The sequence below is a fragment of the Noviluteimonas lactosilytica genome (genome assembly GCF_020866925.1).
GTDB lineage: Bacteria > Pseudomonadota > Gammaproteobacteria > Xanthomonadales > Xanthomonadaceae > Noviluteimonas > Noviluteimonas lactosilytica.
On sequence record NZ_JAJGAK010000001.1, the window covers coordinates 1,876,707 to 1,922,247 of the forward strand.

At 67.4% G+C, this 45,541-nt stretch carries 43 protein-coding genes, 1 pseudogene and 1 riboswitch (1 of these 45 running past the window's edge); of the genes and pseudogenes, 22 read left to right on the forward strand and 22 right to left on the reverse strand.

The window, feature by feature from the left end:
* Positions 1-768, reverse strand: the 5' portion of a protein-coding gene (locus tag LK996_RS08970; protein ID WP_230526754.1) for a LysR family transcriptional regulator. 201 nt of this gene lie to the left of the window's left edge; only the first 768 of its 969 coding nucleotides appear in the window; the start codon lies at positions 766-768; its stop codon lies beyond the left edge, outside the window.
* Positions 769-878: 110 nt separating this feature from the next.
* On the opposite strand from LK996_RS08970, the gene aceB reads away from it, so the two are divergent.
* The 4 genes from aceB to LK996_RS08990 all read left to right on the forward strand — a co-directional run bounded on the left by aceB (position 879) and on the right by LK996_RS08990 (position 7,694).
* Positions 879-2,513, forward strand: coding sequence for a malate synthase A (gene aceB / locus LK996_RS08975; RefSeq protein ID WP_230526755.1), 1,635 nt, complete (start codon positions 879-881; stop codon positions 2,511-2,513).
* Positions 2,514-2,550: 37 nt separating this feature from the next.
* Entirely contained in the window at positions 2,551-3,855 is a 1,305-nt protein-coding gene (gene aceA, locus LK996_RS08980; RefSeq protein ID WP_230526756.1) for an isocitrate lyase, read from the forward strand.
* 214 nt (positions 3,856-4,069) lie between these two features.
* Positions 4,070-5,029, forward strand: coding sequence for a GGDEF domain-containing protein (locus LK996_RS08985; RefSeq protein ID WP_230526757.1), 960 nt, complete (start codon positions 4,070-4,072; stop codon positions 5,027-5,029).
* A 31-nt stretch (positions 5,030-5,060) separates the two neighbouring features.
* On the forward strand, positions 5,061-7,694 hold the full coding sequence (locus LK996_RS08990; RefSeq protein WP_230526758.1) for a putative peptide modification system cyclase: 2,634 nt from the start codon (positions 5,061-5,063) through the stop codon (positions 7,692-7,694).
* 3 nt (positions 7,695-7,697) lie between these two features.
* On the opposite strand, the gene LK996_RS08995 is transcribed toward LK996_RS08990, so the two are convergent.
* A complete protein-coding gene (locus LK996_RS08995) occupies positions 7,698-7,997 on the reverse strand; it encodes an NHLP-related RiPP peptide (protein WP_230526759.1) in 300 nt (99 codons plus the stop codon).
* A gap of 95 nt (positions 7,998-8,092) precedes the next feature.
* On the opposite strand from LK996_RS08995, the gene LK996_RS09000 reads away from it, so the two are divergent.
* Positions 8,093-9,253: a putative peptide maturation dehydrogenase gene (locus LK996_RS09000; protein ID WP_230526760.1), complete on the forward strand. Its 1,161-nt coding sequence runs from the start codon at positions 8,093-8,095 to the stop codon at positions 9,251-9,253.
* On the opposite strand, the gene LK996_RS09005 is transcribed toward LK996_RS09000, so the two are convergent.
* Positions 9,254-10,993 (reverse strand): potassium/proton antiporter, encoded by a 1,740-nt coding sequence (locus tag LK996_RS09005; RefSeq protein WP_230526761.1) that lies wholly within the window; start codon positions 10,991-10,993, stop codon positions 9,254-9,256. It lies immediately after the preceding gene.
* 103 nt (positions 10,994-11,096) lie between these two features.
* Positions 11,097-11,308: riboswitch (cobalamin riboswitch) on the forward strand.
* Between the two features lie 185 nt (positions 11,309-11,493).
* On the opposite strand from LK996_RS09005, the gene LK996_RS09010 reads away from it, so the two are divergent.
* Together LK996_RS09010 and LK996_RS09015 are read left to right on the forward strand one after the other, a co-directional pair.
* Complete coding sequence (locus LK996_RS09010; RefSeq protein ID WP_230526762.1) at positions 11,494-13,908, forward strand: ribonucleoside-diphosphate reductase subunit alpha; 2,415 nt, start codon at positions 11,494-11,496, stop codon at positions 13,906-13,908.
* Positions 13,905-14,921 (forward strand): ribonucleotide-diphosphate reductase subunit beta, encoded by a 1,017-nt coding sequence (locus LK996_RS09015; RefSeq protein ID WP_230526763.1) that lies wholly within the window; start codon positions 13,905-13,907, stop codon positions 14,919-14,921. The genes LK996_RS09010 and LK996_RS09015 overlap by 4 nt, the downstream gene beginning before the upstream one ends.
* Positions 14,922-14,945: 24 nt before the next feature.
* Here LK996_RS09015 and LK996_RS09020 read toward each other — a convergent pair whose 3' ends face one another.
* From LK996_RS09020 to LK996_RS09035, 4 genes are read right to left on the reverse strand one after another with little or no spacing between them, the layout of a single operon-like run.
* Entirely contained in the window at positions 14,946-15,251 is a 306-nt protein-coding gene (locus LK996_RS09020) for a hypothetical protein (RefSeq protein WP_230526764.1), read from the reverse strand.
* The gene (locus LK996_RS09025; protein ID WP_230526765.1) at positions 15,244-15,750 is read right to left on the reverse strand and encodes an RNA polymerase sigma factor; all 507 of its coding nucleotides are present in this window, start codon (positions 15,748-15,750) and stop codon (positions 15,244-15,246) included. Before LK996_RS09025 ends, LK996_RS09020 begins: the two co-directional genes overlap by 8 nt.
* 3 nt (positions 15,751-15,753) lie before the next feature.
* On the reverse strand, positions 15,754-16,212 hold the full coding sequence (locus LK996_RS09030) for a hypothetical protein (protein WP_230526766.1): 459 nt from the start codon (positions 16,210-16,212) through the stop codon (positions 15,754-15,756).
* Positions 16,199-17,194, reverse strand: a complete 996-nt coding sequence (locus LK996_RS09035) for a hypothetical protein (RefSeq protein WP_230526767.1) — start codon at positions 17,192-17,194, stop codon at positions 16,199-16,201. The genes LK996_RS09030 and LK996_RS09035 overlap by 14 nt, the downstream gene beginning before the upstream one ends.
* A gap of 126 nt (positions 17,195-17,320) precedes the next feature.
* Between LK996_RS09035 and LK996_RS09040 the strand changes: the two genes are divergently transcribed.
* On the forward strand, positions 17,321-18,181 hold the full coding sequence (locus LK996_RS09040) for a DUF5694 domain-containing protein (RefSeq protein WP_230526768.1): 861 nt from the start codon (positions 17,321-17,323) through the stop codon (positions 18,179-18,181).
* A 166-nt stretch (positions 18,182-18,347) separates the two neighbouring features.
* The gene (locus LK996_RS09045) at positions 18,348-19,028 is read left to right on the forward strand and encodes a DUF8164 family protein (RefSeq protein ID WP_230526769.1); all 681 of its coding nucleotides are present in this window, start codon (positions 18,348-18,350) and stop codon (positions 19,026-19,028) included.
* A gap of 36 nt (positions 19,029-19,064) precedes the next feature.
* On the opposite strand, the gene LK996_RS09050 is transcribed toward LK996_RS09045, so the two are convergent.
* From LK996_RS09050 to ubiK, 3 genes are all read right to left on the reverse strand, one after another.
* The gene (locus tag LK996_RS09050) at positions 19,065-19,442 is read right to left on the reverse strand and encodes a nuclear transport factor 2 family protein (protein ID WP_230526770.1); all 378 of its coding nucleotides are present in this window, start codon (positions 19,440-19,442) and stop codon (positions 19,065-19,067) included.
* Between the two features lie 156 nt (positions 19,443-19,598).
* Entirely contained in the window at positions 19,599-21,104 is a 1,506-nt protein-coding gene (locus tag LK996_RS09055) for a YifB family Mg chelatase-like AAA ATPase (protein WP_230526771.1), read from the reverse strand.
* Between the two features lie 10 nt (positions 21,105-21,114).
* Entirely contained in the window at positions 21,115-21,381 is a 267-nt protein-coding gene (gene ubiK, locus LK996_RS09060; protein ID WP_230526890.1) for a ubiquinone biosynthesis accessory factor UbiK, read from the reverse strand.
* A 166-nt stretch (positions 21,382-21,547) separates the two neighbouring features.
* Between ubiK and LK996_RS09065 the strand changes: the two genes are divergently transcribed.
* A complete protein-coding gene (locus tag LK996_RS09065) occupies positions 21,548-21,886 on the forward strand; it encodes a P-II family nitrogen regulator (protein WP_230526772.1) in 339 nt (112 codons plus the stop codon).
* Positions 21,887-21,963: 77 nt separating this feature from the next.
* Here the strand turns inward: LK996_RS09065 and LK996_RS09070 are convergent, their stop codons facing one another.
* Positions 21,964-22,812 (reverse strand): DUF3667 domain-containing protein, encoded by an 849-nt coding sequence (locus LK996_RS09070; RefSeq protein WP_230526773.1) that lies wholly within the window; start codon positions 22,810-22,812, stop codon positions 21,964-21,966.
* A 52-nt stretch (positions 22,813-22,864) separates the two neighbouring features.
* The gene (speE, locus tag LK996_RS09075) at positions 22,865-23,713 is read right to left on the reverse strand and encodes a polyamine aminopropyltransferase (RefSeq protein ID WP_230526774.1); all 849 of its coding nucleotides are present in this window, start codon (positions 23,711-23,713) and stop codon (positions 22,865-22,867) included.
* A gap of 190 nt (positions 23,714-23,903) precedes the next feature.
* Between speE and speA the strand changes: the two genes are divergently transcribed.
* From speA to LK996_RS09095, 4 genes are all read left to right on the forward strand, one after another.
* Positions 23,904-25,790, forward strand: a complete 1,887-nt coding sequence (gene speA, locus LK996_RS09080; RefSeq protein ID WP_230526775.1) for an arginine decarboxylase — start codon at positions 23,904-23,906, stop codon at positions 25,788-25,790.
* Positions 25,791-25,848: 58 nt separating this feature from the next.
* The gene (locus tag LK996_RS09085) at positions 25,849-26,271 is read left to right on the forward strand and encodes a hypothetical protein (protein ID WP_230526776.1); all 423 of its coding nucleotides are present in this window, start codon (positions 25,849-25,851) and stop codon (positions 26,269-26,271) included.
* Between the two features lie 193 nt (positions 26,272-26,464).
* Complete coding sequence (locus LK996_RS09090) at positions 26,465-27,103, forward strand: DUF2306 domain-containing protein (protein ID WP_230526777.1); 639 nt, start codon at positions 26,465-26,467, stop codon at positions 27,101-27,103.
* Positions 27,104-27,135: 32 nt separating this feature from the next.
* Positions 27,136-27,627 (forward strand): DUF4262 domain-containing protein, encoded by a 492-nt coding sequence (locus LK996_RS09095; protein WP_230526778.1) that lies wholly within the window; start codon positions 27,136-27,138, stop codon positions 27,625-27,627.
* A 28-nt stretch (positions 27,628-27,655) separates the two neighbouring features.
* Here LK996_RS09095 and LK996_RS09100 read toward each other — a convergent pair whose 3' ends face one another.
* From LK996_RS09100 to radC, 6 genes are all read right to left on the reverse strand, one after another.
* Entirely contained in the window at positions 27,656-27,991 is a 336-nt protein-coding gene (locus LK996_RS09100; protein WP_230526779.1) for a high-potential iron-sulfur protein, read from the reverse strand.
* Positions 27,992-28,064: 73 nt separating this feature from the next.
* Positions 28,065-28,823: an SDR family NAD(P)-dependent oxidoreductase gene (locus tag LK996_RS09105; RefSeq protein ID WP_230526780.1), complete on the reverse strand. Its 759-nt coding sequence runs from the start codon at positions 28,821-28,823 to the stop codon at positions 28,065-28,067.
* 4 nt (positions 28,824-28,827) lie between these two features.
* On the reverse strand, positions 28,828-29,391 hold the full coding sequence (locus tag LK996_RS09110; RefSeq protein ID WP_230526781.1) for a methyltransferase family protein: 564 nt from the start codon (positions 29,389-29,391) through the stop codon (positions 28,828-28,830).
* A gap of 15 nt (positions 29,392-29,406) precedes the next feature.
* Positions 29,407-30,171: an SPOR domain-containing protein gene (locus LK996_RS09115; protein WP_230526782.1), complete on the reverse strand. Its 765-nt coding sequence runs from the start codon at positions 30,169-30,171 to the stop codon at positions 29,407-29,409.
* Positions 30,171-31,892: an arginine--tRNA ligase gene (gene argS / locus LK996_RS09120; protein WP_425493725.1), complete on the reverse strand. Its 1,722-nt coding sequence runs from the start codon at positions 31,890-31,892 to the stop codon at positions 30,171-30,173. The genes LK996_RS09115 and argS overlap by 1 nt, the downstream gene beginning before the upstream one ends.
* A gap of 15 nt (positions 31,893-31,907) precedes the next feature.
* Positions 31,908-32,582 carry a RadC family protein gene (gene radC / locus LK996_RS09125; RefSeq protein WP_230526784.1) on the reverse strand — a complete coding sequence of 225 codons (675 nt, stop codon included), beginning with the start codon at positions 32,580-32,582 and terminating at the stop codon, positions 31,908-31,910.
* A 101-nt stretch (positions 32,583-32,683) separates the two neighbouring features.
* Between radC and coaBC the strand changes: the two are divergent.
* The 3 genes and pseudogenes from coaBC to LK996_RS09140 all read left to right on the forward strand — a co-directional run bounded on the left by coaBC (position 32,684) and on the right by LK996_RS09140 (position 36,722).
* Positions 32,684-33,912: pseudogene (gene coaBC / locus LK996_RS09130) on the forward strand (bifunctional phosphopantothenoylcysteine decarboxylase/phosphopantothenate--cysteine ligase CoaBC).
* The gene (dut, locus tag LK996_RS09135) at positions 33,909-34,370 is read left to right on the forward strand and encodes a dUTP diphosphatase (protein WP_230526785.1); all 462 of its coding nucleotides are present in this window, start codon (positions 33,909-33,911) and stop codon (positions 34,368-34,370) included. Before coaBC ends, dut begins: the two are co-directional and overlap by 4 nt.
* A gap of 15 nt (positions 34,371-34,385) precedes the next feature.
* Positions 34,386-36,722: a phosphomannomutase/phosphoglucomutase gene (locus tag LK996_RS09140; RefSeq protein WP_230526786.1), complete on the forward strand. Its 2,337-nt coding sequence runs from the start codon at positions 34,386-34,388 to the stop codon at positions 36,720-36,722.
* Between the two features lie 36 nt (positions 36,723-36,758).
* On the opposite strand, the gene LK996_RS09145 is transcribed toward LK996_RS09140, so the two are convergent.
* Complete coding sequence (locus tag LK996_RS09145; protein WP_230526787.1) at positions 36,759-37,502, reverse strand: hypothetical protein; 744 nt, start codon at positions 37,500-37,502, stop codon at positions 36,759-36,761.
* A gap of 45 nt (positions 37,503-37,547) precedes the next feature.
* Positions 37,548-38,207, reverse strand: coding sequence for an orotate phosphoribosyltransferase (pyrE, locus tag LK996_RS09150; RefSeq protein WP_230526788.1), 660 nt, complete (start codon positions 38,205-38,207; stop codon positions 37,548-37,550).
* A 115-nt stretch (positions 38,208-38,322) separates the two neighbouring features.
* Here pyrE and LK996_RS09155 point away from each other — a divergent pair, with 115 nt between their 5' ends.
* From LK996_RS09155 to LK996_RS09165, 3 genes are read left to right on the forward strand one after another with little or no spacing between them, the layout of a single operon-like run.
* Positions 38,323-39,096, forward strand: a complete 774-nt coding sequence (locus LK996_RS09155) for an exodeoxyribonuclease III (RefSeq protein WP_230526789.1) — start codon at positions 38,323-38,325, stop codon at positions 39,094-39,096.
* The gene (locus tag LK996_RS09160) at positions 39,093-40,463 is read left to right on the forward strand and encodes an AmpG family muropeptide MFS transporter (protein WP_230526790.1); all 1,371 of its coding nucleotides are present in this window, start codon (positions 39,093-39,095) and stop codon (positions 40,461-40,463) included. Before LK996_RS09155 ends, LK996_RS09160 begins: the two co-directional genes overlap by 4 nt.
* A 40-nt stretch (positions 40,464-40,503) precedes the next feature.
* Positions 40,504-40,809, forward strand: coding sequence for a hypothetical protein (locus LK996_RS09165; RefSeq protein WP_230526791.1), 306 nt, complete (start codon positions 40,504-40,506; stop codon positions 40,807-40,809).
* Between the two features lie 39 nt (positions 40,810-40,848).
* Here LK996_RS09165 and LK996_RS09170 read toward each other — a convergent pair whose 3' ends face one another.
* Together LK996_RS09170 and LK996_RS09175 are read right to left on the reverse strand one after the other, a co-directional pair.
* Positions 40,849-41,964 carry an anhydro-N-acetylmuramic acid kinase gene (locus tag LK996_RS09170; RefSeq protein ID WP_230526891.1) on the reverse strand — a complete coding sequence of 372 codons (1,116 nt, stop codon included), beginning with the start codon at positions 41,962-41,964 and terminating at the stop codon, positions 40,849-40,851.
* Between the two features lie 26 nt (positions 41,965-41,990).
* Positions 41,991-43,403 carry a peptidoglycan DD-metalloendopeptidase family protein gene (locus tag LK996_RS09175; protein WP_230526792.1) on the reverse strand — a complete coding sequence of 471 codons (1,413 nt, stop codon included), beginning with the start codon at positions 43,401-43,403 and terminating at the stop codon, positions 41,991-41,993.
* 184 nt (positions 43,404-43,587) lie between these two features.
* Here LK996_RS09175 and tyrS point away from each other — a divergent pair, with 184 nt between their 5' ends.
* Both tyrS and LK996_RS09185 read left to right on the forward strand, forming a co-directional pair.
* The gene (gene tyrS, locus LK996_RS09180) at positions 43,588-44,799 is read left to right on the forward strand and encodes a tyrosine--tRNA ligase (protein WP_230526793.1); all 1,212 of its coding nucleotides are present in this window, start codon (positions 43,588-43,590) and stop codon (positions 44,797-44,799) included.
* A gap of 25 nt (positions 44,800-44,824) precedes the next feature.
* Positions 44,825-45,292, forward strand: coding sequence for an MgtC/SapB family protein (locus tag LK996_RS09185; RefSeq protein WP_230526794.1), 468 nt, complete (start codon positions 44,825-44,827; stop codon positions 45,290-45,292).
* Positions 45,293-45,541: the final 249 nt, after the last annotated feature.

Sequence of the window (45,541 nt, forward strand, 5' to 3'; positions counted from 1 at the left end):
CATCGCGACGTATTGCTTGATCACTTCCCACCCGCCGACTTCGAGCGCGACGGTGTAGGGCACGCGGTTCTGCTGGAAGACGAGGTCGACGAGGCGGTACGTCGTCAGGCGTTTCGGCGGCAGGATCAGGCCGTAAGGCGAGAGATCCTCGAGCTTGAGGTTGGCCTTGTGCGCGAGCGGATGGTCGGGCGGCGTGATCAGCATCGGCTCGAAGCGATACACCGGCATGTAGCGCAGGTCGGCGGGCACATCGAGCATGGAACCGACCGCGAGGTCGACCGAATCGGTGCGCAACAGGTCCAGGCCGCTCGCGCCCGTGACGTTGTGCAGCGTCAGTCGCACGTCGGGCCGACGCACGCGGAAGGCTTCGACGATGCCGGGCAGCAGGTAGAGGATCGTCGAACTGCCCGCGGCGACGTTGAGCTCGCCGGCATCCAGCCCCTGCACCTTGTCGTGGAAGGCGGCATCGAGCCCGTCGAGGCCTTCGACCAGCGGCTTGGCCAGTTCGTAGAGCACCTGGCCTTCGCGGCTCGGGGTCAGGCGGCGGCCCACGCGATCGAACAGCTTGACACCCAACTCGCGCTCGAGGGCCTGCAACTGGAGGGTAATGGCCGGTTGCGAGACGTAGAGGGCCTCGGCCGCGCGTGAGACCGACCCCAGTCGTGCGGTCTGACAGAAGGCGCGCAGGGGCTTGAGCCGGTCCGCCTTGTAGGCGAAACGCGGCGCGTTGACCCGGTCGTTCGGCAATTCAGGCTTCGATTTCGCCATGACGCCGCCTTCATATAAGCAGAACTAATCAATAACATTGCGAAAACTGTTTGGTCAAATACAGTACTCGCTCGTACGGTCGGTCCCAGCGCACTCGCAAGGACTCGACCATGTCGGCAGTACTGCAGGACCCGCAGCCCAAGACCCCGGCGGGGGTCGTCGTCACTCGAACGCTCGCCGGACAGGAGCAGCTGCTCAGCCCCGCGGCCCTCGCGTTCCTCGCCGACCTCCACCGCCGCTTCGATCCGATCCGCCAGCAGCGCCTCCAGGCGCGCATCGAGCGCCAGGCCGACTTCGACGCCGGCGCGCTCCCCGGCTTCCGCGCCGACACCGCCGACCTGCGCAACCAGCAATGGCGCGTCGCCGAACTCCCCACCGCGCTGCTCGATCGCCGCGTCGAGATCACCGGCCCGACCGATCCGAAGATGGTCATCAACGCGCTGAACTCCGGCGCGAGTTGCTACATGGCCGACTTCGAGGATTCGACCGCGCCGACCTGGGACAACCTGCTCACCGGCCAGCGCGCGCTGGGCAAGGCGGTCGCCGGCACGCTCGACTGGATGGCGCCCGACGGCAGCAAGCACTACGTGCTCAAGCCGTTCGAACAACAAGCGGTGCTGATCGTGCGTCCGCGCGGCTGGCATCTCGACGAGAAGCACGTGCTCGTCGACGGCGCGCCGATGTCGGCCTCGCTGTTCGACCTCGGCCTCTTCGCCTTCCACAACGCGCGCGCGCTCGCGGCGAAGGACCGCGGCCCGTACTTCTACCTGCCCAAGATGCAGGCGATGGAAGAGGCGGCGCTGTGGGAAGCCGTGCTCACGCACATCGAAGCGACGCTCGGCATCACCGACGGCCAGATGAAAGTCACCGTCCTCATCGAAACGCTCCCCGCCGTGTTCGAGATGGATGAGATCCTGCACGCGCTGCGCAAGCGCATCGCCGGCCTCAACTGCGGGCGCTGGGATTACATCTTTTCGTACCTCAAGACCTTCCGCCGCCATCGCGACCGCGTGCTGCCCGAACGCGCGCAGGTCACGATGACGCAGCCGTTCCTCAAGACGTACTCGGAGCTGTTGATCCACACGTGCCACCGCCGCGGCGCACACGCGATGGGCGGCATGGCCGCGCAGATCCCGATCTCCGGCGACGAAGCCGCCAACGCGAAAGCGATGGAGCGCGTGCGCGCCGACAAACTCCGCGAAGTCCGCGCCGGCCACGACGGCACCTGGGTCGCGCATCCGGCGCTGATCCCGATGGCGCGCGAGATCTTCGACACCTGGATGCTCGGCGCGCACCAGCAATCGGTGCTGCGCAACGACGTGCACGCGAAGACCGATGCCGAACTCACCGAAGCGCTGCTCAAACCCTCGCTCGGCACCATCACGCGCGCCGGCTTCGAAAACAACGTCGAAGTCTGCGTCCGCTATCTCGCCGCGTGGCTCGACGGCAACGGGTGCGTGCCCATCCACTGGCTGATGGAAGACGCGGCCACCGCGGAGATCTCACGCACGCAGCTGTGGCAATGGCTGCACGCCGAACCCCCGCTGCACCTCGATGACGGCACCCCCGTCGATGGCGTCCTGATGGAGCGGGCTCTTATCGGCCTGCCCGGCAAGTTCGCCGACCGCATGCAACTCCCCGGCGCCGCGCGCATTCCCGAAGCGATCGAAATGCTCGTGGCACTGACCGAGAAAGACACGCTCGAAGACTTCCTCACCCTCCCGGCCTACGCACGGATCGATTGACCCGTCGCGTCAAACGAAACGCAGGAGCAACGCGAACATGAAGACCACCCTTCCGACCGCCGAACAACTCCGCCTCGACTGGACCAACAACCCGCGCTGGACCGGCGTCGAACGCCCCTACAGCGCCGACGACGTCGTGCGCCTGCGCGGCACCGTGCCGATCGAACATTCGATCGCGAAGCTCGGCGCCGAAAAGCTCTGGCGCTCCCTGCAGACCGAAGATTTCGTCAACGCGCTCGGCGCGCTCACCGGCAACCAGGCGATGCAGCAGGTCAAGGCCGGCCTGAAGGCGATCTACCTCTCCGGTTGGCAGGTGGCCGCCGATGCGAACGTCGCCGGCGAGATGTATCCCGACCAGTCGCTGTACCCGGTCAACTCCGTGCCGCAGGTCGTCAAGCGCATCAACAACACGCTGCTGCGCGCCGACCAGTTGCACCATGCCGAAGGCGACGACGCGATCGACTTCCTGCAACCGATCGTGGCCGACGCAGAGGCGGGCTTCGGCGGCGTGCTCAACGCCTTCGAGTTGATGAAGGCGATGATCGAAGCCGGCGCTGCCGGCGTGCACTTCGAAGACCAGCTCGCCTCGGTAAAGAAGTGCGGCCACATGGGCGGCAAGGTGCTCGTGCCCACGCGCGAAGCGGTCGAGAAGCTCGTCGCCGCGCGCCTGGCGAGCGACGTGATGGGCGTGCCGACGCTGATCGTCGCGCGCACCGACGCCGAGGCCGCGGACCTCGTCACCAGCGACGTCGACGACAACGACAAGCCGTACATCACCGGCGAGCGCACCGTCGAAGGCTTCTTCAAGACGCGCAAGGGCCTGGACCAGGCGGTCTCGCGCGGCCTGGCCTACGCGCCGTACGCGGACCTGGTGTGGTGCGAAACCGGCAAGCCCGACCTCAAGTTCGCCAGGGATTTCGCGGAAGCGATCCACGCGAGGTTCCCCGGCAAGATGCTCGCCTACAACTGCTCGCCCTCGTTCAACTGGAAGCAGAATCTCGACGACGCGACCATCGCGAAATTCCAGAAGGAACTCGCCAGCTACGGCTACAAGTTCCAGTTCATCACCCTCGCGGGTTTCCACGCACTCAACTATTCGATGTTCAACCTCGCGCACGGTTACGCGCGTCGCCAGATGAGCGCCTTCGTCGAGCTGCAGCAGGCCGAATTCGCCGCTGCCGACAAAGGCTTCACGGCGGTCAAACATCAACGTGAGGTCGGCACGGGTTACTTCGACGCGGTGACGCAGACGATCCAGGGCGCGCAGAGCTCGACGGTCGCGCTGAAGGGTTCGACGGAAGAAGAGCAGTTCCACCCGGTGAACCCTGCCGCGGCAGCGTGACGCGCCACACGAAACTCACTTTCGACACCCGACTTGGCGGGGTGAACCACGGTGGCGGCGGCCGGATCGGTCGCCGCAATCCGTAGCCCCAAGAATGAGCCAATTCCGATGGTATCCTCGGCCGCCGGTCACGTCGGGGGATCGAAAAGTGAATCGCGACCGCGCGCCTGATCGGCGCCGAGCCGACATTGATGTTCTCGAACCCGCCGCGTCGTTGACCGCGGAGGAGTACGCGCTGTTCGAACAAATCGGACAGCCGCGTCGCGTCGAGCCCGGGGAAAAGCTGTTCCGCCGCGGCGACCTCGGCACGACGATGTACGTGATCGCGCAGGGTTCGGTCGACCTCGACTTCGGTGACGACCTCGTCGCCAAGCGTCTCGGTCCGCGCGAGTTCTTCGGCGAGCTCGGCCTGCTGATCGGCGACCATGCGCGCAGCGCCGACGCCACCGTCTCCAGCCCCGGCCTGCTGGTCGAACTGCGCCAGCAGGAATTCGAAACCCTGGTCGAACGCGACCCGCGCCTGCTCGCCCACTTCCTGCGCCGCGCGATCATGCGCGTGGTGCTGAACGAACAGAGCCTCATCGGCCGCCTGCGCCGCCGCAACCTCGACCTGCAGACCGCACTCGACACGTTGCGCGCGACCACGCACCGCCTGACCCAGACCGAAGAGCTCACCCGCACCGACGAACTCACGGGCCTGGCCAACCGTCGCGGCTTCCACCTGCACCTGCAGCAACGCCGGCGCACCGATGCGATGCCCGGCCGCGGCCTGTTGCTGATCGACTGCGACCGCTTCAAGAACATCAACGACGACCACGGCCACCTCGTCGGCGATCGCGTGCTGCAGGGCGTCGCCAACATCCTGCGCAGCGCCGCCGGCCCCGAGGACATCGCCTGCCGCCTCGGCGGCGACGAGTTCTGCCTGATGATCAAGGCCGAATCGCGCGAGGACGTCATGCGCGTGGCCGAGTTCATCACCCACACCGCGCACGCGCTGCATGACCTGCAGTCGTCGCCGCCGCAGATCGCCACGCTCAGCGTCGGCGCCTGCCTTGTTTCCCCCGAGAGCGAATGGGACGACTGGTACGCGCTTGCCGACGCCGCGCTCTATCGCGCGAAACGACTGGGCGGCAACCGCGTCGAATGGCAGGATGACGCCCTCGCACCCGCCTGATGGGCGCGCGGGTGATGCAAGGGATCGCTGAATGAATGACTTCGCGCAAGCCGGGTTCGATCCGGCCGCCAGCCCGCAGGTGCGCACGCTCCTGCTCACCGACTTGTGCGACTCGACGTTGCTGGTGGAGCGCCTCGGCGACGGGCCGGCGGCGGAGTTGTTCCGCGCGCACGATCGCCTCGTGCTCGAATTGCAGCAACGCTGGCGCGGTCGATTGATCGATCGCAGCGACGGCCTGCTGCTCCTGTTCGAACGCCCCATCGACGGTCTCGGCTTCGCGCTCGACTACTCGCGCGGCCTGCGCGAACTCGCCGACCGCCCCGAAGTGCGCGACCGCAAACTCGCGTTGCTCGCACGCGCGGGCCTGCACGTCGGCGAAGTGCTGACGTGGCAGAACAGCGAAGCCGCGGTCCAGGCCGGCGCGAAGCCGCTCGAAGTCGAGGGCCTCGCCAAACCGCTCGCGGGCCGCCTGATGACGCTCGCGCGCCCCGGCCAGATCCTGTTGTCGGCCACCGCTGAACCGCTCGCCCGCCGCGCCTCGCGCGAACTCGGCGACCGCGCGCAGAACCTGATCTGGAAATCGCACGGGCGCTGGCGTTTCAAGGGCGTGCCCGACGGGCAGGAAATCTTCGAAGTCGGCGAACCCGGTTTCGCCCCGCTGCGCGCACCGCGCGGCAACGGCGGCAAGGCGTGGCGCGACATCCCGGTGTGGCGCCGCCCGACCGCGCTCGCCGCCGAACTCTTCCTCGTCGCCGGCCTCGCCACCGGCGCATGGTTCCTCACGCGCCCGACGCCCGCGATCGCGTTCAACGAACGCGACTGGGTCGTCGTCGGCGACCTGCGCAACCTCACCGGCGACGCGGTGCTCGACGAATCGCTGGAGCAGGCGTTCCGCATCAGCCTGGAGCAGTCGCGTTACGTCAACGTGCTGAGCGATCTGAAGGTGCGCAATACGCTGGAGTTGATGAAGCGGAAGCCGAACACGACGCTCGATCGCACGACGGCAAGCGAGATCGCGATCCGCGACGGCGCTCGCGCGGTGATCCTGCCGACGGTGGCGGAAGTCGGCGGTCGCGTGCGCGTGAGCGCGGAGGTGATCGATCCGCACACGCAGACCACGGTGTACGCGGAAAGCGCGGACGGTGTCGGTGCGGAATCGACGCTCGTCTCCATCGATGAAGTGACGGGCGAGTTGCGCGAGAAACTCGGCGAAGCCATCGCCAGCATCGAACGCGATTCGACGCCCTTGCCCCAGGTCAGTACGGACAATCTCGATGCGTTGCGCGCCTACGCGCTCGGCGAGAAGAAGCGCTACGAAGGCGACATGCAGTCGGCTGTCGGCTACTACAAGCAAGCCTTCGAGCTCGACCCGAACTTCGCACTCGCACAGGCGGCGATCGGCCGGATCTATATCGGCCAGCGCAAGATGAGCGAAGGCAAGGCTGCCATGCAGCGCGCCCTGGCGATGCGCGAACACCTGACGCCGCGCGAAACATTGACCCTCGAAGCAAGCCTCGCGCGCTTCGGTCCGGTCACGCCGCTGCTCAACCAGTGGCAGCGCCTGATCGAGATGTACCCGGACCAGCTTGCCGCGCGCTTCGGCTACGCGCAGGACACGTGGATGATGACGAACCGCTACGGCGACGTCGTCTCGCACGCACAGGCCTCGGCCGTGCCGCAGAGCCCTTACTTCGCGATGGGCAACTACCTCGAAGGGATCCTCGAGCTCGGCGACGAAGACTACGAGCGCGCGATCGCCGCGTTCAAGATGGCGCGTCGCAAGGGCTATCTGGGCGCGGGCGGGAGCTATGCCTACGTGTTCGAAGCGCAGCGCCAGTACGACCAGGCCGACAAGACGTACGCCGCGCACGGCGGCAGCAATCTCGCCGAAGCCCTGGAGGACATCATCTTCGCCTTCACGATGGCGGTCGACCGCGGCGAGTTCACGCGCGCGCGCGCGCTTTACGAAAAGGGCCTCCCGCTGGCGTCGAAGGAAGATCCCCTGGTCGTTGCCGCGCCGTGGCGCTTCTACGGCCTGGGCCTGGACCTGGTGCAGGGCACGCTGACCGACGAAGCGCTCCAGCGCGAATTCGACTGGGTCGATGCGCATGCGAAGGAGCTCGACGCGCTCTATCGCGGCAGCGCGGATTTCCGCACGGCACTGGGTTACCTCGCCGCGCGCGCGAACAAGCCCGCGCTGCTGCAGAAGGCCATCGACGGCATTGGCGATCCGGCGCAGTTCAAGGAGGATCCGCTGCGGGTGCAGGCATACGAAGTGCTGCTCGCCGAACGCGACCGCCTCGCGGGTCGCGAAGTCGCTGCCATCGATCGCCTCGCACCGATCGCACGCAAGCCCGAGGCGCTCGCGATGGTGCATTCGGCTTACGCGCGCGCACTCGCCGATGCGGGTCGCTACCAGGCGGCGCGCGACCATGCGCGGTGGCTGGCCACCCACCGTGGCCGCGTGTTCGTCGAGCGTGGCGTGAGCAGCCTGCTCGACCCCGTCAACATCGCCGACACGACGTTCGCCGAACTCGACACGGCGGAGTGGTCCGCGAAGATCGACGACGACAAGGCCGCGAAGGCGGCAGCCGATCGTTTCAGGAAAGCGTGGCAGGCCAAGGACCTGCCACGCGCAACGCGCGTGCGAATCGACGCGCTGTAAGGCTTACCGCGTCGCCTTGAGCGCGGCGGGGCAATCGAAGTGGAACACCGCCACGAGCGACGACTCGAGCTTGGCGCGGTCGGCTTCGATGCTCTCGGCGGTGGCCAGGCTTTCGCCGGACTGGAGTTGCAGGCACTGGCCCGCCAGCGCTTCGCCTTCGACCGGCGTGTAGCCGATGGATTCCAGCGCACCCGCGGCGTCGCTTTCGAACTTCGCGCGGAATGCATCGTCCTTGGTCAGCCCGTCGAGCAGACGCTTGACCGTCTTCTGGTCCATCTTCGGACCCTTCTTCCCGTTTGCCATTTGCTTCCCCTAGGTTGTGATGTATTGCCCAAACCCCCGGCGGGCGACGCTAACCTGTGTCGCGACGGGGCACAAGTTGGACAAACGGGGAAACCATGAAAATCCGGCGATGCGCGGTGCTTTGGCTCGAGCCCAGGGAGGTCGCGCACTTCGAACTCGATGCGTTGCTCGCGGGCGGAACCGGTGTCGTGAGCGCGATCCAGTGGTTTGCGCACGCGCCGCAGCTGGCCGCGCCGCTGGAGATCGAAGCGCCGATCGCGGAAGCATTGGGAACGCTGGGACCCAGCGAATGGGTCGAAGCCGCGTCGTGGCGCGTCGACGGCGATGCGTTCGCCGAACTGTTGGCGCACGGGATCGTTGTCTCCGACGACGCGGGGCATTCGGACCAGCGCGAGGTCGACGATCGATACCGCGAGCAACGCTGGCACGGGCTCGCATCGGTGTGGCACGCCGCATCGCGGTGGTCGGGGCTCGACGCAGCCGGCGAAGTGGCAGAGGCCGGCGTGAACACATCGGCGGGCCTGCGGGACGCGCACGGTGTTCCGCCTCCGGCCCTGCACGAACGCGGCGATGCCACGCAACGCATCGCGCTCGCGCGCGTGTCGCGCACGCCGCTCGACGACCTCTTCGATGCACGCACGACTTGCCGGAACTTCGACACGGGCAGCCTGGTGCCGCAAGCGCAGTTCGCGCAGCTGCTCGAACGCGTCTTCGGTGCACGCGGCGGCGTGGAGGCGGCCGACGACTTCGAGGTGTTGAAGAAAACGAGCCCGTCCGGCGGCGCGCTGCATCCGACCGAGGCGTACCTGATTGTGCAGCGCGTAGAAGGGATCGCACCGGGGCTCTATCACTACCGCGCCGGCGACCACGCGTTGCAACCGCTCGCGCCGGTGGACGACCTCGCGCGCTTCGCGTGGGTCGCCGTCGCGGGCCAGCGCTGGTTCGCCGATGCGCACGTGCTCGTGGTGCTTGCGCCGCGCTTCCATCGCAACTTCTGGAAGTACCGCAATCACGCGAAGGCGTATCGCGTGACCATCCTCGATGTCGGGCACCTGTCGCAGACGCTCCTCCTCAGCGCGACGGAACTGGGCCTCGGCGCATTCGTCACGGCGGCGATCAACGAAGCAGACATCGAGGAAGCATTCGGCCTGACGAGTTTCGTCGACGGGCCGCTCGCGGTGTGCGGCTTCGGCATTCGTGCCGACACGATGGTTACGTCGGAGTTCGATCCGAACGGCAACGTCTGGCCGCGCTGATCACCGCCCGCCGATCAACCGCTCACCCACACCGGTGAACTTCAACCCGACCTGCGCCACGCGATCGTCCTTCAACGACCGCACGACCATCACCGCCTTCCCCAGCGCAAGCCGATCGCCGATCTGCGGTTGTTCGTCGAAGCGTTCGTCGAACAACTGCGCCGCGGTCGCGTGCGCGAATCGATCCGGGATCTGCAGCCCGTAGAACGACGCGAGCTCGCCCAGCGGCACATCGCCGGGCAACGTGAAGCTGCCGAACAGATCCTGCTCGGCGAGGCGAGCGTCGGTGCCTTCGGCGAATAACCAGTCCAGGCGCGGCGCCTGGCCCGTCGGTGCGAGCACGTACGCGTAATCGTTCGCCTGCAATGCGCCCGCGTCGTCGGGCAGCAGCACGCGGCCTTCGCGCACGACCATCGCCAGGCGCACGCGGCCGGGCAGGGCGTCGCCGCGCAATGCCGCGCTGCCGGGTGCGATGCGGTAACCGACCATGTCGTATTCGAGCTGGCCGGGGAGGTCGAGCTGGATGCGGCGCGTGTTCGGATCCGCACGCGGCACCGCGACTTCGAACCAGTACGCCGCGCGCCGCAGCGACCACCCCTGCACGACGAGCGAGGCGAACACCACGACGAAGGCGACGTTGAAGTAGAGCGTCGCGTTCGGCAGCCCCGCGAGCAACGGGATCGACGCGAGGAAGATGCCGACCGCGCCGCGCAACCCCGTCCACGCGATGAAGGCGACTTCTTCGCGCCGATAGCCGAACGGCGACAGGCACGCGAACACCGCCGCGGGCCGCGCGACGAACATCAGGAACGCGGCGACGCCGAGCGACGGCCACAACACGTCGAGCAGTTTCTCCGGCGCAGCGAGCAGGCCGAGCAGCAGGAACATCACCAGCTGCGCGAACCACGTCGCCGCATCCTGCACCGCGAGCACTTCGTTGCGCGCGCGCATGGGCCGGTTCGCGACGACGATGCCCGCGAGATACACCGCGAGGTAACCGCTGCCGAGCACGAGATTGGTGATCGCGAACAACGCGACCGCACCCGCGAGCGCGAGCCACGGATGCAGACCCGGCGGCAGGTCGAACGTGTTGAGCGTCCACACCATCAGGCGCCCGCCGAGATAGCCGGCGATGAGGCCCGCGCCCACGGCCCACGCGAGTTGCAACGCAAGCAGCCACGGCTCCGTCGTCTCCGATCCCGCGATCCACGCGGTGAGCGCGAGCGTGAGGAAGATCGCCATCGGATCGTTGCTGCCCGATTCGATTTCGAGCGTCGCGTTGGTGCGGCGTTCGAGATGCAGGCCGCCCGCGCGCAACAGGAAGAACACCGCGGCCGCATCGGTCGACGACACGACGACGCCGAGCAGCGTCGCTTCGAGCCACGGCAGGTTGAGCAGGTGCACCGCGGCGGTGGCGGTAAGCCCGGCGGTGATCACCACGCCGATGCTCGCGAGCACGATCGACGGCACGACGCTGCCGCGCACCTGCTGCTGCCGCGTGCGCAAACCACCGTCGAACAGGATCACCGCGAGCGCGAGCGAGCCGACGAGATACGTGAAGCGCAGGTCGCCCGATTCCATGAAGCCCAGGCCATCGCGACCGAGCACGAGGCCGAGCAACAGGAACACGAGCAGCAACGGGGCGCCGAAGCGACGCGCGAGCAGGGACGAGGCGATGCCCGCCAGGATCAGGAGCGCGCCGAAGAGCAGGCGCAGGTCGATGGCGTGCAGGTGCTCCAAGCGGACTCCGTGTCGGCTTCGCACCCGAGTGTAACGGGCGCCCGTGCGTCGATGCACGGATCGGCGTGAGCCCAATATCGTCGATTGACTTGTCGGCCAACCGCGATATCTTGTGGTCGTCGGTTCCGCGGTCCCAAGGCCTCGGATGAAAAGGGAAGCCGGTCTGATGCCGGCGCTGCCCCGCAGCGGTAGGTGGAAACGAAGTCGCGATGCGCACTGGGGCGGTGATCCCGGGAAGCGGCGACGAGTAGGTGGCGAAGCGCGAGCCTCGCCGTGTCCACGAGCCCGAAGACCTGCCGACAACCGCGCGCATGCACGCCGCGCGGTGCCGGCCGCGGAGTCTCCGAGGGGGAGATGGCTGGTGACGCATCGTTCGACGCCCGCCTTCGCGTGGGTGCGTCGCGAACGATGCGACGCCGCCTCTGATCATTCGGGATTCCGAGCCACCGTCGTTCGCCGAGGGAGCGAACGACCACGGTGCGCCATTGCAGGGAGCCACCATGAATATCGATCCGCCCGATGCCGCTGTCGCGGAGGCTGTCGCGTCGCCGACGCCCGCGTTCGACCTCACGCCGCCGCCCACCGCGACCACCATGCGCGTGACCAAGCGCAACGGCCGCAGCGAAGCGGTCGACCTCAACAAGATCGTGCGGGCGGTGACGCGCGCGGCCGAAGGGCTGCATGCGGTCGAGCCGATGCGGGTCGCCACGCGCACGATCAGTGGGCTTTACGACGGGGCGACGACGCGCGAGCTCGACGAGTTGTCGATTCGCACCGCGGCGTTGCTCACGGGTGAAGAGCCCGAGTACGGGCGGGTGGCGGCGCGACTGCTCGCTTCCGTGATCGCGAAGGAAGTCGCGGGGCAGGAGATCCACGCGTTCTCGCAGTCGATCGCGCGCGGACACGAGGTCGGCCTGATCAACGACCGCCTGCTCGGCTTCGTGCAGGCCAACGCGCGAAAGCTCAACGACGCGATCGATCCGTCACTCGACCTCGGCTTCGACTACTTCGGCCTGCGCACGCTGTACGACCGTTACCTGCTGCGGCATCCGCGCACGCGCCTGGCGCTCGAAACGCCGCAACAGTTCTTCCTGCGCATCGCCTGCGCGCTCGGCGAAGACGTGCCCGGCGCGCTCGCGCTGTATCGCACGATGGCGAACCTCGATTACCTGCCATCGTCGCCGACGCTGTTCAACAGCGGCACCAACCATGAGCAGCTGTCCTCGTGCTTCCTGCTCGACTCGCCGCAGGACACGCTCGAATCGATCTACGCGCGCTACGGCGACATCGCGCAGTTGTCGAAATTCAGCGGCGGCATCGGCGTGAGCTACACGCGCGTGCGTTCGCGCGGGTCGCTGATCAAGTCGACGAACGGGCACTCGAACGGCATCGTGCCGTGGCTGAAGACGCTGGATGCGTCGGTCGCGGCGGTGAATCAGGGCGGCAAGCGCAAGGGTGCTGCGTGCGTGTACCTGGAGCCGTGGCACGCGGACGTCGAGGAATTCCTCGAGCTGCGCGACAACACCGGCGACGAAGCGCGTCGCACGCACAACCTCAATCTGGCGAACTGGGTGCCGGATCTGTTCATGCGCCGAGTGGAAGCGGACGCGGCGTGGTCGCTGTTCGATCCGCGCGTGGTGCCGGAGTTCGTCGATCTGTTCGGCGAGGCGTTCGATCGCGCGTACGAGCAGGCCGAGGCGCAGGGCAAGGCGTCGCGCACCGTGCGCGCGCGCGAGTTGTACGCGCGGATGATGCGTACGCTCGCGCAGACCGGCAACGGGTGGATGACGTTCAAGGACAAGTGCAATCGCGCGAGTAACCAGACGCTGCGCGCGCAGAACGTCATCCATCTGTCGAATCTGTGCACGGAGATTCTGGAGGTCACGTCGTCCGACGAGACGGCGGTGTGCAATCTCGGGTCGATCAATCTTGCGCGGCACGTCGATGTTGATGGGTTCTTCGACTTCGACAAGCTCGCGGAGACCGTGCGGCTTGCGGTGCGCCAGCTGGATCGCGTCATCGACCTCAACTTCTATCCGATCGAGACGGCGCGGCGCGGCAACTTGCGCTGGCGTCCGGTGGGGCTGGGTTGCATGGGGTTGCAGGACGTCTTCTTCCGCCTGCGCTTGCCGTTCGATAGCGAGGCGGCGCGCGCGCTGTCGACGCAGATCGCGGAGACGATTTACTTCCATGCGCTGTCGGAGTCGTGCGAACTGGCGATGGAGCGCGGCGCACATCCGTCGTTCCCTGATACGCGCGCGTCGACGGGCGAGTTGCAGTTCGACGCATGGGGCGTCGTGCCGAGCGACGCGAACAAGTGGGACGCGCTGCGCGAACGCATCCGCGAACACGGTCTGCGCAACTCGCTGCTGATCGCAATCGCACCGACGGCGACCATCGCCTCGATCGCGGGCTGCTACGAATGCGTCGAGCCCCAGGTCAGCAACCTGTTCAAGCGCGAAACGTTGTCGGGCGACTTCCTGCAGGTGAACCGCTACCTCGTCGAAGAGTTGAAGTCGCTCGGCCTGTGGACCGCGGAGATGCGCGACACCATCAAACTCGCCGAGGGTTCGATCCAGGGCGTACCCGCGATCCCCGAAGCCCTTCGCACGATCTACCGCACCGCGTGGGAACTGCCGATGCGCGCGCTGATCGACATGGCCGCCGCGCGCGGCGCGTACATCGATCAGTCGGCGTCCCTGAATCTCTTCATGGAGAGCCCGAACATCGGCGCGCTGTCGTCCATGTACATGTACGCGTGGAAGCAGGGCATCAAGACGACGTACTACCTGCGCTCGCGACCGGCGACGAAGATCGCGAAGACGACGGTGGCCGCGCCGGTCGAGGCCATCGCGCCCATCGACGCCATCGCGTGCTCCCTCGAAAACCCCGAAGCCTGCGAGGCCTGCCAATGAGCGCCGCCACTCAACTGCTGCTCGATCCCGGCTTCGAGCTGACGCTGCGCCCGATGCGCTACCCGAAGTTCTACGAGATGTACCGCAACGCGGTGCGCAACACGTGGACGGTGGAGGAGGTCGACTTCGCGCTCGACGTGAACGACCTCAAGCACAAGTTCGGGCCGGCGGAGCGGCACCTGATCGAGCGGCTCGTGGCGTTCTTCGCCACCGGCGATTCGATCGTGTCGAACAACCTCGTGCTCAACCTCTACCAGCACGTCAACGCGCCGGAAGCGCGCATGTTCCTCTCGCGCCAGTTGTACGAGGAAGCGCTGCACGTGCAGTTCTACCTCACGCTGCTCGATACGTACCTGCCGGATCCGGCGGAGCGTGCGCGTGCGTTCGCTGCGGTCGACAACATTCCGTCGATCCAGCGCAAGGCGGCGTTCTGCTTCAAGTGGATGGACGGGATCCGCGACCTGCAGAAGCTGGAGACGCGCGCGCAGCGACGGCAGTTCCTGCTCAACCTCGTGTGCTTCGCCGCGTGCATCGAGGGGTTGTTCTTCTTCGGCGCGTTCGCCTACGTGTACTACCTGCGCTCACGCGGGTTGCTGCATGGCCTGGCGAGCGGCACCAACTGGGTGTTCCGCGACGAGAGCGGACACATGGCGTTCGCGTTCGAGGTGTTCCGCACCGCGCGCGAGGAGGAACCGGGCCTGATCGACGACGACTTCCGCGCGCAGGTCGTGGAGATGATGGAAGAGGCCGTGGAGTGCGAAGTCGCGTTCGCCGAAGACACGCTGTCCGGCGGCGTCGCGGGGCTGTCGATCCGCGACATGCGCCAGTACCTGCAGTACTGCGCGGACCAGCGGATGGCGCAGCTCGGGTTCGCGACGCACTTCGGTGCGCGCAACCCGTTCCCCTTCATGGACCTGCAGGACGTGCAGGAACTGACGAACTTCTTCGAACGCCGCGTGTCGGCGTACCAGGTCGGCGTGCAAGGCGAAGTCGCGTTCGACCATTCCTTCTAGCAAAAAGGGGGTCAGAGCACCATTTCAAGAAATTGTGCTCTGACCCCTGTTTGTGGGCGCGCCGGGTTCGTCGCGCCAGCACGCGAGCGCGCCGAGCAGCAACGGCAACACGAGCCCGGGCAACACGCGCGGATCGTGCAGCACCAACGGAATGGCGCCCACGACGACCACCAGCGCCGCGATGCGCCAAACCCAGCGCATGCGGCTCGCCATGCGCCGCGCGGCATTCGCGCGCGCCGCTTGCACGATGCGCCACGCTGGCGGAGGCGTCGGTGCGTTCGCGCGCAACCGCTGCGCGTCGGCTTCGAACAATGCTTGCAAGTCATCCATCGATCCGTTCCTCCTGCAAGGCCTGGAACCGTGCGCGTGCGCGCGACAACAACACGCGTATCGAATCCGCGCCGAGCCCCGTGATGCCCGCGATCTCTTCGTGGCTGAAGCCTTCCGCGTAGGCGAGCCACAGCAACTGTCGCTGGCGTAACGTCAGCTGCGACCAGATGCGATGCGGGATGACGCCGATCCTTTCCGCTTCCGGCGCAGCGACCTCGGTCACCGCGTCCCACGCCACTTCGCGCTTGCTCCGCCGCACGTGATCGATGAACAAGTGCAGCGCGACCTTGTAGAGATACGCACGCGCGTTGTCCTGCACCTTCGTCTCGTCGCGCTCCAACCAGCGCACGAACGTATCCTGTGCGAGATCGGACGCCACCGCCGGCGACGCGCCCAGGCGTGCGAGATACGCCCAGATCGCTGCATGGTGCGCGGCGTAGAACGCGGCGAAATCCGCCTCGTCCCGCATCGCCTCGCCCTGCATGGCATCGATCCGCATCGATCATTCGCCCAGCACACGCCACCGACGCGCGACCCACGCGCTCACCGCACCGGCGATCAACAGCCCGACGCCCAGCGCGATCGTGAGCGAACCCCACTGGCGCGCCTCCTCGGCTTCGCGCACGAAGTTGATGTCGGTGCCCGGCGGCGGCGCGACGCCATTGATGAGGAAGGCCACGCCGATCGCGCAGGCGACGATCCCGAACTGCACCAGGCCCAGCAGGCGATGCGCCATCGCGGCGGGCGAGTACTCGTTCTCCAGCAACGCGCGCCCATCGGGCGATTGCGCGAACGCCACGAACGCATCGCCATCGCCGAAACGCTGTGCCAGTCGCCCGACCATTGCATCGCGTGCGATGCGGCGCTGCGCCTGCAAACGTCGCCGCAGCATGTGCACGATCGCGACCACGACGATGCCCACGATCAGCACCGCGACCATCAAGAGGTCATCGCTGGCCATGTTGGCCTCCGTTGTTCGATCCAGTGGAAACAGTCGCGGTGGGACCTTGTTCGCTCAGCCACCGCAGCACGTTGCGCGCAAACACGACGTTGTCGCAACCGGGCAGTTGCATCCCGAACGGCTCGCGATCGGCAACCTGCGCCGTCAGCATTGCCGCTTCACCCAGCACCACCACGCGCCCCTTGCCGTAAACGAATGCCAGGCCCTGCGCAGGACCGGCCGCCGTTTCGCGGAACGTCCCGTGATCGTCGATCGTCTCCACCGTGCCGCGCGGCAAGCGCAACAGGATCGCGGCATCCCGCGGCCCGTCGAGCGATTGGCCCGTGAACGTCTGCACGCATTGCACGCCGGAGAGAATCGGATGCGCGACATCCAGCCGCCCGTTCGCGCGCGTGAAGCGCAGCGGATCCGACACCTCGCCCGGCACCTCCGAAAAGCCGGCATGCATGCGCACGCCGAAGGCCGCCGCGAGCGCCGCATTCGCCGCACCAAACGGCGCGTGGTCGGCGATCAACAGCAGGCGCCCTCCGTTCGCCACCCACGTGCGAATCGCGTCGATCTCGCTCGCGTCGAATGCCGGCGCGCTGCGGTCGAGCCCACCGCCCCAGGGCAGGTTGATGCCGAGGAACTGCGGCTTCGCGCCTCCCGATGCGTTGGCGATCACGAGCACCTGCGTGTCGGCCAGCGCCGCCGCCGTTAACGACGCGGTGTTGTAGCGAACGCGATAGCCGTCGGCGCGCAGCAATTCGCCGAACGGCCAGAAGCGCCCCCACCAGTTCGCCGTCGAGGCGTTGTGGTGCGCGTGGTCGATCGCGACCGTCGGCCCCGTGCCGTGCACGAAGGCGGGGCGCTCGATGTCGGGCCGCCAACCGTAGTCCGCGCGCTGCGACTCCCACGCGGCCACCGCAAATGCTCCGGCGAGGAGCAGCGGCGGCACCGCCAGCAGGCCCAGGACCCACCGCCATCGCACTTGCCTTCGCATCGTCGTGTCCTCGCTGGGTTTGTCTCCATGACGGGCGAGGGGGCGAGTTGGTTAACAGGCGCTTCAACCCTCGCGTCGGCCGCCGCATCCGACTGAGTCCGGCCCCCAATGAACGGAGAGAGCAGCATGCGCAACAGGCATGGTCGAGTCGCAACGGCGCTGGCCGTCGCGGCCTTCATGGCGTCCTTCACGAGCCTCGCCGCACCGCCGACCGACCCGCAACCCGACGCAGACTTCCTCCTCGTCGGCAGCTTCCACATGAACAACCCCGGCCACGACGTGCACAACACGAAGGTGGACGACGTGCTCGCCGAGAAGCGCCAGCGCGAAATCGCGGAGGTCGCGGGCCTGATCGCGCGCTTCAAGCCGACGAAGATCATGGTCGAAGCCGACACAACGTCGCAGGCGAAACTCGACGCCGACTTCACCGCCTCGTGCCACGGCAAGCGCGCGATGACGCGCAACGAAGTCGAACAACTCGGCTTCCGCATCGCCTGCGAGCAGAAGTTGCCGGGCGTCGTCGCCGTCGACTGGAACGAACTCGGGCCGATCAAGAGCGAAGACAGCGTCGACTACATCGCGGCGATCGAGCGCCATGGCCAGCAGGCGCAGCGCGAGGAACACCTGCGCATCGGCAAGGCGCTCAACGACGAGGATCAGCGCACGCTGGCGCAGGGCACCATCGGCGACGCGCTGCTGCGCCTCAACTCACCGGAATGGCTGCGCGCGAACGCGCGTGCGTACTTCCGCATCGGCCTGTACGGCACCGCACAGGATCCCATCGGCGCGAACTGGGACATGCTGTGGTACGGGCGCAATCTCGCGATCTTCAACAACATCGTGCGCGCGACAAAGCCGGGCGATCGCGTGCTGGTGATCTACGGCGCGGGACACGGTAACTGGTTGCGCCAGTTGGCGAGCGATTCGGGCAAGTATCGCGTGCAGGACACGACGCGTTGGTTGCAGGCAGGCACGCCCGCGGAGTGACCTGCGCCTGGGCTGCTTCGAGCCCCTCGGGCTTTCTTGGCGCAATGCTCGCGAGTACCTGTACGGCGGTCACGGCGTGACCGCCGAGCGGTTGCGCAAAGATCCCTGGTCGGAAGGGATCGCAGGGACGACCGCGATACTCTCTCAGCGATAGGGGAGGAGGTTTATGGAACAGATTGAATCTGCTGGGGCCTTGTCCACCGAACTCATCAGACGGTTGGCGAAGGCACCACGGTCGGGAAAGCACGCCGAAAAGCCCGGAAGCTACCAACTGGTTCCTCGGCTCCTGGCGCGTCACGTGGATCCAGGGGACTACCTATGCGTGGATTTCTTCATGGCTGGCTACGGGGAAATCGGACCCGCGAAGATTGGTGTCTGGCCAACGACCAACCTGTTTGATGGCAACTTGAGTCGGTGGCGTAGCGGAATGGTCCAAAAGACCAAGGATGAGCTCCACTTCTCTTTTGCGTCGGAAGAGCACTCTGGGAGCGTTGATGGCATCACGGTGTTCCTATACGGGCTGCACATCAATGATTGGGAGTCGGCGACGATGTTTCTGGACCTCTCGGAATCGGATCCGCCGAAAGTTGCGACCGAGGCTGATCTAGAGGGATCGCCGTTCGCGACTCGGCTAAAGTTAAGGACAGACGCGAAAGCAGGGCATTACTCGTTACCCGTGGCTTTCACCTACTTCAATGGGGAACGTTGGTCATCGTCCACAGTCATGATCGATTTCGTGATCACCAGTTGGGTGCAGCGTCACGAACTAAAGCTGCAGATCGCGGGTGCGATTGCCGCGATCACGGCAGTCGCATCGACCTTGGTTGCTGCGATTTCGGCACTTTGAAGGTTTGGCAGAGAGCCTCCGCCGGGCGCGTTGCATTTACTGCATCGGCGTCTCGGTGTGGATCGCGCACAACCACTTGCCGTCGCGACGCACCCACGTCGAGCTGTCGCACATGCGCGCGGACTCGTCGTGGTCCTTCATCTTCGTGGTCTGCACGACCTGATAGGAGAGGATCGCGACGTCGTCCGACGGGCGCAGCACGTTGAAGTCGGACAGCTCGTACGACAACAGTTTGTAATCTTCGTTCTCGGCCATCTTGCGATAGCCGGCGTGGTCGAACTGCATGGCGCCGTGGCTGGAGACCATGCCCGCGGGTTCGGCGAGCATGTCCAGCGCGACGTCCGTTTCGCCGTCGACCATCGTTCGCCAGAAGCGCTGCTCGAGCGCGATCAGTTCCTTGTCGGTGCCTTGCATGGGGGCGTGCTCGGTGGGGGCCGGTGCGCGCATGGATACCAAGCGGGGGCGTAAATCCGGGTGAGCGAAAGGAGAAGGTTGGTCGACAACGCGTGAAATGCAGTAGGAAAAAGGTTCAAGCGACATCAGAGAGGGCGAGGGGGCCGGCCGAGCGCGCTATCGCGTCGCACCCGATCCGCGGTCGAGCGTGCGATAGCCGATCGCTTCGGTCACGTGCCGTGTCGCGATGTCGTCGCTCGCGTCGAGGTCGGCGATCGTGCGCGCCACGCGCAGGATGCGGTGCAGCGAGCGCGCCGACAGATCCAGGGCCGTGATCGCGCGTTCGAGCAACGTGCGATCGTGCGGGGCAAGACGACAGGTCGCGTCGGTCGCGGATGGATCGAGCAGCGCATTCGGCACGCCTGCGCGCGCGATCTGGCGTTCGCGTGCGGCGACGACGCGCGCCCGGACCTCGCCGCTGGATTCGCCGCGCGGCGCGTCTTCGCGCAAAGCCTCCGGCGGCAAGCGCGGCACCTCGACGTGCAGGTCGATGCGATCGAGCAACGGCCCCGAGATGCGCGCGCGATAGCGGTTGATCGTTTCGGAATTGCAGCGGCAACGCCCGCCCATATCGCCGGCCCAGCCGCAAGGGCAGGGATTCATGGCGGCGACGAGCTGGAAGCGCGCCGGGTATTCGGACTGGCGTGCCGCACGCGAGACGATGACGTGCCCGGTTTCCAGCGGTTCGCGCAGCATCTGCAGCGCATGCCGTCCCCATTCGGGGAGCTCGTCGAGGAACAGCACGCCGTTGTGTGCAAGCGAGACTTCGCCGGGCCGCCCGTCCGTGCCGATCAGCGCGATGGCCGTCGTGGAATGGTGCGGCGCGCGATACGGTCGCAATCGCCAGCTCGCCGCATCCACGCCACGTCCGCTGATCGACGCGACCGCCGCCGACTCCAGCGCTTCCGCTTCGCTCGCTTCCGGTAACAACCCGGGCAAGCGGGAAGCCAGCAAAGTCTTCCCGCACCCCGGCGTCCCGACGAACAACACGTGATGCTGCCCCGCCGCCGCGATCTCCAGCGCACGCCGTGCCTGCGCCTGGCCACGCACGTCGCGCAGGTCGGGCGCGCATCGTTCGATCACATCGACCGCTTCCGCACGCGGCAACGTCTTCGCGCCGGCCAACGCCGCACACACTTCGTTCAACGTGCGCGCGACCACGACATGCGCCGACTGCACCAGCGCCGCCTCGCTGCCGTTGTCCTTCGGCACGATCAGCCGATTGCCGACCTGCATCGCCGCGATCGCCGCCGGTAGCACGCCATCGACGGCACGCAATTCGCCCGTCAATCCGAGCTCGCCGACGAATTCGACGTCGCGCAACGCCTCGTTCGCCACCTGTCCGCTCGCCGCGAGGATCCCGAGCGCGATCGGCAGGTCGAACCGCCCGCCCGATTTCGGCAGATCGGCCGGCGCGAGGTTGACGATGATGCGCCCGTCGGGGAACTCGAACTGCGCGCACTGGATCGCCGCGCGCACGCGGTCCTTCGCTTCGCGCACCGCGGCCTGCGGCAGGCCGACGATCGTCAGCGAGGGCAGGCCGCCGCCGACATGGACTTCCACGCGGACGGCAGGCGCGCGCACGCCTGCACGTGCACGCGTGTGCACGAGCGCAAGACCCATGGCGGGAAACTCAGTGGCGCGGCGGCAGCGGCGCGTCGAGCTGGGCTTCGAGGTCGGCGACGGTGCGCTGGAGTTCGTCCAGCTTCTCGCGCGTGCGCAGCAGCACGGCGCGCTGCACCTCGAATTCCTCGCGGGTGACGAGGTCCAGTTTCGCCAGGCCCGTCTGCAGGACGGACTTGAAGTTCTCCTGCAGCTCCTCGCGTCCTTCGCGCACCGAAGGCGGGACGAGGCTGCTCAGGCGGCGTGCGAGGTCGTCGAGTTTGTCGAAGTCGATCATGCCGGTCAGCTCCATGGCACTCATGTCCGTATGGTCCTCGGTTCGCCTAATGTCGCCGAGCGGGTGGCGGGCCGCCATCGGGCAACCCGGTACGTGGGGGTGGGGATTTTCCTACAGCCGACGCAAGCGCGGGTATGCTGCGGGCACGCGACATGGAGACGACGTGATGAAGATGGTCATGGCGATCATCAAGCCTTTCAAGCTGGATGACGTCCGCGAGGCGCTGTCGGAAGCGGGCGTGGCGGGGATCACCGCGACCGAGGTCAAGGGCTTCGGGCGCCAGAAGGGCCACACCGAGCTGTACCGCGGCGCGGAGTACGTCGTCGACTTCCTGCCCAAGATCAAGCTGGAGGTCGCGGTCACCGACGACCAGGTGGACGCCGTGGTCGAGGCCATCATGCAGGCCGCCGGCACGGGCAAGATCGGCGACGGCAAGATCTTCGTGTGGGACCTCGATCGCGTCGTGCGCATCCGCACGGGCGAGCTGGACGGCGACGCGCTCTGAGCGAAGCAAAACAGGGGTCAGAGCACCATTTCGATGAAATGGTGCTCTGACCCCTGTTTTTGCTCCTGTTTTTGCTCTCACGTGGCGTACAACGTGATCCACAGCAGCACGAAGCGATACCCCAGGAACGTGAGCATCGCGCCGAAGGCCATCGCGAGGGCCCGCACCACGCGCCTCGCGCCCCGCGCGCCGTAGACCGGCCCCGACGCGAGATACAACCAGAGCCCGCACACGACGAGGTGCACGAGCGCCAGCGCGTTGTCGAACACGCGCGAGGCCAGGCCCGCACCGCCGAACCACACATCGACCGCCAGCACGCCCAGCAGCACGCACAGCGACAGCAGCATGAAGGCGTGGAAGTGCAGCGAATACGCCACGTGCGCGACGAACGGCCGCCGCGCGCCGCGATACACGAGCGCCGCGACCAGCGCGAACGGCAGCACCATCAACGCGACCAGCGACTTCGCGTGCTCGGCGACCGCCTTGTCGAACTTCGGCGCGAACGCCTCCATCGTCGTGTGCAGCTCCGCGACGCGATCCGCGACGAAGGGCGCGATCCATCCACTCCACGGTTGCGTGCGCAGGTGCGACGCGAGGTGCGTGGCGAACACGTTCGAGTCCGTCAGCGCTTCCATCGCGACGAACAACACGTTGGCCAGCAGGAAGAACGCGATCGGCCCGATGTAGGGTTTGCGCGGCCCCTGCAGGTAGCGCACTGTGAGTTCGCCGGGATGCCGCACGATGCTCCGCGCTGTGCGCAACAGGCGCGCATCGAGGTTCGTGATCGACTGCGCCATCTGCGCGAGCAGGCCGCGCAGCGTGAGGTCGCGCGGCCGCAGGCGGCGTTCGCCGCAGCCCGGGCAATATTCGGAAACGACGGCCCGATGGCAGGTCGGGCACGTCCAGGCGGGGGCCTCGTCGTTCACGGCGCCGGTTATACACCCGGCGCACGCGAGCCCCGCACGCGCCTGCAGGCGCTTACTTGCCGAGCGCGGCGGAAACGAACGGAATCGGCGCCAGCGCACCCTGGTGGATGTCGGCGGTGTAGTACTTCGTTTCGAACGCCTTGCCGCGCGAATCGACGACGCGGTATTCGAAGTCTCCCGACTTGCGCGCCATCGTGCAGCTCCACCAGCCCGTCGGATAGCACGGCTGCGGGAAAGGCAGCGTCTGGAACGTCGTGAAGCCGGCCTTGCGCATTTCGCCGCGCATTTCCTGGATCAGCGACAGCAGCACGAGCGGCGACTCCGACTGCTGCACGAGGATGCCGTCGTCCTTCAGCGCGCGGAAGCACGATTCGTAGAAGGCCTTGTTGAACAGGCCCTCGGCCGGGCCGACCGGATCGGTCGAGTCGACGATCACGATGTCGACGCTGCCCGCCGGGCAGTTCGCCATGTACGCGATGCCGTCGTCGAACAGCAACTCGGCGCGCGGATCGTTGTTCTTGTCGCAAAGTTCGGGGAACCACTTCTCCGCCATGCGCGTGACCTGCTCGTCGATGTCGCACTGCGTGCACGACTCGACACCCGGATGCTTGAGCACTTCGCGCAGCGTGCCGCAGTCGCCGCCGCCGATGATGACGACGCGCTTCGGACTGGCATGCGTGAACAACGCCGGGTGCGACATCATCTCGTGGTAGAGGAAGTTGTCGCGCGTGGTGAGCATCATCGCGCCGTCGATGAGCATCAGGTTGCCCCAGTCGGTGCTCTCGTAGATCTCGATCTTCTGGAACGGCGACTGCACCTCGTCGAGCTTGCGCGTGATGCGGTAGCCGATGGCCGAACCGGCGGGCTCGAAGTTCTCGTACATCCAGGTGGGTTCGGTCATCGCGGCAGGTCCGGCGGGGGGAATCGGGCGCGCATTGTACGCAACGAGGTAGCCCCCTTTAGTAAAGGGGGCGCGGCGACAGCCGCAGGGTTTTGGCCTGCAACCGGCCCTGTGCAGCTTTCGCGAAGCGGAAGCTGCGCAGGGGGTACACTTCGCCCCCTTTTTCCATTACCCCCGAGGTAATCCGCCGATGACCGCTTGGTCCGCCGACCTGGCCCGCAAGACCTACTCCATCCCGCACTGGTCGGAGGGGTATTACGACGTCGACGCCCAGGGGCGCATCGCGGTGCGTCCGCGCGGCGCGCAGGGGCCGGCGATTGCGCTCGCGGAAGTCGTCGACAAGGCCCGCGCCAACGGCGCGAAGCTGCCGCTGCTGGTGCGCTTCCCTGACATCCTCGGCGATCGGTTGCGCAAGCTGCAGGCGGCGTTCGCGCAGGCGCAGGCCGACTGGGACTACCAGGGCGGTTACACCGCGGTCTATCCGATCAAGGTGAACCAGCACCACGGCGTCGCCGGGACGCTGGCCTCGCACACGGGCGAAGGCTTCGGCCTGGAAGCGGGCAGCAAGCCCGAACTGATGGCGGTGCTCGCGCTGAGCCGGCCGGGCGGGCTGATCGTCTGCAACGGTTACAAGGACCGCGAATACATCCGCCTCGCGCTGATCGGCCGCAAGCTCGGCTTGCAGACGCAGATCGTGGTGGAGAAGCCGAGCGAGCTGAAGCTCATCATCGAGGAAGCGCAGTCGCTCGGCGTGCGTCCGGGCATCGGCGTGCGCATGCGCCTGGCCTCGCTCGGGGCGGGCAAGTGGCAGAACAGCGGCGGCGACAAGGCGAAGTTCGGCCTCTCGCCGCGCCAGGTGCTCGACCTGTGGAAGACGCTGCGCGACAGCGGCCACGGGAACTGCCTCGAGCTGCTGCACTTCCACATGGGCTCGCAGATCTCCAACGTGCGCGACATCGCCAACGGCATGCGCGAAGCGGTGCGCTACTTCGTCGAGTTGTCGAAGCTGGGCGCGCAGGTGAAGTTCATGGACGTCGGCGGCGGCCTCGGCATCGATTACGAAGGCACGCGTTCGCGCAGCTACTGCTCGATCAACTACGGCGTCGGCCAGTACGCGAGCAACATCGTGCAGCCGCTCGCCGAAGCGTGCGAAGCGAACGCGCTGCCGCAGCCGCGCATCGTCACCGAGTGCGGCCGCGCGATGACCGCGCACCACGCGGTGCTCATCGCCAACGTCGCCGAAGTCGAGGAAGCGCCGGAAGGCCGCGTGCCGCCCGCGCACGACGACGAGCCGGCGGTGATCCGCCACCTGCGCGAACTGCACGAAGAGTTGGACCAGCGCCCGCCGGTCGAACTCTTCCACGACGCGCAGCACCACCACGGCGAAGGCCTGTCGCTGTACGCGCTCGGCCAGATCGACCTCGTGCATCGCGCGCGCATCGACGACCTGTTCTACGCGATCGCACACGCGGTGCGTGCACGCCTCGACATCGGCGAGAAGTCGCACCGCGACCTCATCGACGAGTTGAACGAACGCCTCGTCGACAAGTACTTCGTCAACTTCAGCGTGTTCGAATCGATGCCCGACGTGTGGGCGATCGACCAGGTGTTCCCGATCGTGCCGATCGAACGCCTCGACGAAGCGCCGTCGCGCCGCGGCGTGATCGCGGACATGACGTGCGATTCGGACGGCAAGATCGACACGTACGTGGAGAACGAAGGGCTCGACACCTCGCTGCCGCTGCATGAAATGCGCGAAGGCGAGTCGTATCGCCTCGGCTTCTTCCTCGTCGGCGCGTACCAGGAAATCCTCGGCGACATCCACAACCTGTTCGGCGACACCGACGCGGTCGAAGTGCACCTCGACGGCGATTCGTACGCGATGTCGCAGCAGCGCCGTGGCGACACGACGGACGTGATGCTCGACTACGTCGGCTACAAGCTCGACGCGCTGCGTGCGGCGTACGCGAAGAAGGTCGACGACGCGCAGTTGCCGGCCGACGAGAGCGCGCGCATGAAGGATGCGCTGGAGTCGGGCCTCACCGCGTACACGTATCTCAGCGACGAGCCGATCTGACCGCCTTTCGACGTTGCATGCGTTGAACCGTGCAACGTTCCGCCGGGGGAGATGTTCGATGCGTGTGCCATTCGCACTTGCCTGCGCGTTCCTCGCCGGTGCCATCGCGGGATGCGTGGACTCGACGGCCCGTTCGCCACGAGACGTCGTCGGCCCGATCGAGGGCCGCAACGCCGCCACGCGGCTCGCTGAAAACCTTCACGTCCAACAGTTGATCCGCGCAGGCAAGACCGACGCTGCATTGCGCGTGCTCGATTCGAGCCTGTCCGGGGATGTGTATTTCATGCAGCAGGCCGAACCCGCGATGCCGGAGGGCGACGTCTTCTTCCGTCTCCGCGATCGCGACCTGGTCAGGCTCAAGCGCCACTGGCTGGCGCATCCCCCCGAGGGGGCGCACGGGGACATCGTCGATTACGTCGAAGCGACCTGCATGCGATCGCCGGACTGCCCGCATGAGCCGCTGCGGCGGGCAAGCCAGTGAAGAAACGGTCGCGCATCGCCGAAGGTGTGACCTACCTCGGGCTTGTCCTGTGGCTTGCCTCCTTTGGGCTATCCCTGGAGGGGCACCTGCTTGCCGGCGTTCTCTGCTTCGCGGCAGGGTTGATCGTGGTTCTTTGCGCGATCCGGATCGGCAGGCCCGAGCATCGATTGCGAAACGTTCGGGAGGATTGACCGTGGCGAAGCTGTTCGGCATCTGCAGTTTGTTCCTGCTCGCCTTCGGCGTCGCGGCCTACGCGGTGGTGGCTTATGCCTTCATGCCGCTGGGGAGCTTGCTTCACCCGGACATGAAGGCGGTGTTCCTCGCGCACCAGGCGGGCATCTACGCGCACATCTTTGCTTCCGTCATCGCGATCTCCCTTGGCCCGTTCCAGTTCCTGGGCGGCCTGCGCCGGCGCTTCGTGCGCCTCCATCGTTGGATGGGGCGCGCGTACCTGGGCATCGGCGTGCTTGTCGGCGGTTTGGCCGGGCTCTACATGGCCACGTTCGCGTTCGGCGGCGTCGTGTCGAAACTCGGCTTCGCGTCGCTGGCTGTCCTGTGGCTTTACACGGGGCTTCGCGCGTTCCTTGCCATTCGGCGCGGCAAGGCAATCGAGCATCGCAGGTGGATGGTCCGCAACTTTTCGCTGACGCTGGCGGCGGTGACGCTGCGCATTCTTCTCCCGGTCTCGGGAATTGCGGGCATTCCCTTCGAGGTTGCCTATCCCGCGATCGCGTGGCTGTGCTGGGTCCCCAATCTCCTGGTCGCGGAGCGGTTCTTCAACCGGACCGACGAAGCATCATTCAAGCCGGAACCACTTCGCGATTCGGCTTGATGCGTGTTGCGGGCATTGCCTATGCTCGCGCCATGACTGAACTTCGTTTACCGCCCAAGAACGACTACGAGCGCAAGTTGCTTCGCAATGTCGATCAGTTCGGTTGGCAATGCACCAGCGTGTACGAGCCGGAGGACAGTGACAGCGAGGAGCCACCGTTCTCGTACAGTGTCGGCCTCCACCAGTCGTACCAGCAACCGGAGTTCATCATCTTCGGACTCGATGCAAAGGTCGCCCACGCAATCATTGCGACATGCGCAAACAAGTTCGCGGACGGGAGCGGCATCGACCTCGACCAGCCGTCGTACGACCTGATCGAAGATTTGCCGTGCGTGTTCGTGCGTGTGCCGCGCGACAGGTACAACGAGTACGTCTACTCCGCGCTCTGGTTCTACGCGGAAAAAGAGTTCCCTCTCTATCAGATCGTTTGGCCGGATGCGGATGGGTTGTTCCCGTGGCACGCGGACGCTTCTGCGGGCTTTCGCCAGTGGCAACCGGTGCTCGGACAGGTGGGCGCCACCTGACACTTCGTGTGCACGGCTCCCGCTTGCGTCAGACCTTCTTCGCCCAGCCCGCGCACCAGCCTTTGGCCGCCACCGAATGCTGCGGGAAGATCTGGCACGGGCCGTAGGCTTCTCCCTTCGCGCCCTTGTAGAGGTTGCAGTTTGCGCAGTGGCTACCCGGCTTGAACGAGGGGTGCTTCACCGTCGAGGCATCCTCGGTGTAGGCCAACGCTTTGGCCTGCGGATTGTCGAGGGGGAGCTTCGGTAGCTTGGCGGCTGCGGGAGCCGCCTGGTTGGCGGTCGCGTTCAACGCGAACGTCGCGACGGCGCTTGCAGTGACGGCCTGCGCGAGGAAGCGCCGGCGGGAAGGATCGTGCGTGTGCATGGCTCACCTCCGAATTTCGGATTGTGCGCCGCCGTCGCGCCGTGGGGGATATCGCCCATCCGGGGGGCGTCGGTCAGTCCCGCGCGACCTGGAATCCCGCGAACGACTGTCGCGTCGGCATCATTTCGAGCCGATTGATGTTGAGGTGCGGCGGCAGCGTCGCGATCCACCAGATCGTGTCGGCGATGTCGTCCGCCGTCATCGGGTGCGCGCCCTTGTAGAGCGCGTCGGACGCGGCCTGGTCGCCGTGCGTGCGCACGAGCGTGAACTCGGTTTCGGCCATGCCCGGTTCCAGCGCGGTGACGCGCACGCCGGTGCCGTGCAGGTCGGCGCGCAGGCCGAGCGAGAACTGCGAGACGAACGCCTTGGTGCCGCCGTACACGTTGCCGCCGGTGTAGGGGTACGTGGCCGCGGTCGAACTGATGTTGACGATCGCGCCCTGTCGTTCGATCAGCGTCGGCAGCAAGGCGTGCGTGATTTCGACGAGTGCGCGCACGTTGGTGTCGATCATCGTGTGCCAGTCGGTGAGGTCGGCCTTCTGCGCGGGCAGCGTGCCTTGCGCGAGGCCGGCGTTGTTCACCAGCAGGTCGATGCTCTTGAACTGCGCGGGCAGCGCCTCGATCGCGGCGCGCATCGCACCTTCGTCGCGCACGTCGAACATCGCCGGATGCACGCGGTCTGCGCCGAGTTCGTGGACGAGTTTGCGCAGGCGATCGTCGCGACGGCCCGTCGCAACGACGTTCCAGCCACCCGCGACGAACCTGCGCGCGGCGGCGGCGCCGAAGCCGGAAGTCGCGCCGGTGATGAAGGCGGTGCGGGTTGTCTGCGTCATCGAGTCACCAAAGGAAGGGAATGAGGCGCCTGGTCTCGCGCACGTAGCCGGGCCAGGCGTCGGGGAATGCGTCGGCGAGCACGCGCTCTTCGATGCGGATGCGATACAGGAACGCGAGCGTGATCGGCACGATGGCGACGAGCGCGGCGCGCCACGACCCCGTGCCGATGCCGAACCCGATCACCGTCAGCAGCGCGCCCGTATACGACGGATGCCGCAGCAGACGATACGGCCCGCGGCGTACGAGCGTCTGCCCCGGATGGATCGCGAGGTCGACGGTGAAGAATTCGGCGAGCGTGCGCACGGACCACCAGCGCATCGCGAGGCCGAGCACCATGATCGCCATGCCGGTCCATGCGAGCGCCGGATCGCGCGCGGCGAGCTGGTGGTCGTCGCGATGCGCGATCCAGATCGCTGCGGCGATGCTCACGACGATGACCGCGATGAGGATGTCGAGGGTGCCGCGATCGCGCGCCTTCGTCTTGTCGCCGGCGCGCCGGCGACCGATCCACAACTGGCTGATCGCCCAGGCGACGCACAGCGCGACGAAGGCGTGCGCGTGCGTCATCGCAGGCGCGCGCGCTTACCGCGCCTTGATCGCCATCGCCGGCAGGCCGCCGCCGCTGAGGCGACGCTTGGCGTCGGCGAGTTCCGACGCGCTGCCGTACGGGCCCATGCGCACGCGGAAGACGGTCTTGTCGGAGATCGTCGCCGATTCGACGCGCGCGCTCAGGCCGAGCAACGCGATCTTCGCCTTCACCGCTTCGGCATCGCCGCTGGCCTGGAACGCGCCGGCCTGCAGGATGTAGTGCGCGCCGTCGTCCTTCGGCTCGGGCTTGGTGGCCGAGGCGGTGGTGGCGGTGGGCTGCATGGCCGGGGTCGCGTTGGCGTTCGTCGCGACGACGGGCTGCTGCGCGGGCGTCGCCGCGTCGGGCGACGTCGCCGGCTGCTGAGCGGCGGACTGCTGCTTCGCGATCGCCGCCTGGCGTTGCGCTTCGGCGCGCTCGGTTTCCGCGAGTTCGGCGTCGGAGAGCGCGACCTCGTTCGACGGCAGCAGCGTGTAGAAGTCGTACTGCGTTTCCTTCGGCTTGTCCGCCTTCGCGGGCGCGGGGCGCGTGTCCTCGGGGACGAGCGCGTCGTCGTCCGCGGCGTTGGAGGTCGCCACCGGCTGCGCATCGGGATTGGGCTTGGGACGGAAGAAGCCGTCGCCTTCGCCCTTCGGCATCAGCTTCGGCACGCCGACGATCAGCGCGATGCCGAGCGCGAGGCCCGCGAACAACCAGATCCATGCGGGGTTGCTGTCGCCCCCGTTGCGCTTCGCCTGCGACTTCCCGCGTCGTGCCGCCATCACATCTTCTCCGGGGCCGAAACGCCCAACAGGTCCAAACCATTCTTCAGCACCTGGCCGGTGCCGACGCTCAGCGCAAGACGCGCGTCGCGCTGGTTCGCATCATCCACCAGGATGGGCTGCGCGTGGTACCAGCCGTGGAAGGCATTCGCCAATTCACGCAGGTATTGGGCGATCGAATGCGGCTCGAGCGACGTTGCGGCCGCTTCGACGACCTCCGGGTAGCGCGACAACTCGACCAGCAGCGTCTGCGCGTCGGCGTCGACCAGCGTGTCGACGTGGCGCAGGCCATTGGCGAGGTCGAACGTGAAGCCCTTCTCGCCGGCCTGGCGCAGCAGGCTGCACACGCGGGCGTGCGCGTACTGCACGTAGAAGACCGGGTTGTCGTTGCTCTGCGAACGCGCCAGGTCGATGTCGAACGTGAGCTGCGAATCCGGCTTGCGCGCGATGAGGAACCAGCGCGTGGCATCGCGCCCGGCTTCCTCGATCAGGTCGCGCAGCGTGAGGTAGCTGCCCGCGCGCTTGGAGAGCTTCACTTCCTCGCCGCCGCGCATGACGGTGACCATCTGGTGCAGCACGTACTCCGGCCACTTCTGCGGGATGCCGCAATCGAGCGCCTGCAGGCCCGCGAGCACGCGCGCGAGCGAGCCGTGGTGGTCGGCGCCGAGTTCGGTGATCGCGCGCTCGTAGCCGCGCTGCCACTTGGAGCGGTGGTAGGCGACGTCCGGCAGGAAGTACGTGTAGGTGCCGTCGGACTTGCGCATCACGCGGTCCTTGTCGTCGCCGAAGTCGGTCGTGCGCAGCCACAGCGCGCCGCCTTCCTCGTACGTGTGGCCGTGCGCGACGAGTTCGCGGACGGTCTCCTCCACGCGGCCTTCGGTGTACAGCGAAGACTCGAGGAAGTAGACGTCGAACGCCACGCCGAAGGCGGCGAGGTCGGCGTTCTGTTCGCGGCGCAGGTAGGCGACGGAGAACTGGCGGATCGCGTCGAGGTCGTTCGGGTCCTTCGCGCCGTGCACGATGTGGTCTTCGAATTCGACCGTGTCGCCGCGCAGGTAGCCGTTCGCGACTTCGACGATGTAGTCGCCGCGGTAACCGTCCTGCGGCCAAGACGGATCGTCCGGCGTCTTGCCGAGCGCGCGCGCCTGCACCGACTTCGCGAGGTTGTCGATCTGCGCGCCGGCGTCGTTGTAGTAGAACTCGCGCTTCACGCGCCAGCCGTTGGCGTCGAGCACGCGCGCGATGCAGTCGCCGATCGCCGCCGCGCGGCCATGGCCGACGTGCAGCGGACCGGTTGGATTCGCGGAGACGTATTCCACGCCCACGGTGCGGCCCGCGCCGCCGTCGTTGCGGCCATAGGCGCTGCCGCGCGCGACGATCTCGCGCAGCTCGCGGCCATAGGCATCCGGCGCGAGGTGGAAGTTGATGAAGCCCGGGCCCGCGATCTCGACCTTCGCGATGTCGTCGGACGCCGGGAGCGCCGCGACGAGCGCCTGCGCGATCGCGCGCGGATTCGTGCGCGCGGCCTTGGCGAGGAGCATCGCGGCGTTCGTCGAGAAGTCGCCGTGGGCGCGCTGGTTCGGGCGCTCGACCACGAAGGCCGGGGTCTCGAGGTCCTGGGGGAGCGTGCCCGCGGTGCGCAGGGCTTGAATGCCCTGCTGGACCAGGGCGCTGATGGAGGCTTTCACGACGGGAGCCGGGGGTGGAAACGACGGCCGCATAGTCTACGGCACGCATCACAGCAGCCCTCGTGCGGCCAGCGACACGGGCGGACCGTCGCCGACGATGATGTGGTCGAGCAGGCGGACGTCGATGCATTTGAGCACCCGCCGCAGCTCCAGCGTGGCCTCGCGATCGGCGAGGCTCGGGTCGGGGGTGCCGCTGGGGTGGTTGTGGCCGATGATCACCGCCGAGGCGTTGCAGGCCAGCGCGCGCCGACACAGCTCGCGCGGGTAGATCTCGGCCTTGTCGACGGTGCCGGTGAAGATTTCCTCGAAGCCGATCATGCGCAGGCGGCCGTCGAGGAACATCGCGGCGAAGGTCTCCGACGCATGGCCGCGCAACTTGCGATGGAAGTAGTCGCCGGCGACGCCGGGCTCGGCCATGGGTTCGCCGCGGTCGAGCGTGGCCGCGTAGAAGCGGCTGCCGAGTTCGATCGCGGCGGTGAGCAGGCAGGCGCGCGCGCGACCGATACCGCGCTGGCCTTCCATCAGCGGGATCGGCTGGTCGAGCAATGCGCGCAACGAGCCGTGCGCATTCAGCAGGGCGCGCGCGGTCGTCACCGCATCCTGGCCGCGCAGGCCCGAGCCGAGGAAGAGGGCGAGCAGTTCGGCGTCCGACAACGCGGGCGCGCCGCGGGCGACGAGCTTTTCGCGGGGGCGTTCGAGGACGGGCCAATCGCGGATGCGCATGGCCCGCAGCGTGGCGCGCGGGCGGGTGGCCGCGTATCGGGGGAACGGAGGGCTTCGGGTAAGCTGTCCGCTGATCCTGGCGTGGGGTTTTCCCGACCACCATGAAGGCCGAACCGATCGCCACGTTGCCTGGCCGCAAGGTGCTGCTCTGCGTCTGCGGCGGCATCGCCGCGTACAAGGCGGCCGACCTCGTGCGTCGCCTGCGCGACGCCGGTGCGACCGTGCAGGTCGCGATGACCGAAAGCGCGCAGCGCTTCGTCGGCGCGCAGACCTTCCAGGCCCTGTCGGGCCTGCCGGTGCGCACGTCGCTGTGGGACGCCGCCGCCGAACAGGCGATGGGCCACATCGAACTCGCGCGCTGGGCCGACGACGTCCTCATCGCGCCCGCGACCGCCAACACGATCGCGAAGCTCGCGCACGGTTTCGCCGACGACCTCGTCACCACGCTATGCCTTGCGACGACCGCGCCGATCACGCTGTGCCCGGCGATGAACCACCGCATGTGGCTGCATCCGGCGACGCAGGCGAACATCGCGCTGCTGCGCGAACGCGGCGCGCGCATCGTCGGTCCGGCCGACGGTCCGCTCGCCGAAGGCGAATCGGGTCCGGGCCGCATGACCGAACCGCTGGACATCGTCGCCGCGCTCGCGAGGGCGACGGCTTGAGCCTCGCGGGCTTGCGCGTGGTCGTCAGCGCGGGGCCGACGTACGAGGATCTCGATCCCGTGCGGTTCATCGGGAACAGGAGCAGCGGGAAGATGGGCTTCGCGGTTGCCGCCGCCGCCGCGCGTCGCGGCGCACGCACCGTGCTGATCGCAGGCCCCGTGCACCTGCCCACGCCCGATGGCGTAGAACGCATCGACGTGCGATCCGCCGCGCAGATGCACGACGCGGTGCTGCGCGCATTGCCCGCGGACGTCTACGTCGGTGCCGCGGCGGTCGCCGACTTCACGCCGGAAAACATCGCCTCGTCCAAGATCAAGAAGACCGCGGGGCAGGACGCATTGGTGCTGCGCCTGGTGCGCACGCCCGACATCCTCGCCGATGTCGCGCGCGATGCGCGCCGTCCGCGGTGCGTCGTCGGCTTCGCGGCCGAGACCGACGATGTCGCGCACTACGCGCGCGGCAAGCTGGAAAAAAAGAACATCGACATGATCGCGGCGAACCGCGTCGGCGTGGCAGGCAGCGGATTCGAAAGCGACGACAACGCGCTGAACGTGTACTGGCGCGAAAACAACGATGCCGTCGGCGAACGTGCGCTCGGCCCCGCGCCGAAGACCACGCTCGCCGATGCGCTGATGGATCTGATCGAGGAGCGATTGCACGCATGACCCACAAGGTGCTCGAGGTAAAGGTGCTGGACCCGCGCTTCGGCGACGAATGGCCGATGCCGGCCTATGCGACCGATGCGAGCGCGGGCCTGGACCTGCGCGCCGCGCTGGAAGCGCCGCTGCTGCTGGAACCCGGCGATACCGTGCTGATCCCGTCGGGCCTCGCGATCCACCTCGCCGACCCGGCGTTGTGCGCGGTCGTGTTGCCGCGTTCGGGGCTCGGGCATCGGCACGGCATCGTGCTCGGCAACGGCACGGGCCTGATCGACGCCGACTACCAGGGCCCGCTGATGATCAGCACGTGGAATCGCGGACGCGAGGCCTTCACGATTTCGCCGGGCGACCGGATTGCGCAACTCGTCGTGTTGCCGATCGTGCGCGCGACGTTGCAGGTGGTGGATACTTTCGAGGAAAGCGCGCGCGGTGCGGGTGGCTTCGGCCACACGGGCGTGCGCTAACCAGGGGGAACGGGAATGACGGAACACGAGACCGCCGCGCCGAAGGCCGGCAAGTTCGGTGGCGCGGGTGCGCTGAAGCCGGCGATGCCGGTCATCGCCGTGGTGTGCGCGCTGCTGGCGTTGTGGCTTGCATGGAGCGGCTGGGTGCAGTTCCAGGCCGAGCGGCGCGAGGCGGCGCTGAAGAACGTGCGCGACCAGATCGCCACGCAGGTCGCCGATGCGGTGGGCAAGGAAGTCGCCCAACTCGATGCCCGCCTGAAGTCCGCACCGGTGCAGGCTGCGCTCGCGCAGGGCGACCTCGCGGCCGCGGGCGCTGCGATCAAGCAGGGCTGGGCCGGCGCGCAGGACGCGCAGATCCTCGTCGAAGGCCTCGATCCGCAGTACGCCGCGCTCGCGCAGGGCGGCTTCGGCAAGGTGGGCCTCGCCGAATCGGCGGTGTCGGAGAACAAGGCCGTCGCCGCGATCGTGAAGGACGCGGGCGGCGCGCGCCTGGCGATCGCCGCGCCGGCGCACAACGGACCGGTGCGCGTGGGCGTGGCCTACGTGCGCCTGCCGCTGGAGCGCGCGACGGCCGCGGTGCAGGGCGGCGACGTGTCCGACGACAGTTATCTCGCGCTGCGCCAGGGCAGCTTCAGCGTCGTCGAGCGCGGCGACGCCGAACTCGCGACCGGCGCCGAAGTGCTCGCGGTGCCGGTGAAGGGCACGCAGTGGCGCCTGGCCGCGGGCCTTCCCGATGCGGGCAAGGCGCCGTTCGGGCTCGGTGCGATTCCCTGCTGGGCCGCGGCCGCGGTGCTGTTCCTGCTCGGCTTCGGTGCGTGGCGCGCCTCGCGCGGCCCGCGCGTCGTGGTCGAAGCGGCGCACGCCGACGCGCCGACGCTCGCGCAGAGCGTGCAGACGCACGCTGTCGCAGCGCCCGTCGCCGAAGCGCCGAAGGTGCGCCCGGTTACCGAACCGGCCGCGCCCGCCGGCAACGTGCTCATCGACAAGAGCATCTTCCGCGCGTACGACATCCGCGGCGTGGTCGGCAAGACGCTCGACAAGGGCGTGGCCGACCTGATCGGCCAGTCGATCGGTTCGCTGATGGCGGAAAAGGGATTGCAGGACATCGTGGTCGGCCGCGATGGCCGGCTGTCGGGGCCCGACATGGTCGAAGGCCTCGTCGCGGGCCTGCGCAAGGCGGGACGCAACGTCGTCGACATCGGCATGGCGGCGACGCCCGTCGTGTATTTCGCGGCCTACCAGCTGCGCACCGGCTGCGCGATCGCGGTGACCGGCAGCCACAACCCGCCGGACTACAACGGCTTCAAGATCGTCGTCGGCGGCGAAACGCTTGCGGGCAAGGCGATCGAGGACCTGTACGCGCGCATCGCCGAAGACCGCCTGTACGAAGCGCACGCGCAGGGCAACCTGCAGCAACGCGACGTGTCGCAGGACTACATCGATCGCATCGCCTCCGACGTGCAGCTCGATCGCAGGCTGAAGGTCGTCGTCGACGCGGGCAACGGCGTCGCCGGTGCGATCGCGCCGCAGGTGCTCACCGCGATCGGCGCGGACGTCACGCCGCTCTATTGCGAAGTCGACGGCACGTTCCCGAACCACCACCCGGATCCGAGCGAACCGCACAACCTCGAAAGCCTCATCCAGATGGTCAAGCGCCTGGATGCGGACATCGGTGTCGCATTCGACGGCGACGGCGACCGCCTCGGCGTGGTCACGAAGGACGGCAACAACATCTTCCCCGATCGCCTGCTGATGCTGTTCGCCGCCGACGTGCTCGAACGCAACCCGGGCGCGGTCATCGTCTACGACGTGAAGTGCACCGGCCGCCTGCCGGGCCAGATCCTGCGCCACGGCGGCAGCCCGCTGATGTGGAAGACCGGCCATTCGCTGATCAAGGCCAAGATGCGCGAGACCGAAGCCGAACTCGCGGGCGAGATGAGCGGCCACTTCTTCTTCAAGGAACGCTGGTACGGCTTCGACGACGGCATCTATGCCGCCGCGCGCCTGCTGGAAATCCTCGCGGCGCGCCCGCAGACGCCGAGCGAAGTGCTCGACGCGCTGCCCGACGGCGTGTCGACGCCGGAGATCAAGGTGCCTGCGCCGGATGACGATCCGCACGCCTTCGTCGACGCGTTCAAGGCGCGCGCGAAGTTCGAAGGCGGGCGCCTGTCGACGATCGACGGCTTGCGCGTCGACTGGCCGGATGGCTGGGGCCTGGTGCGTGCGTCGAACACGACGCCGGTGCTCGTGCTGCGTTTCGACGGCGACAGTCGCGACGCGCTGACGCGCATCCAGGGCGCGTTCCGCGAGCAGCTGCTCGCGTTGCGCCCCGATCTCAAGTTGCCGTTCTGACGACGCGGCCGGGTCTCCGGCCGCGCGGTTTCGCGATCAGCCGCCGTTCTGCGGCGGCGTCGCGCCGGATGCGGCGTTCTCCGCCGCGCGCTGCCGGCCCGCACCCTTGATCTCGCGATAGCGCGTGAGCACCGTGGCGAGTTCCTCGTCGAGGCTCGCGCGCTGCACGCGCTGCTGCGCGAAGATGCGTTCGCGGCGGCGCAGTTCGGCGTGCTGCCTGTTGATGTTGTCGCGCGAGACCGGGGTGATCGGCTTGCCCGCGAGTTCGTTCTCACCCGCCTGGCGCAGCAGCGCCACCAGGCTCTGGCGCAAGCCGATGACGCCGAGCTCGGAAGCCTTCAGCGATTCGTCGATCAGGTCGATGCGTTCCTGGAACGAGTCGCGCAGGTCGGCTTCGGTCGCGTAGGACTCGGCCATCGCCATCTCGCGGCGGAATCGCGCTTCGTCGGCTTCCGCGCGGATGCGCGCTTCGGCGGCGGCCATTTCGGCGGCGACGCGTTCTTCCGGCGTCAGCGCGGCGGCGATCTCCGCCGTGTGGCGGCCGCTCTTCGTGCTGAATTCGGTGCGCCTGGCGCCCGCGGCTTCGGCGGGCAATGCGTCGCCGCACACCTTCTTGCCGTTCTCTTCCCAGCAGTACAACTTCTTCTTCTGCTGCGCGCCGGCGTCGGTGGCGGCGAGCGCCAGCAACAGCGTGGGCGCGAGCAGCGCGAATCGGATCGGCGCGGATTTGATCAGCGTGGATTTGATCAGCGTGGATTTCATCATCTTGTCGGCAGACATCGTCGCAGCCCCTGTCCTGCGTTGCGTCCCGGATCGTCGTTCGCCTTACGGCGCGACCGTGGTGCCGTAGCGCGCGCGGTAGGCGAGCAGGGCATCGCGATGGTCCACAAGGTCCGCGCTTTCGCCCGCAAACGCAAGCAGGTCACCGAGGGTGGCGACCGCCACCACGGGGAGCGCGTGTTCGGCCGAGACCGCCTGCGCGGCGGATTGCGCGTGCGCTTCGGTGGCGCGTTCCTGGCGATCGAGCGCGATCACGATGCCGGCGGGAATGCCGCCCGTTTCGCGGATGATCCCGAGCGCTTCGCGGATCGCGGTGCCCGCGGTGATCACGTCATCGATGATCAGCACGCGCTTGCCGGCGAGCGATGCGCCGATCAGCGTGCCACCTTCGCCATGCGCCTTGGCTTCCTTCCGGTTGAAGGCGAGGGGCAAGTCGCGGCCCCGACGCGCGTATTCGCACGCCAGCGCAGTCGCGAGGGGAATGCCCTTGTAGGCCGGTCCGAACAACACGTCGAACTCGACCCCCGCCTCGTCGATGGCATCGGCGTAGCAGGCCGCAAGTTCGGCGAGCGCCGCGCCCGAGTCGAAGCGGCCGGCGTTGAAGAAGTACGGGCTCTCCCGCCCGGACTTGAGCGTGAAGGCGCCGAAGCGCAGGGCCTGCGCGCGCAGGGCCAGGGTGAGGAATCGGGCGCGGTGGTCGGTCACGGGCATCGTGCGAGGGAATCGGTCGCGGAATGATACGGCCGAGCCGGGCCGGGGTCCGGAATCCACGGCAGATCGGCTAGGCTTGGCGGCGGATTCGAACCACGGGCCACACGATTTGCGCATCGTCAGCTTCAATGCCAACGGCGTCCGCTCCGCGGCCGGCAAGGGCTTCTTCGACTGGTTCGTGGCCCAGGACGCCGACGTGCTGTGCCTGCAGGAAACCAAGGCGCAGGAGCACCAGGTGTCCGGGCCCGAGTTCCTGCCGAAGGGCTATCGCGCCTGGTTCAAGGATGCGACGACGAAGAAGGGCTACAGCGGCGTGGCGATCTACGCGCGACGCGAGCCCGATGAAGTGCGTTCGGGCCTCGGCTGGGCGCCGTTCGACGACGAGGGCCGTTACATCGAGGCGCGCTTCGGGAACCTCAGCGTCGTGTCGTTCTACATCCCGTCGGGCTCGTCGGGCGAAACGCGCCAGGGCTTCAAGTTCCAGGTGATGGATTGGCTCGCGCCGATCCTCCACCACTGGCTGCACAGCGGCCGCGACTACGTGTTGTGCGGCGACTGGAACATCGTGCGCAGCGAACTCGACATCACCAACTGGAAGTCGAACCAGAAGAATTCCGGCTGCCTGCCGGGCGAACGCGATTGGCTCAACGGCCTGTGCGCGGGCGACGAGGGTTGGGTCGACGCGTACCGCGCGCTCAATGCCGAAGGCCGCGATTACACGTGGTGGAGCAACCGCGGCGCCGCGCGCGCCAACAACGTGGGGTGGCGCATCGACTATCAGTTCGTGACGCCGTCGCTGCGCGATCGCCTGCGCGGATGTTCGATCCATCCGACGCCGCGCTTCTCCGACCACGCGCCCTTCGTCGTGGATTACGCGTTGTGACCAAGGCGACATGGCGCACGGTCGTGCGCAACCTGCGCGACCCGAAGGTCGCCGCGATGTTGATGCTGGGGTTCAGCGGCGGCATTCCGCTTTACCTCGTCGGCAACACGCTCGGTTTCTGGATGCGCGAGAACGCGATCGACCTGTCGACGATCGGCTTCATGTCGTGGGTCGGACTCGCGTTCTCGCTGAAGTTCCTGTGGGCGCCGGTGATCGATCGCGTAGACGCGCCGGTGTTCGGGCGATGGCTGGGGCGGCGGCGCGGATGGATGTTGTTGTCGCAGATCGTGGTCTCGGCCGGGCTCGTGGCCATGGCGTTCGTGCAGCCGGGCGAGGGGAGGTTGATGCTCGGCGGCGTCGAGCTCGACCAATTGCTGGTGTTCGGCGCCTCCGCGCTGGTGGTGGCGTTCGCTTCCGCGACGCAGGACATCGTCATCGATGCATGGCGCATCGAGATCGCGGACAGCCAGGAGCAGCAGGGCCTGCTCGTGTCGACGTACACGCTGGGTTATCGCGCGGCGCTGCTGGTCACCGATGCGCTGATCCTGATCCTTGCCGCATCGATCGGCTGGTCGATGTCGTACGACGTGATGGCCGCGCTGATGCTGGTCGGCGTGCTGGCCACGGTGGTGCTGGCGCGCGAACCGGCGGCGAGCGCGACGCCCGAAGTGCGCGAGCATGCGAAGTTGTTCACCCCGCAGGGGATGTTCGACGCGGTGGTCGGCCCGTTCGTCGCGTTCTTCCGCGACCACGGCAAGCTGGCGTTGCTGATGCTGGCGGCGATCAGCCTGTATCGCCTGCCCGACTTCCTGCTCGGGCCGATGGCCAATCCGTTCTATTCGGACCTCGGCATCGCGAAGGAAACCGTCGGCAGCGTGCGCGGCACGATCGGGCTGGTGGCGACCGTCGCGGGCGTCGCGGCCGCGGGGTTGAGCGCGGTGCGGTTCGGCTTCGTGCCGACCCTCGTCGCGGGCGCGATCCTGGGCCCGGGGTCGAACCTCGGTTTCGCCTACCTCGCGCTCCATGGCGGCGATCCCGGCGTGTTCAGCGCGGTCATGGCGATCGACAACTTCTGCAACGGGTTCGCCGGGGTGGCCCTGATCGGCTACATGTCGAGCCTGACCAACATCGGCTATACCGCAACGCAATATGCCTTGCTCAGCTCGTTCTACGCCTTGCCGGGCAAGGTGCTGAAGGGCCTGTCGGGGTGGTCGGTCGAGCAATTGGAGGCCGGGGGGCGCACCCTGCTCGAGGCGTATTCGCTGTTCTTCCTCGGCACCGCCCTGGTCGGACTGCCCGCCGTGCTGCTCTGTGCGTGGCTGGTTGTCCGCAAGCCTGTTCCCAAGCCGTCTATCGCTGTACCTTGATTCCACGTTTCCGCCTTGGGCGCCCGCGCCGGAGGACGACATGACGGACCTGGTGTTGCGCGACATCGACCCGGACATCGCCGAACGCATCAAGCGTCTGGCGGACAGCCGCGGCTGGACCATGCACGTGACGTTGGAAACGCTCCTGCACAACGGGCTGCAGTCCTGCGAGAGCGGCTTGCACGTGCACTTCAACGATCGCGAGTCGGATGCGCTGGCGAAGGCGATCGTCGAAATGGAGAAGGTCGCGAACGACGGCGGCTACGGATTGATCGGACAGGTGCAGCACACGCCGGAAGCGCCGGCGCCGGCGCACGTCCTGGATCGGTGGAAGGAAGACCTCTGAAGCCTGCGATCGCGGCGCCCTGACGCGCAGGCGTCGGGATCAGTTGCGCGGATACAGCACGCCGAGCACGCGGGGTCCCTTCGCGCCGGTCACCGCCGGCAGGTTGCCCGGGCGACCGGCGATGGCTTCGCGCGCGAGCCACGCGAACGCCATCGCTTCGACGAAATCGGGATCGAGCCCATGCGCCGAGGTCGACTCGACGTGCACGCCCGGCAGGCGCTGCGCGATACGCGCGAGCAGCACGGGGTTGTGGACGCCGCCGCCGCAGGCGAGGACGCGCGTCGTGTCCGGCTGGTGCGCGCGCAATGCGTCGGCGACGGTGCGCGCGGTGAGGTCGAGCAGCGTGGCCTGCACGTCTTCGGGTCTTTCGTCGCCGCGCAGGTGCGTGGCGACCCAGTCGAGATGGAATTGTTCGCGCCCGCTGCTCTTCGGCGGCGGGAGCGAGAACCACGGATCGTCGGCGAGGCGCGCGAGCAGTGCTTCGTCGATGCGGCCGCTCGCGGCGAAGGCACCGTGCGCGTCAAAGGGCGTGCCGTGGTGGCGTTCGCACCACGCGTCCATCAGCGCGTTCGCGGGGCCGGTGTCGAAGCCGCGCACGGCGCCGTGGGCCGGGAGCAGCGTGAAGTTCGCGATGCCGCCGAGGTTGAGGACCGCGCGCGATTCGTTCGCGTCGTGCAGCAATGCGGCGTGGAAGGCGGGCACGAGCGGCGCGCCCTGGCCGCCGGCGGCGACATCGCGCCGGCGGAAATCGGCGACGACGTCGATGCCCGTGCGTTCGGCGATGACGTTGCCGTCGCCGATCTGCCAGGTGAAAGGATGCGCGGCCGCGGGACGATGGCGGATCGTCTGGCCGTGCGAACCGATCGCGCGCACGTCGCGCGGATCGATGCGCGCGGAGGCGATCAGCTGCGACGCGGCTTGGGCGAAGGCTTCGGCGACCTGCACATCGAGCGCGCCGAGTTCATCGAGCGACTTCGCATCGCCCCCCTGGCCGAGCGCGACCAGGCGTGTGCGCAGCGCGGGCTCCCAGCGGAACGTATCGCCCCTGACCAGCGCGCAGCGGGCGCCTTCGAAGCGCACGAGCGCGGCGTCGATGCCGTCGGCGCTCGTGCCGGAAATCAGGCCGAGGTAGAGGCCGTCGTGCAGCGGCCCCAAATCGTCGCGGTCGTCCACCGCGAGCGTCAGGCTTTCTTGTTCTTGACGGGCTTGGGCTGGGCGTCTGCGTAGATCACGCGTTCGACGCTCTGGATGCGCTTGAGCGCATTCGCCGTCTGCGCGCGGAACTGCGCGAGCGCGGTGCCACCCAGCGGCACCGGCGGCGGCATCGTCACCTGCAGCGGATTGCGATGCACGCCGTTGACGCGGAACTCGTAATGCAGGTGCGGGCCGCTGGCCAGGCCGGTCATGCCGACGTAGCCGATCACCTTGCCCTGCGGGATGCGCTGGCCGGCCTTGATGCTGCCGAAGCGCGACATGTGGCCGTACAACGTCGTGTAACCGCGGCCGTGGTCGAGGATGACCGCACGGCCGTAGCCGCCCTTCCAGCCGACGAACTGCACGCGCGCGTCGCCCGCGGCCATGATCGGCGTGCCGGTCGACGCACCGTAGTCGACGCCCTTGTGCTGGCGCACGATGCCGAGCACGGGGTGTCGGCGCGAGCCGAACTTCGAAGTCAGCCGTGCATACGGGATCGGCATGCGGATGAAGGACTTCTTCAGCGGACGGCCTTCGGCGGTGAAGTACTCCGCCTTGCCCGCGTGCTCGAAACGGAAGCCGGAATGCAGCTTGCCGCCGACGGTGAACGTGGCCGCCTGCACCGGACCGGTGCGGATCAGCTCGCCGTCGCGCCAGACCTGTTCGACCACCACGCTGAAGCGATCGCTCGAGGCGACGTCTTCGTTGAAGTCGATGTCGTACTTGAAGATGTCGTCGGTGAGCGAGTTGATCGCGCCGCCGGACAGGCCGAGCTTGCGCGCCGAGTGGAACAGCGACTTGCCGACGGTGCCGCTGATGACGACGGTGCGCGACTCGGTCGGACGCTCGATGACCTTCTCGGAGACCTTGTCGCCGTCGAAGTGGTATTCGACCCGATGGGTTTCGTCGCGGTCGTAGCGGAACGCGCGCAGCCCGGCGCCGATCGGCATGTCGAACGCGAGCTCGGTGCCCGGCTTCATGCGCGTCAGCGCCTGCTTCGCACCCGGCTGCTCGAGCAGCTTGTGCATCGTCGAAGCGGGGATGTCGAGGTCGGAGAAAAGCGAACCGAGGGTTTGGCCGCGTTCGACGTGGACGATCTGCCAGCTGTCGCCGGTTTCGCCGCGCAGCTTGGCGATCGGCAGCGGCGGCAACGCCAGCGCGAGGGTGGTCTGGGCCTGGGTCGGCGCGACGCCCTCATGGCGCGAATCGGCGAAACCGGGGACGATGGCGCCGACGAGCGCGGCCAGGGTGGCGAACAGGCTGGCATGGGCCCATTGGCGACGGGTCCAGCGGCCGCTGAAGCCGGCGGGCAGGCGCGCCGCCACGTGACGATGCAGCGCGGCCTCGCGCAGGATGTCGAGCCGCGCGCGGCGTGCCTTGTCGATGCCGGATTTACCCATGGTGCCGTCCCCCGAAAAAATCGGTTACCGCGCCGTGACCGGCGCGTAACGGCGCTACCATAGACATCGCAAAAACCCGCGTCAAACCCTTGAGCGGGATGGATTTTTCGCTTTAACCCCGCTTTAACGCTACTTTCACGGAACCGGTCACGGAACCGGCCTTCCCCTTATCGGATTCAGTTTCGTGTCGATCCAAGCTGCCCTCGACCTCATCGGCCGCGGTGCCGACGAAATCCTCAAGCGCGACGAACTCGAGGCTCGCCTCAAGCTCGGCCGCCCGCTTCGCGTCAAGGCCGGGTTCGACCCGACCGCGCCCGACCTGCACCTGGGCCACACGGTCCTGCTCAACAAGATGCGGCAGTTCCAGGACCTCGGACACCAGGTGATCTTCCTGATCGGCGACTTCACCGGGATGATCGGCGACCCGACCGGCAAGAATGTCACCCGCAAGCCGCTCACCCGCGACGACGTCGAAGCGAACGCGCGCACGTATGCCGACCAGGTGTTCAAGGTGCTCGACCGCGAGCGCACCGAGCTGCGCTTCAACAGCGAGTGGTTCGGTGCGATGGGCGCGGCCGACATGATCAAGCTCGCCGCGCAGCACACCGTCGCGCGCATGCTCGAACGCGACGACTTCGCGAAGCGTTACGCGGCGCAACAGTCGATCGCGATCCACGAATTCCTGTATCCGCTCGTGCAGGGTTACGACTCCGTCGCTTTGAAGAGCGACGTCGAACTCGGTGGCACCGACCAGAAGTTCAACCTGCTCATGGGCCGCGGGCTGCAGGAACACTTCGGCCAGCCGCCGCAGATCGTGCTGACGATGCCGTTGCTCGAAGGCCTCGACGGCGTGCAGAAGATGAGCAAGTCGCTCGGCAACTACATCGGCATCGATGAGCCGGCGATCGACATGGTCACGAAGACGATGAAGATCGGCGACGACCTCATGTGGCGCTGGATCGAATTGCTGAGTTTCGACATCGGGCCGGCGGAAGCGGTGAAGCTCAACGCCGATGTCGCGTCCGGCGCGCTCAATCCGCGCGACGTGAAGCTGCGGCTCGCGCGCGAACTCGCGGCGCGATTCCACGGCGATGCGGCAGCGGAAACGGCGATCGCGGGCTGGAATGCGGCGGTGCGCGGCGAAGGCGACATCGCGACGCTGCCGCTGGAGGACGTCGCCGTGCCGGTTGAAGGGCTGCGCATCGCGGCGCTGCTGGTCGCGGCGGGCCTGGCGCCGAGCAATTCGGAAGCCAACCGCAAGCTCAAGGAGCGTTCGGTGCGCGTCGACGGCCAGGTGTTCGAAGATCCGGCACGCGTGTTCGCACCGGGTTTCGAAGGGGTCCTGGCGATCGGCAAGCGCAACTTCGCGCGCGTGAGGCTGATCACCACGTCGTGAGGCGCGCTGCGGCAGCCTTCGGCGCATGACCGGAGACTGGCACCCGCAATGGATCCTGCTGCTCGGCACCATGTACGCGATGGTGCTGGGCGGCGCGATCGGATTCGAGCGCGAGATGAAGGACCGGCCGGCGGGATTCCGCACGCACATGCTGGTGTCGGGTGCAGCGTCGCTGCTGGTTGGATTGGGGCCATTGATCCTGGCCGATCCCGCGTTCGCGGGTCGCGCATCGTTCCTGCGGCTCGATCCGATCCGCCTCGTCGAAGCGACGATCACCGGCGTCGCCTTCATCGGCGCCGGAACGATCTTCAGTCATCGTTCGAAGGAGCACGTCGCAGGCATCACGACGGCCGCTTCGCTGTTGATGGTTGCGGTGATCGGCATCGTGGTCGCGCTGCGTTATTACCTTCTGGCCCTATTGGTGAGCGCGATGACGTTGCTCGTGCTCCTCGGCCTCACGTGGGTCGAGAAAAAATTTCGACGAAACGATTGAACGATTCCTGCGAACGTGCATAATGCGCGGCCCGCTTGGAGCGGAGCGAAAAAGAGCCTTTTTTCGCGGCGATTCGAAACTCTGAATCGCGCTTCGCTCCCGAAGATTTTTTCTTCACCAGGTGTTGACGTTCTTCGGAACGCCTGTATGATGTGCGGCTCCCTCGGGCACTTCGGTGCGACGGGGAAAGGGACAAGGCGCTGAGGCCGGTTCCGCAGATCTTTGACAGTGTGCGCAGGTGACTTGTGC

Coding starts and splice junctions, on each gene's coding strand:
- aceB (WP_230526755.1), top strand. CDS start 879: ATGTCGGCAGTACTGCAGGACCCGCAGCCCAAGACCCCGGCGGGGGTC.
- aceA (WP_230526756.1), top strand. CDS start 2,551: ATGAAGACCACCCTTCCGACCGCCGAACAACTCCGCCTCGACTGGACC.
- LK996_RS08990 (WP_230526758.1), top strand. CDS start 5,061: ATGAATGACTTCGCGCAAGCCGGGTTCGATCCGGCCGCCAGCCCGCAG.
- LK996_RS08995 (WP_230526759.1), bottom strand. CDS start 7,997: ATGGCAAACGGGAAGAAGGGTCCGAAGATGGACCAGAAGACGGTCAAG.
- LK996_RS09000 (WP_230526760.1), top strand. CDS start 8,093: ATGAAAATCCGGCGATGCGCGGTGCTTTGGCTCGAGCCCAGGGAGGTC.
- LK996_RS09010 (WP_230526762.1), top strand. CDS start 11,494: ATGAATATCGATCCGCCCGATGCCGCTGTCGCGGAGGCTGTCGCGTCG.
- LK996_RS09015 (WP_230526763.1), top strand. CDS start 13,905: ATGAGCGCCGCCACTCAACTGCTGCTCGATCCCGGCTTCGAGCTGACG.
- LK996_RS09020 (WP_230526764.1), bottom strand. CDS start 15,251: ATGGATGACTTGCAAGCATTGTTCGAAGCCGACGCGCAGCGGTTGCGC.
- LK996_RS09025 (WP_230526765.1), bottom strand. CDS start 15,750: ATGCGGATCGATGCCATGCAGGGCGAGGCGATGCGGGACGAGGCGGAT.
- LK996_RS09030 (WP_230526766.1), bottom strand. CDS start 16,212: ATGGCCAGCGATGACCTCTTGATGGTCGCGGTGCTGATCGTGGGCATC.
- LK996_RS09035 (WP_230526767.1), bottom strand. CDS start 17,194: ATGCGAAGGCAAGTGCGATGGCGGTGGGTCCTGGGCCTGCTGGCGGTG.
- LK996_RS09040 (WP_230526768.1), top strand. CDS start 17,321: ATGCGCAACAGGCATGGTCGAGTCGCAACGGCGCTGGCCGTCGCGGCC.
- LK996_RS09045 (WP_230526769.1), top strand. CDS start 18,348: ATGGAACAGATTGAATCTGCTGGGGCCTTGTCCACCGAACTCATCAGA.
- LK996_RS09050 (WP_230526770.1), bottom strand. CDS start 19,442: ATGCAAGGCACCGACAAGGAACTGATCGCGCTCGAGCAGCGCTTCTGG.
- LK996_RS09055 (WP_230526771.1), bottom strand. CDS start 21,104: ATGGGTCTTGCGCTCGTGCACACGCGTGCACGTGCAGGCGTGCGCGCG.
- ubiK (WP_230526890.1), bottom strand. CDS start 21,381: ATGATCGACTTCGACAAACTCGACGACCTCGCACGCCGCCTGAGCAGC.
- LK996_RS09065 (WP_230526772.1), top strand. CDS start 21,548: ATGAAGATGGTCATGGCGATCATCAAGCCTTTCAAGCTGGATGACGTC.
- speE (WP_230526774.1), bottom strand. CDS start 23,713: ATGACCGAACCCACCTGGATGTACGAGAACTTCGAGCCCGCCGGTTCG.
- speA (WP_230526775.1), top strand. CDS start 23,904: ATGACCGCTTGGTCCGCCGACCTGGCCCGCAAGACCTACTCCATCCCG.
- LK996_RS09085 (WP_230526776.1), top strand. CDS start 25,849: ATGCGTGTGCCATTCGCACTTGCCTGCGCGTTCCTCGCCGGTGCCATC.
- LK996_RS09095 (WP_230526778.1), top strand. CDS start 27,136: ATGACTGAACTTCGTTTACCGCCCAAGAACGACTACGAGCGCAAGTTG.
- LK996_RS09100 (WP_230526779.1), bottom strand. CDS start 27,991: ATGCACACGCACGATCCTTCCCGCCGGCGCTTCCTCGCGCAGGCCGTC.
- LK996_RS09105 (WP_230526780.1), bottom strand. CDS start 28,823: ATGACGCAGACAACCCGCACCGCCTTCATCACCGGCGCGACTTCCGGC.
- LK996_RS09110 (WP_230526781.1), bottom strand. CDS start 29,391: ATGACGCACGCGCACGCCTTCGTCGCGCTGTGCGTCGCCTGGGCGATC.
- LK996_RS09115 (WP_230526782.1), bottom strand. CDS start 30,171: ATGGCGGCACGACGCGGGAAGTCGCAGGCGAAGCGCAACGGGGGCGAC.
- argS (WP_425493725.1), bottom strand. CDS start 31,892: ATGCGGCCGTCGTTTCCACCCCCGGCTCCCGTCGTGAAAGCCTCCATC.
- radC (WP_230526784.1), bottom strand. CDS start 32,582: ATGCGCATCCGCGATTGGCCCGTCCTCGAACGCCCCCGCGAAAAGCTC.
- dut (WP_230526785.1), top strand. CDS start 33,909: ATGACCCACAAGGTGCTCGAGGTAAAGGTGCTGGACCCGCGCTTCGGC.
- LK996_RS09140 (WP_230526786.1), top strand. CDS start 34,386: ATGACGGAACACGAGACCGCCGCGCCGAAGGCCGGCAAGTTCGGTGGC.
- LK996_RS09145 (WP_230526787.1), bottom strand. CDS start 37,502: ATGTCTGCCGACAAGATGATGAAATCCACGCTGATCAAATCCACGCTG.
- LK996_RS09165 (WP_230526791.1), top strand. CDS start 40,504: ATGACGGACCTGGTGTTGCGCGACATCGACCCGGACATCGCCGAACGC.
- LK996_RS09175 (WP_230526792.1), bottom strand. CDS start 43,403: ATGGGTAAATCCGGCATCGACAAGGCACGCCGCGCGCGGCTCGACATC.
- LK996_RS09185 (WP_230526794.1), top strand. CDS start 44,825: ATGACCGGAGACTGGCACCCGCAATGGATCCTGCTGCTCGGCACCATG.